Source organism: Nocardiopsis sp. SBT366 (genome assembly GCF_001083815.1).
Taxonomy (GTDB): Bacteria; Actinomycetota; Actinomycetes; order Streptosporangiales; family Streptosporangiaceae; genus Nocardiopsis; species Nocardiopsis prasina.
Genome location: NZ_LAVM01000034.1, coordinates 1 through 56,246, shown reverse-complemented (window position 1 = coordinate 56,246; position 56,246 = coordinate 1). Strand labels below are relative to the sequence as shown.

Sequence of the window (56,246 nt, the reverse complement as noted above, 5' to 3'; positions counted from 1 at the left end):
ATTGTGCCCTACTGTGCCCATTTCCCCACCGAACGGCAACCTCGCCGTTCCGGCCTGAAATCACCCGAGACCTGGGCTCATCGGACCTTCACCCGCGCGGCCCAGACGAACGCCAGCAACGACAGCACCGCCACGGAGGCCATCACCACCGCCATGCTCACCAACGAGGCCTGACCCGAAGGCGTCAACCCCGCCGTGGCCGCGATCAGACCGCCAAGAGCGAACTGCATCGAGCCCATGAGTGCCGAGGCCGTACCGGCCACGGCCTTGGGCTGACCGTCCAGAGCCGTCACCGTCGCGTTCGGCATGATGAAACCGACGCTGAACATCATCAGAGCCAACAGCCCCGACACCATCCACAGCTCCGCCATCCCGCTCAGCGCCAACACCAACAGCGACAGCACCGACACCAGGGCCAGCAACAGACCCATCAGCAACCGCCGGGCCGTGTCCACACGACCCACCAGGAAACCGTTGCCCTGGGTGCCCGCCATCGACGCCAACGCGTTCACCGCGAACAACCACCCGTAGGTCTGCGGCGAGATCCCGAACTCGTTCTGCGAAACGAACGAGAACGCCGACACGTAGGTGAACAGCATCCCGAAGCTCAGCCCCAGAGTCAGCACGGGACTCACGAACCGCGGGTTGCGCACCAGACCCCACACCGTCGAGGCCAGCTGACGCGGCCCCTGGGACCGTCGGGCCTCCGGCGGCAGGCTCTCCGGCAGCCACAACAGCACCAGCACGAAGCTCAGCGCCGACATCGCCGCCAACACCCAGAAACTCAACTGCCACGGGCCCACCAGCAACAACTGCGCACCCACCAGGGGAGCCAGCAACGGGGCCAGCATCATCACCAACGCCAGCCGGGAGAAGAACCGCACCGCGTCGTCACCCTGGAACATGTCGCGCACGATGGCCCGGGCCACCACGGCACCGGCCGCCCCCGCCACGCCCTGGAGGAAGCGCAGCGCGATGAACACCGTCACGTTCGGCACGAACACACACAGCACCGACGTCACCGTGAACAGCGCGACACCCACCAGCAGCGGACCGCGTCTGCCCCAGGCGTCGCTCATCGGCCCGATGACCAGCTGACCCACGGCCATGCCGATCATGATCGCCGTCAGGGTCAGGCCGATCTGCCCCTCCGTCGCCCCCAGTTCCCGGGTGATCTGGGGAAAGGCCGGAAGGTACATGTCGGTCGCCAGCGGGCCGGTGGCGGTGAGCACACCGAGGACCAGCACCAGCAGGGCGATCGACTTGCGCGACCGCGTCGGTTGGGGGGCGACCCCCTGTTCGGGGGCGGTGGAGGGGGACGATGGGGACTGCACAGGCACTCCAGTTCGCAGACAGGCCGATCCACACGGCGGCGTACCGGAGCCGCGACGGATCAGGGATGGTTGGGGAGCGTGCCCAAAGGAATGGACCACTCCATACCAACACCGAAGGGGAGGATTTCGCTCCCCACCCAACCATCCGAAGGCCTGTGATGTCCCTTACGTCGGCGTTACGGTCATCTGCACCCCCGCCACCGACCGCCCGTCACCGCACCAGCCGGTCCAGCAGCCTCTCCACCTCGGCCTCCGGGTCCTCCGTCAGACCGCCGTGGATCGGCCCCGGCTGCACGATGGTGCTCCTGGGAGCGGTCAGCCAACGGAACCGCTGCCCCGGCCGCTCACGACCGGCCAGCCCCGCCTCGGCACCACCCCGGCACATCATCTCGACCGCCTCCAGGGCCCGCCGCACGCCGGCGACGTCCACCGCCGCGTCCACAGCCAGCAACCGGGCCTCGTCCAGGTCCGATCGCGACGCCAGGAACGCCCGCTCCTGCGAGTACACGATCACCCCGGCGTTCACGCACTCACCGCGGTCCAGACGCGGGATCACCCGCAGCAGCGCGTACTCGAACACCGCTCGTTCACGTTCCACACCCACCTGCCCGGTGGTCACCGTGGTGTAGCGCTCGCTCACGAGGTCACCTCCGGCAGCCAGGAACGGTCCGCCACTCGGGCCACCAGGTGCTTCACGTACGCCTCTCGTACTTCCTCCGCCGAGTCGAACCCCGGCTCGTCCACCAGCCATTCATCGGGCACCAGACGCACCACACCGCGCAGCAGGTCCTCGTCCACGAGCGGGGCCAGGGCGGCGTCGGCCGCCGCGAGGTCGGGAGCGGCCCCCGACAGCACGTGGTCGGAGGCGTCGTAGGCACGCTTGACGAACCGGTCGGCATTGGCCCAGCTGTGGTGGAAGATCAGCGTCGCCCCGTGGTCGATCAGGTAGGGCCGACCGTGCCACAGCAGCATGTTCGGGTTGCGCCAGGAGCGGTCCACGTTCCCGGTCAGGGCGTCGAACCACAGCACCCGGCCAGCGAACTCCCGGTCCACCTCGAAGGTCAGCGGGTCGAAGCCCAGGGAACCGGGGAGGAAGTCCATCCCCAGGTTCAGCCCGCCGCTGGCCTTGAGCAGCTCCTGGACCTCCGGGTCGGGTTCACCGCGGGCGATGACCGCGTCGAACTCCACCTCGGCCAGTTCCGGGACCGGTAGCCCCAGGGCCCGGCCCAGCTCACCGGTGATGACCTCGGCCACCAACGTCTTGCGCCCCTGTCCGGCACCGATGAACTTGACCACGTACATTCCCAGGTCGTCGGCCTCGACCAACCCCGGGAGCGAACCTCCTTCGCGCAGCGGCAGCACGTACCGCGTCGCGATCACCTTTTTCAGCACGCTGGCCAGCATAGGCACCGAACCCGACGTCCGTGTTCGCGTGCCCGCCCGCGGCAACGGTGCCGTCCGGCGCTCAACCGGACACAGGCGCGAGGTCCGGCCGGACCCGGACGGGACCCGCATCCTTTCTCCCGCGCTCTCCTAAACAGGGCTGAACACGTTCTAGATACGGGCCCGCCGGGCCGGACACACCCAACCCCTCGAGAACGAGGAGTTGGGAGGCGGGCGGCGTAGCCGCGCGAATATGGTTTTTGGTAGGGCGGTTCGACAGAACAGCCGCGCCACCTTTACGACGTAGATTTATAATGTGGACACCCGAACCGCTCGAAGATTCCGAAGATCCTCGGAAGTTCCCCTGTCCCCATCCGGTGAGTCCGCAGACACGAAGCGGGTGGCGGGGCACTCCGGCCCGCCACCCGCTCCCCCGTGTCAGCGGCCCGGCCCTCGGGCCCGCGCTCCCCCGGTACAGCTAGAGGTTGTCCTCGGGGTCCTGCCCCCACTCCCCCTCGCCCTCGTCCCCTGGCGCGGGGATCGTGGGCGCCGGGCTGGCCGGGTCCCCCTCCCCCTCCTCCGGGCTCGGCTCCGACCCCGGCTCCTCGGCCGGCTCGGACTGCTCCGCCCCGGGCTCGCTCGGGGCCGGCATCTCCGGAGGCGGGAACTGCATCATCCACAGGTACAACGCGAACACCAACAACAGGAGCAACAGCAACAGGGCGCCCAGGCCACCGATCAGCCACCAGTTGGCCTCCCCACGGGCCACCGGGCTGTCCCTGCGCCCCGCCCACGGCGCCCAGCGCACCGCCGAGCCGCCCCGCTCCCCCGCCCAGTACGGCATCACGACCGGGCCGCGCAGGACCACCGGCCCACCGCGCCCGGCCTCCTCCAGGAACCGGCCCGCCCCCGCGCCGTCCTCCTCGTAGGGAACCGCCACCCACAGGGCCGACCTCCCGCTCGTACGGGCGGCCGCCACGTTCTCACCGTCACGTACCGCGCGCGCGAACCGCTCCCGAGTGGGCTCGTCGATGCCCGCCGCGTCGTTGAGCATCGCCACGCTCATCCGCTCCCCGGCGGAGTCGCGGCCCAGGTAGACCACGCCCAGACGTGACTCGTGCAGCCGTCCCAGCAGCCGGTACCCGCCGAGCTGGCGCGGGTCGACGTCGTTGAGGCCCCTCGTGGGCGCCGTCATGTCACTTCCCCTCTCCGACACGTCGCGGTCCGCCACCCGTCGTCCCGCCGTCCGTCCCGGTCCCAGTCTCGCGTTGTCTACCGGCCCGAGAGCACCTAAACAGGTAGTGTCGCCACAGGTGATCCACAACCTACTCCTTACCGGCGCCCACGCACGGGGGCGCCGAGTCCGGGAAGGACGGGACATGGCAGAAACCCCACCCGGGAACGGTCCCGCGTCCGCGCCGGGGCCGGAGAGCACTCCGGGCGAGCCGACCCGCTTGCTGCGGGCGGCGCTGCACGAGGTGTCCACGGTGATCGTGGGCCAGGAGCGCATGGTGGAGCGCTCCCTCATCGCACTGGTGGCCCAGGGGCACTGCCTCATCGAGGGGGTCCCCGGCATCGCCAAGACGTTGGCCGTCTCCACGCTGGCCAAGGTCACCGGCGGGTCGTTCTCCCGCATCCAGTTCACCCCGGACCTCGTGCCCTCGGACATCGTCGGCACGCGCATCTACCACCCCTCCACCGAGCGGTTCGACGTCGAGCTGGGGCCGGTCTTCGCCAACTTCGTGCTCGCCGACGAGATCAACCGTGCGCCCGCCAAGGTGCAGTCGGCGCTGTTGGAGGTCATGGCCGAGCGGCAGGTGTCCATCGGCGGCACCACGCACCCGCTGCCCTCACCCTTCATCGTCATCGCCACGCAGAACCCGGTCGAGTCCGAGGGGGTCTACCCGCTGCCCGAGGCGCAGCGCGACCGCTTCCTCATGAAGGTCAACGTCCACCACCCCAAGGCGCACGAGGAGATGGAGATCCTGCGCCGGATGAGTTCGACGCCGCCCACGGCCCACCAGGTGCTGGACCCGGTGACCCTGGGCGAGCTCCAGGCCGACGCCGAGCGCGTCCACGTGCACCAGCTGATCGCCGACTACGTCGTGCGCCTGGTCATGGCCACACGCGAGCCGGAGAACCACCAGATGCCCGACCTGCGCCAGGCACTGGAGGTGGGCGCCAGTCCGCGCGCCACCCTTGGCCTGGTCGCGGCGGCGCGGGCGCTGGCCTTGCTACGGGGGCGCGACTACGTGCTGCCGGACGACGTGCGGGTCCTGGCCCACGACGTCATCGCGCACCGTCTGGTCCTGACCTTCGACGCCCTGGCCGACGGCGTCACGCCCGACCAGGTGGTCGACCGCATCCTGTCGACCGTTCCCGCGCCCCGGGTCATCTGGGACGAGCCGCCCTCGGGTGAGACCGCCTCCTTCGCCACGCAGAGGTAGGAAGGGACCAGAGGTGATCGTGTGAACAGACCCTTCATCGGTTCCGACCCGCGGCTCAGGGCCGCGCTGCGCCGGTTGGACCTGCGCATCGTGCAGCGGCTGGACGGCCTCCTGCACGGGGAACACCTGGGGCTGCGGTTGGGCCCGGGGTCCGAGGCGGCCGAGGCCCGGCTGTACCAGCCGGGTGAGGACGACGTGCGGCACATGGACTGGGCGGTGACCGCGCGGACGGACACCCCCCACGTGCGCGACGTGGTCGCCGACCGCGAGCTGGAGAGCTGGACCCTGCTGGACCTGTCTCCGAGCATGGACTTCGGCACGGGGCTGAGGTCCAAACGGGAGATCGCGGTGGGCGCCCTGGTGGCGACCAACCTGCTCACGCAGCGGGTGGGTGACCGTTTCGGAGCGCACTTCCTGCACCAGGGGCGGGTGCGGCGCTGGCCCGCGAGGTCGGGCAAGGAGGCGCTGCTGTCGTTGTTGGCGACGGTGGCCGCCGCGCCACAGGAGGACGTGCGCACGCCGGACGAGAACCGGGCCAGCCTGGCCGACGCCGTCACCGACCTGGTGCGGACCCGGCGCAGGCGGGGGCTGCGCGTGGTGATCTCCGACTTCCTCGACACCCCGGCCTTCGGTGACGAGGTGCCCTGGGAGCGGCCGCTGCGGCAGCTGGGCTCACGCCACCAGGTGCTGGTGGTGGAGGTGCTGGACCCCCGGGAGCTGGACGTGCCCGAGGTGGGCGACGTGGCGTTGCGTGATCCGACCACCGGGCTGGTACGTGACGTGCGTCTGACCCGTGCGGTCCGTGAGCGCTACCAGCGGGCCGCCGCGGCGCAGCGGGCGGCGGTGCGCGGGGCCCTGCGCCGTTGCGGGGTACACCATCTGGTGTTGCGCACGGACCGGGACTGGGTCCTGGACACCGCCCGGTTCGTGATCAACCAGCGCCGGACCGCGCACCACATGGCCCGGCACACGCCGGGGGTGCCCAGGTGAGCGGCTCCGGCAGAGCCGGGATCCCGGGCCGGGACGTGGGCGCGGGAGGTTCCCGCGCAGGTACGGGCAGGGGGGACGTGGGGCGGTCATGACCTTTCTGGAGCCGCAGCGGCTGTGGTGGCTGCTGATCCTGGTGCTGCTCGTGGGCGCGTACGTGTTCACGCAGCGCCAGCGTCGTGAGTACACGGTGCGCTTCACCAACCTGGAGCTGTTGAACCAGGTGGTGCCGCACCGGCCGGACGTGCGTCGGCACGTGCCCGCCACGCTGTTCACCCTGGCGTTGGGGGTGCTGATCGCCGCGATGGCGGTGCCCGCGATGCCGGTCGAGGCGCCCCGGGAGCGGGCGACGATCATGGTGGCGGTGGACGTGTCGCTGTCGATGGCCGCCAACGACATCGAGCCGGACCGGTTGCACGCGGCCAAGGAGTCGGCCCGTGGGTTCGTGGAGACGTTGCCGGACCGGTTCAACGTGGGCCTGGTGTCGTTCTCCTCGACGGCGACGGTGGTGGCCGCGCCCACGCAGGACCACGAGTCGGTGACGGGGTCGATCGAGACCCTGCGGCTGGGTCCGGGGACGGCGATCGGCGAGGGGGTGTTCGCCTCCCTGGAGGCGATCCGCACCTTCGACGAGGACGCGGAGGAGGACCCTCCGCCCGCCGCGATCGTTCTGCTCTCGGACGGTGAGAACACGAGTGGGCGGGACATCCTCCAGGCGTCGGCCGAGGCGGCCGAAGAGGAGGTTCCGGTGTCGACGATCGCCTTCGGCAGCGGGGCCGCGATGATCGAGATCGACGGGTACCAGGTGCCGGCCGACATCGACAAGGAGGCGCTCCAGGGGCTGGCCGAGGACACCGGCGGGCACTTCTACGAGGCCGAGAGCGAGACGGAGCTGGATGAGGTGTACGAGGACATCGGGTCCTCACTGGGCTCGGAGATGGTGCATGAGGAGATCGTCACCCGGTTCGTCATGGCGGCGATCGTCCTGGCGCTGGCGACGGCATTGACCTCGCTGCTGTGGTTCCAACGGCTTCCCTGATCAGCGGCAGTTCAATCTCAGCGGCCAGTGTTGTTGGTCACATCCCTTTAGGTGGGGTTTATACCTTTTCCCGCTCGGCCACGGGTTAGCGTTGGCATGTTTTGTCATGCCCACCCACTTCGAGGAACGATGCCGAACACACCCGCTCTCCCGGCCGCGATCTGTTTCGACCTGGACGACACACTCATCGACGACCTCGCCGCCTCGTCCGTGGGTCTGCGCACGGTCATGGAACGGCTCGGCCACCCCGACTTCGGTTCGGCCCGCGCCCTGTGGGACACCCAGACCGAGATCTCCTTCGGCGCCTACCTGCGCGGCGACCTCACCCTGGACGAGCAGCGCCGCCAGCGCATCCGCGCCCTGGCCCTCCAGGCCGGCCACTCCGACCTCGCCGACCAGCACTGCGACGAGCTCTACCGCATGTACCTGGACGGCCACCGCAGCGGTTGGCAGGTCTACTCCGACACCTTCCCGGTGCTCAACGCCCTCTCCTCGGCCGGATACCGGCTCGCCGTGCTCACCAACGGCATCGAGTCCCTCCAGCACGCCAAACTCCAGGCCCTGGAACTCACCCCCTACTTCCACGCCGTGGTCTGCGCCGACACCGTGGGCGCGGGCAAGCCCGACCCCCGGATCTTCCGCACCACCGCCCAGCGACTGGGCGTGGAGCCCGGCGCCTGCTGGCACGTGGGCGACCAGATCCAGGCCGACGCCGTGGGCGCCGTCGCCTCGGGCATGCGCCCGGTCATCGTCGACCGCCAGGCCCGCCAGCCCGTGGAGGGCGTCACCACCCTGAACGACCTCGACAGCCTCCTGCGCATGGTGGGGCTGTCCAGCAGCATGGCCGCGACGGGTCTGCTGTGACCTCGATCGACGACTGGATGGCCCGCCGGGTCACCGTCCACCTCGTCACCTCCGGACCCACCGGCCCGGTCCTGGTCGGAGCGCGCGTGCTCTTCGGTGAGGACCCCGAGGAGGTGGCCCGCCGACTGGGCGGCCTGCCCGAGGGGGCTCCGCTGGTGGCGCTCGACGTGCTCACCGAGACCGTGAGCCTGCCGCGCGGGCGCGCCCTGCACGTGGACCGGATCGTGTTCGCCGAACCCGACCTCGTGTCCGCCTGGCCCTCGGTCGTGCCCACCGAGGGTCTGCTTCCCCCGGCTCCCGCCCTGGCACCCGAGGAGGACCCCGTCCCGGAGGGGGCGCGCCCCCGGATGCGCCGGTTCTCGTCCTACGGGATCGTCACCGACCCGGCCGGGCGGATCCTGCTGAGCCTGATCGCCGAGGGCTACCCCGCCGCCGGTACCTGGCACCTGCCCGGCGGAGGCGTGGACACCGGTGAGGACGTGCGCGCCGCGCTGCGGCGCGAGGTGCTGGAGGAGTCCGGTCAGGCCGGTGTGGTCGGTGAGCTGATCACCGTGGCCAGCCACCGGCGGGCGCAGAGCTCCGGCACGGACGTCTACGCGGTCTGGGTGTTCTCCCACGTGCACGTGGCCGAGCCGACCGCGCCCCGCGTGGTCGAGGTGGACGGCTCCACCGCCGACTGCGGTTGGTTCACTCCGGCCGAGCTGACGGAGCTGCCGCTGTCCACCACGGCGCGACGCGGCATGGAGTTCCTGGTCCGGCACCGCCGTCGCGGCTGACCGGGACCGATCGGGCCGGGCCGGTGGCCCGGCACCCGGTGGGGTGTGGCCGGACCGCGGTGTCCGGACCGTGTGACTAGACGAGGACGCGGTGGCGCAGCCACCACAGTCCCGCCCCCAGGCCCAGGACCAGGACCCCGGTGCCGACCACCGGCAGGGGCAGGCTGGTCGCGAGCACCACGCACCCCACCAGGCCCACGATCGGGGCGATCAGCGGCGGGCGGTTCTCGTCCGGGCCGAGCCGCAGCGCCGAGGCGTTGGTGATGGCGTAGTAGACCAGCACGCCGAAGGCGGAGAAGGCGATCGCGCCCCGCAGGTCGGCGACCAGCACCAGGACGATCACCACGGCAGCCACCACGGCCTCGGCGCGGTGGGGCACCCCGTAGCGTTCGCTCATGGCGGCCAGAGGGCGCGGCAGGTGACCGTCCGAGGCCATCGCCGCGGTGGTGTGCGAGATCCCCATCAGCAGTGGGAACAGGGCTCCCAGGCTGGCCAGGGCCGCACCGGCCACCACGAACGGCACGAGCATCGGGAACCCGGCGACCTGGACGGCGTCGGCCATGGGCGCCTGGCTGGTGGTGAGTTTCTCGCGGCCCAGCACGATGAGCAGGCCGGTGCCGATCGTCAGATACACCACCAGGACCGTGCCCAGGGAGAGCGAGATCGCCCGGGGGATGGTGGTGCGGGGGTCCCGGACCTGACCGCCCAGGGTGGCGATGCGCGCGTACCCGGCGAAGGCGAAGAAGATCATGCCCGCCGCGCCCAGGACGCCGAAGGAGCCCGGCCAGGGCCCGAGCCCGTCCACCTCGGCGACGGCGGCCAGGCGACCACTCATCAGCATCGCGACGAACACGGCCGCCAGGACGGCCAGCACCATCAGGAGCAGCACCTTGATAACCAGGGTCGAACGGCGCACGCCCCGGTAGTTCACCGCGGCCAGGACGACCACGGCGGCCACCGCGACCGGTTTCTGCCACTCGGGGAGGGTGTAGGCGGCGAAGGTCATGGCCATGGCCGCGCAGGAGGCGATCTTGCCGACCACGAACGACCAGCCCGCCAGGTAGCCCCACAGGTCGCCCAGGCGTTCGCGCCCGTAGACGTAGGTGCCGCCGTCCTCGGGGTGCTGGGCGGCCAGTCGCGCCGAGGAGATCGCGTTGCAGTAGGCGACCAGACCCGCGATGAGGATGGCGACGGGCAGCCAGGCCCCGGCGCCCAGCGCCGCGGGGGCGAAGACCGTGAACACTCCGGCGCCGAGCATCGCCGCGGCGCCGATGGCGGCCGCGTCGACGGTTCCCAGCGTCCGGGCGGGTCTGGCCTGCGGTCCGGAAGAGGTGGCCAACGGGGTCTCCTTGCGTGGGTGTCTCCGGTCGTCGACCGGTGGGCGCACCCTCGTTCCCGCTGGTGGAGGCTGTGGCCCGAGAGGGCCGGGGGCCTCCGGAAGCGGGACGAGGGTCGCGTCCGACTTCCGAGTGTGCCCGATACCGGTGACCGGCGAGAGCGAACCCCCTGTACCGGGGGTGGCCGATTCCGGACCGTCGCGCTCCGCGCCGGGGAAGGCGCGGGCGCGGGTCGGGGCCCCCTGCCGTGGCCGGGGACCCCTTCGGTTGCTGGGTTTCTCGCTGGGCGCGGGCGCCTCCGAGTCAGGTGGGACGCCAGGGTGAGCCCGCGTTGTCGTTGATGTCCTCGGCCGCCACCTGACGGAGCTGGCGTGAGAGGTCTGACAGTGCCCGGGAGACGGCGAGTTCCTCACCGATCTCGGGTACGTCCAGGTCGGTCGGGTGCTTGCGGGCCATTCCGTGACCGCGCAGGGCCGTGCCGTCGTCGGCGACCAGGCCGACCTCCGCCCACGTGCGGGCGGCGTCGCCCTCGTTCTCCTCGGCGACGACCACGTCGACGTTCCAACGCTTCATCGTCTGCATGGCATCCGCTCCCTCTCCGTCCGTGCCCGGGCCGGGCGTGTGTTCGATGTGCGCGTCGGGTCCCGGGTGGACCAGAGCCACGTGCTCCGGTTCGGTGCCGATCCAGTGCACCTGGTAGGGCGGTGACCCCTCCGCGCCCCGGACTCGGGTGACCACCCCCGTGCGTCGGTGGGTGTCGGCGTTCGGACTCTCGACGACCAGTCGGTCTCCTACCTCTGCTCGCATGGGTTCCCCCACAAACCTCGCTTGTCTCCATCATCGGTGCTGTTTCGGCTCTCAGCGAGGGGTTGGTTCTTTCGTTCCCGGTGGTATGCGAGGTTTTTGCCGTCCCATCACCCAGTCCGTGCCTGGTAGCGTCACGGCGTGGCCCAGCACTACTTCGACTCCGATCCCGGCACCGCCAGTCGGCCCTCCACCGCCGACCTGGTCCTGCCCGACCTCCACCTGCGCCTGCGCACCGACCGCGGCGTGTTCTCACCCGACAGGATCGACCTGGGCACCCGGGTCCTCCTGGAGAGCGTGCCCGCGCCCCCCGCCGAGGGGCGGCTGCTCGACCTGGGCTGCGGGTACGGGCCGATCTCCCTGACGATGGCCTCCCGCGCCCCCGGGGCGCGGGTGCTGGGGGTGGACGTCAACTCCAGGGCCGTGGGGCTGTCCCGGCGCAACGCCGACGACCACGGGCTCGACAACGCCTGGTTCGGCGTGATCGCTCCCGAGGGAGGCCTGGCCGTGGAGCAGGGCGAGGGCCGCGCTCCCGCGCCCGAGGACCTGCTCGGCCCCTTCGACGCGATCTGGTCCAACCCGCCGATCCGCGTGGGCAAGGACGTGTTGCACTCCATGTTGCGCACCTGGCTGAACCGTCTCACCCCCGAGGGCGTCGCGCACCTGGTGGTCCAGCGCCACCTTGGCTCGGACTCACTCCAGAAGTGGCTGGACGCCCAGGGGCTGCCCGCCGAGCGCGTGGCCTCCCGGTCCGGTTTCCGGGTCCTGGCCGTGCGGCGCGCCGCGTAGTTCCTTCCCCGCCCGCGGGCCTGCCGGAGGCACACGAACGCCCGGACCTGCACGGACTCCGAACTCGCCCGAACCACACCCCTCTGCCCGAACTTGCCGGTATGTGTCCCGGGTCACGCGTGCGCGCGCGACCCCTGACCGGTAGCCTGTACCGACCACGCCGGACCGCCCGGCCCCCACCACGAGGAACACACCGCAGTTGAGCACGCAGTTGCGTCCCACGGACGTCAAACGCCTGAACCGCCAGTGGCGCAGGCGCACCGAGGGGCGTCTGGCCCTTCTCGTCGAATCGGTCACCCAGCCCTACAACCTGGGGTCGATCCTGCGCACGTGCGCGACCTTCGGCGTGGACCAGCTCTGGCTCACCGGTAACAGCGCGGACCCCGACGACCCCAAGGTCGGCAAGACCGCCCTGGGTACCGGCGCGAAGGTCCCGCACACCCGTCTGTCCGGCACCGCCGAGGCCCTGGCCGCCGCCCGCGCCGACGGCTACAGGGTCGTGGCCGTGGAGCTGGCCAAGGGCGCCGTACCCCTGCACGCCGCGCCGCTGGAGCCCGACGTGTGCCTGGCCGTGGGCGCCGAGGACCACGGCTGCTCCCCCGCCCTGCTCACGGGCGCGGACGCCGTCACCTACATCCCGCAGATCGGCCGGGTCGGATCGCTGAACGTGGCCGTGGCCACGTCGATCGCCCTGGCTGAGGCACGACGCCGCGAGTGGGCCACCTTCGACGACGAGGCCAACGCGCCCGTCGGAGGCTGAGCCCCCAGGGAATCTTTCTTCCCCGCTGGACGTCCCTCCTGTGAAACACAGACCACTCCATTCACACCCGACGCGCAAAGGCGCAGAGAGAGGAACAGTGGACCCGTCCCGAAGTACCAGCAGCATCCCCAAGGGATGCTGTGACCCAGACTCCGACGAGCCCCCTTCTGTGAAGGGCGCGCACCTTCGTAGGATCCCTGCCCACAGGCGGACCCAGGCGGTGTGTGCCCGATGATCAGCACCGTTCTCAGTATCGCCTTCGGTGCCCTGGTGGTCTTCCTGATCACCGTGGCGACGGGTTACTTCGTCGCCCAGGAGTTCGGCTACATGGCCGTGGACCGTTCGCGACTCAAGTCGCGGGCCGCGGCCGGTGACGCGGGCGCGAAACGCGCCCTGGCCATCACGAAGCGAACTTCGTTCATGCTCTCCGGTGCCCAGCTGGGCATCACCGTCACCACTCTTCTGGTCGGTTACGTCGCCGAACCGATGATCGGTCAGGGTGTCGGCGAGCTTCTCGGCGGCGCGGGCGTGCCCGTCGGCACCGGCCTCGCGATCGGCACCGTACTGGCCCTGCTGTTCTCCACCGTCATCCAGATGGTGTTCGGCGAGCTCTTCGCCAAGAACCTGGCCATCGCCCACCCCGAACCAGTGGCCCGTTGGCTGGCCCTGTCCACGGGGATCTACCTGAAGGTCTTCGGACCGGTGATCTGGCTGTTCGACCAGGCGGCGATCTGGTTGCTCAGGCTGGTGAACATCACCCCGGTGGAGGACGTCCAGCACGCGGCGACCCCGCGCGACCTGGAACGCATCATCGCCGAGTCCCGTGAGACCGGTGACCTTCCCGCCGAGGTGTCCACCCTGCTGGACCGCACCCTCGACTTCCACGACCGCACCGCCGGGCACGCGATGATCCCGCGTCCCGAGGTGACCACCGTGGAGGAGGGCGACCCGGTCAGCCTGGTCGTGGAGCTGATGGCCTCCGACCACTCCCGTTTCCCGGTCCTGGGTGAGGGCGTGGACGACATCGTGGGCGTGATCTGCCTGCGCGACGTGCTCGCGCTGGGCGACCGCGACCTGTCCGGTGTCCGGGTCAGCGAGGTGGCGCGGGCGACCGTCATGGTCCCGGCGTCGCTCCCGCTGCCGGGCGTGCTGGACCAGCTGCGCGAGGCGGGCGAGGAGTTCGCCTGCGTGGTGGACGAGTACGGCGGCCTGGCCGGGGTGATCACCACCGAGGACCTGGCCGAGGAGCTGGTCGGCGAGATCGCCGACGAGCACACCCCGGAGGAGGAGGCCCCGGCCCACCTCGACGGGGAGAACGGCTACGTCGTTCCCGGAGCCCTGCACATCGACGAGGTCGAGCGGCTGATCGGCCACGACCTGCCCGAGGGCGACTACGAGACCATAGGCGGTCTGGTCATCCACGAACTCCACCGGCTGCCGCAGGTCGGCGATCGCGTGGAGCTGCCGCTGCCCCGACCCTCCAGCGCCCATGACGGCGATCCCGACATGGCTCTGACGCTGACCGTGAACGCGGTCCAGCGGCACGTTCCCAACACGGTGGAGCTGCGGCTGCGTGAGGTTGTCGAGGACGGCGCACGGGAGGTGCGGGCATGAGTGACATGAACGTGTGGTTGGCCATGGGGCTGACCGTGGTCTTCATCGCGCTGAGTGGCTTCTTCGTGGCGATCGAGTTCGCCCTGGTGGCGGCGCGCCGCTACCGGCTGGAGGAGGCCGCGCACACCAGCGCCTCGGCGCGCGCGGCGCTCAAGAGCGCCCGCGACCTGTCGTTGCTGCTGGCCGGTTCGCAGCTGGGCATCACCCTGGCCACGCTGGCCCTGGGTGCGATCTCCAAGCCCGCGTTCCACCACATGCTGGAGCCGCTGTTCGGCGGCCTGCCGTCCTCGGTGGGGTACGTGCTCTCGTTCACGTTCTCGCTGATCATCGTGACGTTCCTGCACCTGGTGATCGGTGAGATGGCGCCGAAGTCCTGGGCGATCTCGCACCCGGAGAAGTCGGCGACGATGCTGGCGATCCCGATGCGGGCGTTCATGTGGCTGACCCGCCCGCTGATCGTGATGCTCAACGGCATGGCCAACTGGGTGCTGCACCGGTTCGGTGTGCAGGCGGTGGACGAGCTGGTGAGCGGACACAACCCGGAGGACGTGCGGGAGCTGGTGGAGCACTCCGCGAAGGCGGGTGCACTGGACTCCGAGCGCCGGGACCAGCTCGCCACGGCCCTGGAGGTCAACTCCCAGCCGCTGGACGAGCACTTCACTCCGCGCGAGGAGATCGCGTGGGTGGAGCCGGGCGCCGGTGTGGAGGAGGTCAAGCGGGTCTCTCGCGAGTCCACGCACCTGCGCCTGGTGGTCATGGAGGCGGGTGAGCCGGTCGGGGTGCTGCACGTGCGTGAGGCGCTGAACAGCCCGGACGGGACCACCGCCGCCGACCTCATGCGCCCGGTGCTGACGCTGTCGGTGGGTACGCCGATGTACGCGGCGATGGGCATCATGCGGGACAGCCGCAGCCACCTCGCGCTCGTCGAGGACGGGGGCGAACTGGTGGGCCTGGTGACCCTCCAGGACATGCTGGACCGGTTGCTGCTGCTGGACACGGCGGCCTAGCGTCCGGAGCGGGAACGAACACGGCGGGGGCCGGTCACTCACGTGACCGGCCCCCGCTTCGTGTGACCCGTGGGTCCGCCTCCGACCTCAGGCGGTCTTCGTGGTCAGGGTGACCTCGATGTTGCCGCGGGTGGCGCGGGAGTAGGGGCACATCTGGTGGGCGGCCTCGACCAGCTTCTCGGCCTCGGCCTGCTCCAGACCCGGGATGGTGACGATGAGCTCGACGGCGATGTCCAGGCCGTCCTCGGACTTGCCCAGGCTCACCTTGGAGTCGACGGTGGAGCCGTCGACCTTGGCCTTGGCCTGGCGGGAGACGTTCTTCAGGGCGCCGTGGAAGCAGGCGGCGTAGCCGATGGCGAAGAGCTGCTCGGGGTTGGTGCCGGGGCCGTCGTCGCCGCCCACGCCCGCGGGCACGGAGAGGTCGACGCTCAGGCGACCGTCATCGGTCTTGCCCGAGCCCTTGCGGCCCTCGCCGGTGACACTGGCGTTGGCGGTGTAGAGAACGTTGTAGGCCATGTTCGATCCCTCTCTGTGGCCCGGCGGCGCCGGGCCCGCGTGTGTCGTCGTGGAGTGGTTCGGGTGCGTCCTTCAGGTGCCCGGGTCCGGGTCGGGCGTGGCCGTCCGGCCCGCGGCTCCGGTCACCGAACGCGTGACGTGGTCGAGCAGACCCCGGAGCTCCTCGATCCTGGCGACCGGAAGGCCGGTGGCGTGCAGGACCTGGTCGGGGACTCCCCGGGCCAGTTCGCGCAGTCGGCTGCCCTCGTCGGTGACGCTGACGTGCACGATCCGTTCGTCCTCGGGCCCGCGCCTGCGGGTGAGCAGACCGGCGCCCTCCATCCTGCGCAGCAGGGGTGAGAGCGTGCCCGAGTCGAGGCTGAGCGCGATTCCGAGCTCCTTGACCGGCAGGGTCCCGCGTTCCCACAGCACGAGCATGACCAGGTACTGCGGGTAGGTGAGCCCCATGTCGGCCAGGATCTCCCGGTAGAGCCCGGTCAGGGTCCGGGAGGCCGTGTAGAGGGAGAAGCACAGCTGTCGGTCCAGGGCGAGGGGATCGCCCTCGTCGGTTCCCGCCATGTCACTCCTCCCCTCGTCGTCCCGCTCACCGTAACAGGAATCGGTTGTGCACAACAGTGTTGTCCACAACTCTTTCACGCGGAGCGGCCCCTCGCCCTCCGGAACACACGTGGGGCCCGGGTCCACCGACCCGGGCCCCACCACCCGCTCGGCACTACAGGAAGCGCACGCCCTGGGCCAACGGCAGCTCGCCGCCGTAGTTCACCGTGTTGGTGGCCCGGCGCATGTACGCCTTCCAGGAGTCCGAACCCGACTCCCGGCCCCCGCCGGTGTCCTTCTCCCCGCCGAAGGCACCACCGATCTCGGCGCCCGAGGTACCGATGTTGACGTTGACGATGCCGCAGTCGGACCCGGCCGCGGACAGGAATCGCTCGGCCTCGGCCTGGTCCTGGGTGAAGATCGCCGAGGACAGCCCCTGCGGTACCCCGTTGTGGAGCTCCACCGCCTCCTCCAGGGTGCGGTAGGTGAGCACGTAGAGGATGGGCGCGAAGGTCTCCGTGCGCACGACCTCGGTCTGCCCGGGCATACGCACCACGGCGGGCTCGACGTAGAAGGCGCCTTCGGCGTCCTTCTCCAGTCGCCGCTCACCACCCACCAGCACGTCGCCGCCGTCGGCCCTGGCCTGCTCCAGCGCCTCGCGCATGGCAGTGTGCCCGCGCTCCCCCACCAGCGGACCCACCAGGGTCGCCTCGTCGTAGGGGTCGCCGATCCGCTCGCGCAGCTGCTGGTAGCCGTCCACCACGCGCTCGACCACCTGGTCGACCACGTCCTCGTGCACGATCAGGCGGCGCAGCGTGGTGCAGCGCTGTCCGGCGGTCCCGGCCGCGGCGAACACGCTGCCGCGCACCACCAGGTCCAGGTCGGCCGAGGGCGCCACGACGGCGGCGTTGTTGCCTCCCAGCTCCAGGAGGTACCGGCCCATCCGGGCGGCCACCTTCGGGGCCACGGTCCGACCCATGGCGGTGGAACCGGTCGCCGAGACCAGGGCCACCCGCTCGTCGTTCACCAGCACGTCGCCGACCTCGGCGCCGCCCAGGACCACCCGGTGGACGTCGGTGGGGGCGCCGACGTCGGCGGCCGCGCGCATGAGCAGGCCGTGGCAGCCCAGCGCCGTCAGCGGGGTGAGCTCGGAGGGCTTCCAGACCACGGTGTCACCACACACCAGCGCCACACAGGTGTTCCAGGACCACACCGCGACGGGGAAGTTGAAGGCGGTGATGACGCCGACCACGCCCAGCGGGTGCCAGGTCTCCATCAGGCGGTGCCCGGGGCGCTCGGAGGGCATGGTGCGGCCGTAGAGCTGGCGCGACAGACCCACGGCGAAGTCGCAGACGTCGATCATCTCCTGGACCTCGCCCAGGGCCTCGGAGCGGATCTTGCCCGCCTCGATGGTGACCAGCTCGGCGAGGTCGGCCTTGTGCTCGCGCAGCAGCTCACCGAGCCGGTGGACGAGCTGCCCGCGCACCGGGGCGGGGGTGTCCCGCCACGCGGAGGTGAAGGAACCGTGGACCTCGGCCACCGCCCTCTCGGCGGAGGCCGGGGTGTCGAACTCGACCGGGAAGAGCGTCCCACCAGTGATCGGCGTGCGGGCCTGACCGGGCGCCCCGAGGGGTTCGGGCAGACGGGTCGCGCCGCACCGTTCCAGGGCGGTCCGCGCGCGTTCGGCGAGGACCTCGGTGTCGGGGAGGGCACCAGTGTGCATGTGTGTTCTCTCTCCGTTGAGAGGGGAGGCGGTCATCACACACCTTGCCAACTCCGGGCCCGGCGGTCCACCCCCGGCGTCCGGACCGCGGGGTGTGGCGCCGCGCCCGGACCGGGTCCGGGAACGGGCCCCGGGGCCCGCACCTGGGCGGGCACCGACCCCGTACGGAGTGTCGTGGGGGACCGTTAGAATCGCGGAGCCGCTCACCCCGTCCCCGACCCAGACAGCTGGCCCGTGCACCCCGACACCACCCTCGAAGAGGCCCGCGCCGACCGTCCCGAGCCGCGCCAGATCCTGGCCCGCTCCGGCTTCGGCGCCGCCGACCCCCTGTTCGCCGCGGACCTGCGCGCGAGCACCGATCTCGGACAGGCCCGGGAGGTGGTCGCCTCACACGCCTCCCGACTGTGGACCGAGTCCACCCGCACCGGCCCCGACCCCGTCGACGACCGCCCCCTGTACTGGGCACGGCTGGTCCTGCGTTCCCGGCTGCGCGCCTGGGAGCCGTCCTTCCCCCTGACCGAACCGGAGCGCTCCGGGCTGCTCCACCTGTGCGAGACCGCCTCCCGGGGCATCACCGACCTCGACTTCCCCCCGGGCGACCGGTGGGTTCGCGTGGTGGTCACCGGATTCGACCCCTTCCATCTGGACACGGACCCGGGCTGCTCCAACCCCTCCGGAGCCGCCGCCCTGGACCTGCACGGGTGGACCTTTCCGGTGGGTGAGCGCACCGCGGTGGTGCGCGCCGCCGTGTTCCCGGTGCGCTGGGGCGACTTCGACGCGGGGCTCGTCGAGGAGGCACTGGCCGACCAGTACGGCGTGGCCGACGCGGTGATCACGCTCAGCCGTGGCCGCGGCCAGTTCGACCTCGAGGTCTGGAACGGGGCGTGGCGCGGCGGCGGCACCGACAACCTCGGGGTGTCGCGGACCGGACGCGCCCCGGTGCCCGGGCCCGACGCCCCGGAGTGGACCCGCACCACCCTCCCCCTGGAGCGGATCGTCGCCGAGACGACCGGCCCGACCGCGATGGTCGTCAACACCGAGGTCACCGAGGTGCCCGAGGGTGGCGACACCCCCGTGACACGCCCGAACGGGCCCAGCGCCGATTCCTCTTCCAGAAAGGGGGGTGGCGGCGACTATTTGTCCAATGAGATCGCCTACCGCAACACACTGCTGCGGGACCGGTCCGGTTCACGTGTGGCCGCCGGGCACGTCCACCTGCCCAACACCGGGCGTCCCGCCGAGCACACCGACACCGTGGCACGCACACGCGCCCTCGTGGCGGTCGTGGCGGCCGAGGCCCTGTCGGCACCAGCCCCCGAGACCGAGCCGGAGGGCTCCCCGGGGGACTGAGGTTCGGCGGGGCCCGGTGGTACCGGGGGGTGACCGGGAGGGCGGTGGTGACACGCCCGAGCGCGGGTCGAGTCCGCAAAATTCACCTTCCGGCCACAGAGGGGCAATTCGTCACTCTGTGAACACGCCTCGTCGCTCTGAGGTCGCCTGGCGGGCGTGTGGCTTCGATAAAGTCCCCACGTGGCTGACACCTCACTGCGAAGAAATCTCACTGTCAGTGCTGCTCTGGGGCTGCTACTGGTCCCGGGCTGCCACTCCGCGGAACAGAGCCTGCCCTACGCCGAGGCGATCCAGTTCTCTCCGGACACCCTGGAGAAGCTGGTCACGCGCACGGTGTCGGTGCAGGACGACCACAGCACGGTGAGCTACCGCTATCCCATCCTGGGCGAGTCCCATCCGCTGACGGCGGAGATCCGCACCGGGATGGCCGAACGCCAGACCGCGTTCCTGGAGGAGCTGCCCGACCACGGCAGCCCCGAGCTGGTCCAGGACGTGGAACTACTGGCCGCCTCCGAGGACGTGATCGGGGCCAGGACGACCGTTGTCACCTCGGGTGTGCGCGGGGCCGGCACCGAGACATCGACACTCTGGTACGACGCCGACACGGGCCGGGTCCTGCCCTGGACCTCGCTCTTCAGGGACGAGGGGTCCCTCGAGGCGGCGCACCTGGCCGTGGCCCAGGTACTCAAGGACGGTTACCAGCTCTCCGTCGATCAGATGCCCGGGCTCCTGGGCGAGATCGCCACGCGGGCGGAGGCCGACCCGGACTCCGTCTCCGCGGTGGCCTCCGAACCGGCCGCCTCACCCGAGGCGGAACCCGAGGAGAACGGGGAGGCGGCCGGGACGGACGGTGCGGCTCCCACGGCCGGTGACGCGGATCTGACCGACCCGGAACAGGCCTGGGAGGCCGCCGAACGCTGGGCGGCCTCACCGCTGGCCGACCTGGCCTTCAGCACGGCGGGTGGGCTGGCCGTGCGGTTGGACCCGTCCGACGTCCCGAGCGCGGGCCGGGTCAGCGAGGTCCTGCTGCCGGTGGAGCCGGAGGAGACCGAGGAGCTCCTCTCGGAAATGGGCTACCACGCGCGCAGCGCCGCCGTGGGGGCCAACTCCGACCCGGAGGACTTCCCGTTGGACGGCACGCTGACCGCCGAGGGCAGCAGTCTGGACTGCGAGCGTCTCAAGTGCGTGGCGCTGACCTTCGACGACGGCCCGGGCGAGCACACCGAGGAACTGTTGGACCACCTGGGCGAGTACGACGCCAGGGCCACCTTCTACGTGATGGGCTCCCTCGTGGGCGAGTTCCCCGAGATCGTGGAGCGCACGCACGCCGAGGGCCACGAGATGGGTAACCACACCTGGAAGCACGACGACCTCACCACTCTGTCAGCCGACGGGGTGGCCAAGGACCTGGAGCGCACCGACAAGGCGATCCAGGAGGTGACCGGGGTGGCGCCGCCCACCCTGCGCCCGCCCTACGGTGCGATGAACAGCACCGTGAGCGACGCCACCGAACACCCGATCATCCTGTGGGACGTGGACACCATGGACTGGCAGAACCGGGACACCGCCGCGGTCGCCAAGCACGCGCTGGACGAGGGCAAGCCGGGCAGCGTGATCCTGTTCCACGACATCCACAAGTCCAGCGTCGACGCCATCCCGGACGTGCTGGAGGGCATGCACTCCGAGGGGTTCCACTTCGTGACCGTCAGCGAGATCTTCGGCGAGGACGGCCTGAAGCCGGGAGAGACGCACACGGACGCACGGGTCGACTGACCCACCGGTTCCGAACGGGCCCCGGTCGCCGCATGGCGACCGGGGCCCTCGACGTTCCCAGGACGGCGTCTCCCTGGTCACGCACACTCTGAGACGCGCCGCATATTGCACCTGGTGTCTGATTCGTCTAAATTTCGACGCGTGAAAGTTACCTCTTTGACGCGCGGGGCCACCGTTGGCGCGGCCGGGGCGATGCTGATCACCTCCGGCCTACTGCTCGGAGCCGCGCGCCCGGTGACGGCCGCGCCCTCCGAAGAGGCCCCGGACTGCGACGAGGTCGCGTGCGTGGCACTGACCTTCGACGACGGCCCCGGGAAGTACACCGAAGCGCTCCTGGACACCCTGGCGGAACACGACGCCAGGGCCACCTTCTACCTGCTCGGGTCCAAGGTGGGCGACCACAGCGAGGAGGTGCGGCGCATGGCCGAGGAGGGCCACGGGATCGGCAACCACACCTGGAAGCACGACGACCTCACCACGCTCTCCCACGACCGGATCAGGGACGACCTCGCCCGCACCGACCGCGCCGTCGCCGAGGTCACCGGCGAACGGCCCCGGAGCATGCGCCCGCCCTACGGCGCGCTCGACGACACCGCCCGTGAGGCGATTCCCCACCCCATGGTGCTGTGGGACGTGGACACACTGGACTGGCAGCACCGCGACGGCGACCGGATGCGCGAGATCGCCCTGGACGGTGTGGGCGACGGCAGCGTGATCCTGTTCCATGACATCCACGAGACCACCGTGGAGGCGATCCCCGCCCTCCTGGACGACCTCACCGAAGAGGGCTACCACTTCGTGACCGTCAGCGAGCTGTTCGGGGACGACCTCGAACCGGGCACCGCGCACACCGACGCCCGGTCCGGGTAGTCCGCTCAGAGCATCCGACGCAGGATGCGCTCCTTGACCTGGCTGATCGGCGCGTAGGCCACGCGCATGGTGTCCATCAGCAGCGACTTGTCGAGCACCGCCTTGGTGTGCGAGAAGGTGTCGATGGATGCCGCCGAGTGGTAGGCGCCCATACCGCTCTCCCCCACTCCCCCGAAGGGCAGTTCCGGAACGGCCAGGTGCGCGATCGGCAGACCGAAGCCCAGACCGCCCGAGGAGGTCTCGGTGGTCAGGCGGCGCTTGGTGGTCTCGGATTCGGTGAACCCGTACAGCGCCAGCGGCTTGTCGCGTTCGTTGACGAACCGGATCGCCGCGTCCAGGTCGGGCACCCGCACGACCGGCAGGATCGGCCCGAAGATCTCCTCGGCCATCACGGGCGAGTCCGGATCCACGTCGGCCAGGACCGTGGGCGCGATGTAGAGGTCCCCACGGTTGGTGCGCCCGCCCGCGACGACCTTGCCGCTCTCCAGCAGGGCGCTGAGCCGGTCGAAGTGGCGTTCGTTGACGATGCGCCCGTAGTCCGCGCTCTGGGCGGGGTCGGAACCGAACATCTGGGTGATGGCGGCGGCCAGCTCCCGCTGGAGCGTGTCCGCCGTGTCACCGATGGCCAGCACGTAGTCCGGGGCCACACAGGTCTGCCCCGCGTTGGTGAACTTGCCCCAGGCCAGACGGCGGGCCGTGGTGGCCAGGTCCACGCCGGGCTCGACCACCGCAGGGCTCTTGCCGCCCAGTTCCAGGGTGAGGGGGGTCAGGTGCCTGACCGCCGCCGCCATGACGATCCGGGCCACCGCCGAGTTCCCGGTGTAGAAGATGTGGTCGAAGCGCTGCTCCAGGAGGGCGGTGCTCTCGGCGACACCGCCCTCGACCACGGCGACGGCCTGGCTGTCCAGGTAGCGCGGGATCAGGTCGGCCAGCGCAGCCGAGGTGGCCGGGGAGAGCTCGGAGGGCTTGACCACGGCCGCGTTGCCAGCGGCGATCGCCCCGACCAGCGGGGACAGGGCCAGGTTGACGGGGTAGTTCCACGGGCTGATGATCAGCACCGCGCCCAGGGGCTCGCGGACGCGGCGGGCCCTGGCGGGGGCCAGCGCCATCGGGACGGACACCCGCTGGGGGCGCAGCCAGGAGGCCAGGTGTCTCAGGGTGTGGTCGATCTCGTTGACCACGAACCCGATCTCGGTGGTGTGCGCCTCCACGGAGGGCTTGCCCAGGTCGGAGCGGAGGGCCTTCTCCAGGGTGGCGCGTTCCTCGGTGAGCAGACGGCGCAGCGCGCGCAGCTGGGCGCGGCGCCAGGAGAGCGGCTTGGTACGCCCGCTGTCGAAGGTGGCACGCAGCCGGGACACGATCTGGGGGATCTCGGTGATGAGGGTGAGCGGTTCGGAGGCGTTCGTGTGAGCCATGGCCCAAGAATAAACGAAAACGTTTCGTTTCCAAATGCCGTCTCGCATACGATTCGAGTATGACGACGGACCATCTGCCGGAGGCGTCCGCTGGTTCCGCCCAAAGGGGCCGGCCCCGCGACGCCAGCCGGGATCGCGCGCTGATGGACGCCACCCTCACCGAACTCCAGCTGCACGGCTACAGCGGTCTGACCACCGCCGCCGTCGCACGTCGGGCGGGGGTCTCCACCGCCACCCTCTACCGCCGTTGGCGCTCCAAGGAGGACCTGGTGGTGGGTGCCGCCCGGGCCTGGGCGGAGAACCTGGGCCCCGACCACGACCACGGAAGCCTCGCCGCCGACCTCGGCGTGCTGCTCCGGGACAAGGCCGCCGCGTTGGAGGGCCCCTCCGGCCGTCTGTTGCGCGCGGTGCTGGGCGAGGCCGCCCACAACCGGGCCCTGGCCGACGTGCTCTTCGACGCCTTCGTGATCCCCCTCCAGGGCCGGGTGCTCGCCCTGCTCGACCGGGCGGTCGAGCGCCGGGAGATCCCCGAGGTGGAGGACCCCCTGGTGGTCGCGGAACTGGTCATCGGCCCAATGGTCAGCCACACGTTCCTCGTGCCCCCGGAGGCGGGCGGCGGACACGCCGCCACCCCGGGCGCGGACATCGCCGAGCGCCTGCTCCCCTACCTGCTCAGAGCCTTGGGCGCACGACGAGGATGAGGGAGCGCGCGACGCCCCGGATCAACTCACGGCCGTCCTGACCAGGTCGACGATGGCCTGCTCCGCCCGTTCGCCCAGCTCGGTCACGGCGTGGGCCGTGGGCCATCAGGCCGCCCTCGTCGTCGAGGTCGGCCTCCGTGGTGAACCCGAGACCGGAGTGGCGTCCTTTGTCCGCCTGCCCCGCTGCGAAAGAAGCACACGGCCCTGCCCTTCCCAGCGTAGGCGGGCTGCCCGCACCACAGCGTGGGTGACAGTTCCGCGGCGTGTGCGGTGACGATCGCGTGGATCCGCTCAGCCACCGCGCGGTCGGCGGTCTCCATCTCCTCGGCCCTGGCCAGCACGTCGAGCTCGGCCGTGGCCGCCTTGTTGCCGCGGCCAAGCTCGGCCTCCTTCCTCAGCTCGGCGGAGCGCTGTCTCATGGCCGCACGCTCATGCTCGGAGGAGCCGCCCGCCCCCGCGGTGCCCCTGTCTCCGTTCATGGAGGTCTCCCCTGTGTCCGATGGCCCTTGGTGACTCACACGCTGGCCAGGACCGGCCCCGGGGACTTCTCGACTCCTGACCGACACGGCCTTCCGTGGACGGGGATCGTGTTCGCGTCGGGCGTCGGCGCCGGTAAGGGAACCCCCGCGAACCCGAGGAGCGGGAGGCCCCGAGTCCGGCGACCAGGGATCCGCCCCGCCCGCGCTGAAGCGCGCCCACCAACCGCGGCCCCGTACCGGGCCCGGCGGCCACGGGGTTGTACCGGCCCTGGCCTGGGGAGGACGGTGGCGACCCACCGCACGACGCCGACCCGAAAGACGGAGGAACCCTTGTTGCGCTCACCGATCCTCGACTACCTCGACGCCATCATCGAAGACACCGAGCACGTGGTCTCGGGCGCCCGGGCGGACTACATCCCGGAACTGGCCTCCGCCGACCCGGACCGGGTGGCGGTGGCGCTGTGCACGGTGAACGGGACCGTGTACGCGAGCGGGGACGCGAACCACGAGTTCAGCATCCAGTCGATGTCCAAGCCCTTCGCCTACGCGCTGGCGATCGAAGACCACGGCCTGGAGTTCGTCCTCGACCGCGTCGGGGTGGAGCCCAGTGGCGAGGCCTTCAACGAACTGTCCCTGGACCCGGAGACCGGCAGACCCCGTAATCCGATGATCAACGCGGGGGCGATCGTCACCCACGCTCTCGTCGGCGAGGACCACCGCCCCGCCGCGGACCGCGTCCTGGGGCTCTTCTCCGACCTGGCGCAACGGCCGGTGGAGGTCGACGAGGGGCTGGCCGCCTCCGAGCTGGAGACCGGGGACCGCAACCTCGGTCTCGCCTACCTCCTGCACGCCTCCGGAGGTCTGGAGCAGGACCCCGCCGCGGCCGTGGCGGGGTACGTCCGCCAGTGCTCGGCCAACGTCACTGTGCGTGACCTCGCGCTCATGGCCTGCACCCTCGCCAACGGCGGCGTGCAGCCCAACACCGGCCAGCGGTTGTTCGGCAGGCGCACCACCCGGTACCTGCTGAGCGTGATGGCCTCGTGCGGCATGTACGACGCGGCCGGTGACTGGCTCACCAGCGTAGGAATCCCCGCCAAGAGCGGCGTGGCCGGGGGCATCCTCGGCGTGCTGCCCGGCCAGGTCGGGGTCGCGGTGTTCTCCCCGCGTCTGGACGCGCATGGCAACAGCGCGCGCGGCGTGGCCATGATGGAGAGGCTGTCGAAGGACCTGGGCCTGCACCTGATGGAGCCCGGCAGACCCGCCCGCTCGTCGCTGCGCGAGACCCGCAAGGAGGTCGTCGACGGCGAACCGGCCACGGTCTACGTACTCCAGGGCGACATGGTGTTGAGCAGTATCGAGGCCCTGGTGCACGAACTGGTCGAGAACACGCCCTCGACCCACCTGGTGGTGTTCGACATGAGCCGGGTCGACGAGGTGCTGCCGGTGGCCCGCCGCACGTCCGCCGCCATGACCGCCAAGCTGGTCGACACCGGCCACCGGATCATCCTGGTGGACCCGGAGGAGACCGTCCCCGAATTCCAGGACAGCCGAGGCCGCGCGGTGGAGCGCTGGACCCCCGAGCGCCTCGAACGGAGCCAGCTCCAGGGCGGATCCTGAGCCCTATCCGCACCGGCCACGCCGTGGCGGGCCCACACCGGACGTGATCCACAACCCCACCGCACCACTGGACAGACCTTCGAAACCATGTTCGAATTGACCGCATGCGCTGGGAGAACCTCCGAGAGGGAACCAAGAACACCGGGCAGGGGTCACTGTTCGAACCCGCCCCGACCCCACCCGAACGCGGCACCGGGCGGGCCGGTCTGGGCACCCCCGCGCCGGGGCCGGTCCTGGCGGGCCAGGACGGCGAGGCGGTCGCCATCGAGATCCAGGCCCGCAGCATCATCAACCGCGTGCCCGGCGACGACCCGATGTTCCGGTGGACCATCAACCCCTACCGGGGCTGTTCGCACGCCTGCGTGTACTGCTTCGCCAGACGCACCCACGAGTACCTCGACCTCGACAGCGGCCGCGACTTCGACACCCGCATCCTGGTCAAGGTCAACGCCGCCGAACGGTTGCGCGCCGAACTCGCCCGGCCCTCGTGGCGCGGCGAACACATCGCGATGGGCACCAACACCGACCCCTACCAGCGAGCTGAGGGCCGGTACCGGCTGATGCCGGAGATCATCGCGGCGCTCCGCGACACCGCCAACCCCTTCTCGATCCTCACCAAGGGCACCCTGGTCCTGCGCGACCTCCCCCTCCTGGAACAGGCCGCACAGGTCACGAGGGTCGGCATGGCGGTGTCGGTCGGCTCCGTGGACACGAGTGTCTGGCGCACCGTGGAGCCCGGGACCCCGAGCCCCCGCGCACGGCTGGGCGTGGTGCGCGCGCTGAGCGAGCGCGGGCTGGAGTGCTCGGTGCTCATGGCCCCGATCCTGCCCGGGCTGACCGACTCAGCGGAGCAGATCGAGGAGACCGTCGCCGCCATCGCCGAGGCCGGGGCCACCCGCGTCTCCCCTGTCGTACTGCACCTGCGCCCGGGCGCGCGCGAGTGGTACCGGGCATGGCTCACCCGGGAGCACCCGCGCCTGCTGCCGCTCTACCGCGAGCTCTACGGACGAGGCTCCTACGCCTCCGACTCCTACCAGCGGATCGTCACCACGGCCGTCCGCGAGGTCGCCGCCAGACACGGCCTGAACAGACCCGGGTCACCCCGGGACGCCGAGAGGCCGTCCGAACCCTCCGCGCCCCAGGGGCAGCTTTCTCTGGACCTGCCCACGTCGGCCTGAGTGCGAGGCAGGTCTGACACACCGGCGTCGAGGTGGCGGCCACGACCCGGCTCGGTGCGCGGGCGCCGACCCGGTTCCTCTTCGGCTGAGTGCACGCTGACGCACCGAACCAGAAAAGGAGTTCGCGCGAAGCGGCAGATCGGGCCGGACCTGACAGTCAAGGCCCAGGAGCAGCCACGCACGAAAAGCCCCTCCCGCCGAAGCAGGAGGAGGCAACAGGCCCAGGGAAGGTCAATCCCCAAGCGCAGAGAACTGGTTCACCGTGACCACCGCCCACACCGTCACGCCGGCCAGGACCACCCACACTGCCCACATCACCCACAGGGCCCAGTGAGAGCCCACAGCCACCGTGGCTGCGGCCAGAGCGATCGGGGTCATCCCGGTAGATGTCATCAACAGGCCGGTTGATCGTCGGGCTCGTCTCAGGTCCTCGTCCATGAGGAGATCTTAGGAGCGTCGTTCGGCTTCTAGGTCCGGCCGCGTTCCAGTCTTCGTCTGCTTTGCGATGATCTGTGTCGCGGCCAGGCCGGGGGCCGGCTCGGCGGCGCGTCGGACCGGGACCGCTGTCGACGAGCGACCCTGCGCGGAGCCCCGTGACGCTCGGCCGAGCGACCCCCGCATCCCGTTCAGGCCCCGCCGCCCGCTCAAGGCTCCTTTCCCTCAGCCCATGGAGACCGCCCCCGGGCAACGCGCCGCAGGACACGGGTAAGCGGCGGCGCCGGGTTCGGGACCGCATGATGGCGGATGGAGCCAGGACCCCGGAGCCGGAGGAACCGCAATGCGCGAGCGTGACCCCAACCAGCCTCTGACCGTGCGGGTCGGTCACCGCGAACTCGTCATCCGGCGGCGTTACGAGGTGTTCAGCATCCTCAACGACGTCCTGATCGCGCTGTGGTTCATCGCGGGCAGCATCATGTTCCTCTTCCAGGACCTGATGACCGCGGGAACCTGGTGCTTCCTCGCTGGCAGCCTGGAACTGCTGGTCCGGCCGCTCATCCGACTCGGCCGACACCTGCACCTGTCCCGGGTCCGGGCGGGCACGCGCCGCTCCGGGATGGCGCCCGAGACCTCCATGGACTTCTGAGCGCGGCCGGGTGCTCGGCACACGCGGGACCCGCGCCCCGAGCCGGTCAGCCGCCGCCCGTCCGCCCAGGGGCGTAGACGGCGGCAGGAGACGGGCTCAGTTCGTCGGGGCCGTGGCGCCCGAGCCAGAAGCCGTCAGCACGAGGTGACCGGGCGCCACGGACCCCACTCGTTGGACTCCGAGGGGGAACTCTCCGAGTTCCACCACGCGGCTTCGTACTCCTTGCCCTCGTGCACGACACGGGCGCCCTCCGGGTAGGTGGCGCCCTCGGACCAGCCCCCGGAGGTACAGGGAGCGGCCTGCTCCTGCTCCTCCTGCCGGGGCTCCTCGGAGTGCTCCTGGGTCGGCGGAGCGGCGGCCTGCCCTTCCTCTCGATCGTCCTCGGTGCCCGTGTCCTCCTCCTGCCCGGCGTCCTCCTCCTCGTCCTCCTCCGGCCCCGTGGAGATCACGAGCACCACGAGTGCGCCCTCATCGACCACGGCCCCCGGGCCGGGGGTGTGGCTCTCGACCTCGCCCGAGGGCCGCTCGGACTCGGCGGCGTCCTCGACCCGGGACTCCAGGCCGAGTTCGGCCAGCGTGTCGACGGCCTCCTGTTCGGAACCGCCGACCAGGTCGGGAACGGTGACGCCCTCCACGACGGTGAGCACCACGGCGGCGTCGTGGGGAACGGTCTCGCCCTCCTGCGGGTCACTTTCGGTGACCGTTCCAGCGGGCAGGCCCTCGGACGGCTCCTGCACGACCTCGACGTCGGTGAATCCTTCCTCTTCCAGGGCCTCGCGCGCGTCCTGTTCCAGGGAACCGACCACCTCGGGCATCAGGACGGTCAGCGGTCCCGCGGCCACCGACAACCGGACTTCGGCCCCCTCCCCCAGCTCGCGACCGCTCTCCGGACTGGAGGCGGTGACCAGCCCGGCCTCGACGTCGTCGCTGCGCACGTCCCTGTAGGTGACCTCCAGGGCAACCGGTAGTTCCGCCAGAAGGTCGGATGCCTCTGCGGGGGAGAGCCCGACCAGGTCGGGCATGAGCGCGCCGCCGGGCTCGGCGCCCTGTTGGGTGAGGGCCCACAGCGCCGCTCCCCCGACCAGGGCGACGACGAGGGCCAGGGCGGCCCACAGCAGCGTGCGGCGGCGAGGCGGCGAGGTGCCCTCGGAGGTTCCCCGGTCGGCGGGGGCCACACGTGCCACGTGTCGGCCCTCGGCCGGGGGCAGGGATCGGACGGTCTGACCGAGCAGGGTGCGGTACTCGGCCGCGTCGGCCGGGCGTTGCCGGGGGTCGGGGTCGCTCCCCCGGGCCACCAGGGCGCTGATCGCCCCGCCCACGGCGTCGCGCCCAGCGAGGGAACCCTCGGCGTCGGTGCCGGTGACCATGGCCTCCAACAGGGTGGCGACGGCGGCGACGTCGTCCTCGGGGCCGAAGACGGCCCCGTCCCGGCCCGGGCCGGTCGGGGCGGTCAGGAGCAGGAGGCCGACACCGCCGTCGTCGGCCAGGGTGACGGTCCGGGGTCCGATGTGCCCGTGGACCAGGCCCTGTGCGTGCAGGACCTCCAGCGCTTCGAGCAGGACGTCGACGATGTCGAGCGCCTCGCGGCGGGAGACTCTCTCCTGGAAGCGCTCACCGATCAGGTCGTCCACCCAGGCGCCGTGGTGGGGCTCGGTGACCGCGTACGCGGTGCCCTCGCGCATCCCCCCGGACAGGACGGATGAGAGGACCGGGTGGCCGAGTTCCTCGAAGGCCCGCAGGCGCTCCCGGAACTTCCTGGTCAGGTCCGCTCCGTCCGCGCCGCCGACATCGAACAGCTCCACACGGACAGGGTCGCCGGTCTCGGTGTCGTCCGCTTCCAGCAAGGTGGTGCGCGCGGAGAGCTGACGCTCGTCGTGCACACGGAAACGTCGCCGGAGCGTCTCGTTTCCGGGGGTTTCGGGGGAAAGGGTCACCATAGGAGGATTTTAGGTTCACTGCGAAGCTTCGAATCCCCGGCCCGACCGACACCGAGGCCCCTCCCCGAGCCGCCTGAGGTAGAGTTCCTCCCTTCATGTTCCGCGCGAAATGCCGTATCGGCACTTCAGGGTGCGCACGGACGCCCGGGACGGCCACAACCGAGACGCGCACGGGAAGGGCCGGGCCGTGTCGACGCCGACCGGGACTCTGGGGAACAACACACGAGGTCCGGGCCGCGCACAACGCCTCGGGCCGCGCGAACCGCGATCACCTGCGAGAACAACCCCTCCGAACAGAACCCCGGACCGATCGGTGGGCCCTTGGTCACGTCTTTCGGCACAGGAGGGTTCTGTTCTCGGAGCGAGAGCGCCGTGCTTGTCGAAATGCACGACGTCGGCGCACCTTTACCTTGTAGATTTCTGGCGACGCACCATCTCGTTGATCCACACCGGCGCGAACGGGGTCAGACAGCCCGGCGGGGTCGGATAGTCCTTGAGCACCTCCAGGCGCTCACCGATCCCCACGGCCCGCTCCCGGTACTCGGCGTGGTCGATGCCGATCCGCGCCAGACAGTTGTTCATCTCCCACTGCAACCGGTCCGGGGCGGAGGCCATCTCCCCCTCGATGGTGTCCAGCAACCCCGACAGATCCAGGCCCTCGGGCCGCTTCCCCACCCGTTCGGTGGTCAGGGCCCACCCCGCGCTCGCGACCACCGGGTCCGGATCACCGAACCAGGCCAGGCGCAGCGCCTCGGCGTGCGGGCCCTTCTTGACCACGTAGTTCACCAGCCAGTCGTGCACCTTGGGGGTGCGCGCCTCGCGCAGCATCGCGTCCAGGTCGTCTCGGCCGAACTGCCGGGGCCGACAGACGAGGAGGGCGAGCAGCATCGCCGCGCCGTCCCCGGTCCGCCAGAGCTCCACCGCGAGGTCCTGCTGCTTCCCCAGCCGTTTGGCCACGGCGCGCAGCTTGCCCAGGTTCACCCCGTGGTCGTCGCCGTGCCGCGCGTTCACCTCACGGATCCGGGCGTCCTCCAGCCCGGCCAGCTCGGCCATCGCCTCGTCCACCGTGGTCTCAGCCATCACGTCTCCCCTCCCCCACTCGACGCGTCCAATCTATGCCGCAGGTCAGACCACTCCTGGCGTCCGTCCGAGGAGGGGCCTGGAGCAGCACTGCGGCAAGGCCACCTACGTTCCGTCACCCCCGTGCGGCTTCCCCTGGTCCCCAAAGACGTCCTCGTACCGGAAGGTTCGTTCGCGGGTTCCACCCCCGAGGTCTTCGTTACGCTGGAAGGTGAGAACGAACGTGTGGGAGATGCCAGGGTCCACATAGTCCTGTGAATCGTCCGCCGAGTCCCTTGAGCCCTTTCTCTCTGGAAGTTTCACGGACGGAGGATTAAATTCGAACTCCAGCCAGTCGCCCTTGTTCAGGTCCTTGATCTCGAAGTTGCCCACAGCAAGATCGGTGGCACGCCTGTCGATGGTGACCTTGTGCGCGACTTCGTCACCGTGGTTGGTGATTCGGCCCCACCTGGTACCGCGGGCATTGGAGGAGCAGTCTCCTTCGTAACCAGGGGTGAGCTGGAGATCCACATGACAGGTACGCGCGACTGCCGTGGCCCGTTTCTCGGCTCTGACGGCCAGGGCGTGAGCCCGTATGGAAAGACAAAGAGAGACGACCGCTGCCAGCACGGATAGAGCCGCGAAGACTCCGGAGAACGTGGCTACTTCACTACTCATGCGAGAACAATAGCGCTCGGACAGCCCGCGCCCCGCTTGAACCCAGCTTCGACCCATCTCCGCGGTGGTCACAGAAAAGGAACTGCGCAAACGCGGGGCGTTATCGCCGCATCTCCAATTTGAAGCAGCACGCCAGCGGCCATCCCCTGTCACGCCCTGACGAGTCTCCGCCCGCTCGACTGCCGAAGCGACGACCTCTCCGAAGTGCTCTGACCTCGCAGCCGATCGCGTGCGTTGTCGATAACGGTCCTGCTCCTGGGAGAGATTCCGGATCCGAAGCCCTTTCGGGGGCCGTCATTCTGCGACGGAACCCGAGAAAGGTCGCCTTCACCGAGTGAGGCGGTCATCCGCTCCCACAGCTTCGGGTCCAGGGCGGCCTGCTGCACCGCCGGGGAGGGTGCGGCCGGATCGACGGCGGGCTTCGGCTTAGGCTCGTGCACGAGTTCGTCCGGCACCGAGCGGCAGAGCCGTCCGCAGATCACGCAGGTACCGCCGGGGGTGTTGCGCACGGTCGGATGGTGGGGGCAGGTACCAGCGGCTCTTCCCTGGCCGTCGACCAGGAACCGTTCCGGACGGGCGAACGGGTCGGCGTCGTCCGCCACCGGCCACGCGGGTGGGGAGGCCTCCGCCCCGGCGATCCCTCGGCCCAGCGCACCGTCCAGGAACGCGCGTGCGGCTTGCATGTCGCACAACCGCCGCATCAGCGCGGGGAAGGGACGCCGTAAGCGTTCCGCCCCCGAGAGCAGCACCCTGATGTCGGCCACACCCAGCCCCTGGCGCAGGAGTCTCTCCACCGACCGCGCCAACCGGTTCCGATCCGTCACCGGGTCGGTGAGCAGCGCAGCGGGAATATGGGCGATCATCTCCAACCATCCACCCCTGGGCCTTTGTCCCTTTTGTTCACCTGTGCCTGAGGTGCCACGGACGGAATCGCCCACCCCCTCATCAGAACCGTTCCCAGGGGAACGGTCTGTGGGTCGATCTGAACTGGGGGTGGGCTCAACCTGAGCTGGGGTACGGCGGCCCCTCAACGACGGCCGGGTCTTCGGGGTGAGGGGCTCCTCCCCCAACCGGGCCCGGCAGGCGTTGATCTCCTCCAGCACCGGATCGGGATAATCCTCGGCGGGAACCAGGAGCTCCAGGACACACGGCAGGTGATGGGACGAACGGCCCCGGGCGATGTCCCGGTCGAAGAACGCGATGGTCTCCGAGCGGTCCAGCTTGCGGACCACACCGGCCTCGACCAGGTCGTCGATGGCTCGCTTGAGACTGCTGACGCTGAGGGTGCCGCCGGAGCGTTCGGCCAGGTTCTCCAGCAGGAAGTAGCACCACCGCCCGTCGGCGTCCACCACGTCCGCGATGGCCATCAGGGCGGGTAACGAGCGCAGGGTGGGCAGCACTCCCCTGCGGAAGACCTGCTGGACCCAGATGGCGAGAATGAAGCCGATCCCCTTGAGGGCGCCTTGGGGGCGTTTGCGCGGCGGAACGAACCCGACCAGGTTGCAAGATTCGGAGGTGCCGGAGGGGGGCGAGGCGTTAGACTCCATGATGAGTCGCCTTCCTTGTTAGAGGGGTGGGGTGGCTCAGTCGACCAACCTGTTTGTGCAGGCGTCGGCCACGACCCGACCTGGTGTTGTCGCACCGGGTCGGGTCTTTCTTGTCGTGACCCACGCTAGCGAGTCGAACAGGAGTTCGCGGGTTTTATCTCGAATCCGCAGACGCGATCAGAGTGAAATGCGAACCTCGCCCCATTTCGCGAAGGCCCATTTCACCCGGATCTGGTTCAGCTCCCGGGTGCATCGGGTGAGCGCGGCATAGAGCCCCGTTCCAGCCCCAGGGTCCGACGACGTTGCCCGGAGCGTCGATCAGCGGGGTGGCGTCCCACTCCAGGCTCTTGGCACCAGCCGAGCGGAGAACGCCGTGTCGGGGAGCACCGCGCGAAGACCCGGCACGCGTTAGCGGGGGCGATGACACCGACGCGGCCTCCCACCCAACGCTCCGACACCGCGGGAACGCACCCGTAGTCCGTTCTCCATGCTTCACTGCCGGAAAGAGCAGTACAACACGACCCCGATATCCGGGACCGCCACCAGGATTCGTGCGATCGGGGGGAATTGCCGTGGACGGCCCGGCGCCGCGCGAACGCGGAGTTCGGCGCCGGACACGAGCCACATCGCCGGTGTGAATACACCCCCCGGTCAGGGGTCTGTGGGCTCCACGGGCGATCCACAACGGACTCAACCGAATCCGGCGGCCCGGGTGAACCCTGTGCGTTGTTCAGGGAAATAGGTTGGCGGAACCCGGATCCCGCAACCGGTGCACGCAGAAAGGAACGCCGCCCGGGATTCCCTCAGGGTGAATCCGGGCCTCCTCCGGAATGGTCGGCCTAGGAAGGTTCGCCGGGTCCGTGGGGAAGCGCCGCCGCCACCAGGTCGGCCGTGAACCGTTCGACCGGGGGGAAGCCCTCCAGGCCACCGGAGAAGGCCTCGAAGAAGCCCCGTTGAAAACAGGCTCCGACGAGGAGGGACGACACCGCTTCGGGGTCGGTGTCCGGCCGGATCCGCCCGAGGTCGCGTTCGGCCCTGAGGTAGTCGGCCAGGGCCCGGTTGACGTTGAACGGACCGGCGCCGCGCTGGAGCATGTTCTCGCGGTGGCGCCGGAGGAGTTCCGGATCCGCGAACAGGGAACCCAGGAGCGGGGAGCCGTGCTCGAAGAACCGGACCGCTTTTGCCGTCACCTCGGTGAGGGTCTCGCGCACCTGACCGTGTCCCACCCGGGTCGGCAGTTCCGCGAGCACGTCGACGAAGGGGGGAAACCGGTGGCGCATGACCGCCAACAGCAGGTCGGTCTTGTCGTCGAAGTGCTTGTACAGGGTCGCCTCGGAGTAGCCGGCGACCCGCGCGATCTCCTTGGTCCTGGCCTGCGCCAGTCCGGAACGGCGCAGAACCTCGGCCGCGCTGTCCAGGATGCGCTCACGCGTCTCCTCAGCGGTCGCGCGGCGCCGCTTCCCGGGCAGCTCGTCCATCCGTCTCCCAGCGTGTCTTCTCCGGTGCCGTTCCCGCGTCGCCGTACGAGGACAGCAGGCGGTGGCAACGCACCAGCTCCCCCGTGACGTAGGACCCGACGAAGAAGACGAGGATGACGGATCCGAAGGCGACCCACGCGAGCACACCGGCTCCGGGGTCGGTGATGTCCGAGGCACGAGTGTACAGCCACCACGCGGACGCGGACGTGCACGCCAGCCCGGCGAGCAGGGCGGGCAGGCGCCCGGAGCCCACTGCGGCGACGGTGTGGAGGGCGACCATCGGGGCCAGGAACATCCCGAGTTCGAAGTCGCTGAGGACGAAGGCGGTGTAGGCGGTGGCCGTGACCGTGAGGGTGGCGACCGGATGCGTCCGGCGCCAGAAGAGCGCGGCGCAGCCCACCACCACGAAGGCGAAGGCCCACGGTTCGGTGTGCTGTGCCGTGTTCCAGCCGTCGACGGGGTTCAGCGGTTCGCCGTCCAGGGAGCCGTAGGCGTCGAGGAGTTCGATCGCGAGCACGACCCCGGCGATGAGGGCGTCGACGACGCGGGGACGCGTTCCGGTTGGAGTGGGGGGCATGGGTTCCTCCGGTAGTAAGTACTTACTCACCAAAGTAGGCTCGGAGTGGCGCCTCTGGCAAGGACCGCACCGTCACCGCTACGAGGAGAAGGGGCGGCGGGCCCCTCGGACCCGCCGCCCCTCATCCCGCGCCGTGCTACCTCGCCGGGAGGATACGGCCGGTGACCTCTCCGAAGTCGATCCTCGTGCCGTCCGGTCCGGGCGCGGTGGCCGTGATGGTGACCTCGTCACCGTCCTCGAGGAAGGTGCGCTCCGTGCCGTCGGGCAACCGGAGCGGCTCCTTCCCGGACCAGGTGAGTTCCAGGAAGGAGCCGCGCTGGGTCGGCTCGGGGCCGCTGACGGTCCCGGAGGCGTACACGTCACCGGTACGCAGGGAGGCGCCGTTGACGGTCATGTGCGCGAGCTGCTGCGCGGCGGTCCAGTACATCTCGGAGAACGGCGGCGTGGAGACCAGGTGCCCGTTGAGCCGCACCTCCAGGCGCAGGTCCAGGCCCCACGGCCCTGACCCCCGCAGGTAGGGCAGCGGCTCGGGGTCCTGGGCGGGCTGCTCGACCCGGGCGGACTCCAGGGCGGCGACGGGCACCACCCACGGGGAGACCGACGTGGCGAACGACTTCCCGAGGAACGGGCCCAGCGGAACGTACTCCCAGGCCTGGAGATCACGGGAGGACCAGTCGTTGAGCAGGAACACCCCGAACACGTGGTCGGCGAAGTCGTCCACCGCCACGCGCTCCCCCATGGGGCTCGGCGTACCGACGACGAATCCCACCTCCGCCTCGATGTCCAGGCGCACCGACGGCCCGAACACCGGGACGGGCTCCGTCGGAGGCTTGCGCTGGCCGGTGGGACGGACGATGTCGGTGCCCGAGACCACGATCGTGCCCGACCGACCGTGGTAGCCGATGGGCAGGTGCTTCCAGTTGGGGGTGAGCGGTTCCTGCTCGGGGCGGAAGATGCGCCCCACGTTGGTGGCGTGGTGCTCCGAGGCGTAGAAGTCCACGTAGTCGGCGACCGTGAACGGCAGGTGCAGGCTCACGGCGGCGCGGTCCACCAGGTGCGGGCGCACGGCGGCCTCGTGCGCGGGGTCGGTGACCCACGAGGTGAGCGCGGCGCGGACCTGCTCCCACACGGGGCGCCCGGCGGCCAGGAGGGCGTCCAGGTCGGGCCCGGAGACGGCTGCGGCGAAGGGGGCGTCGAGGGCGCGGGCGAGGGCCCCGAGATCCAGGACGTGCCCGCCGATGGCCACACCCACGCGGGTGGCGGGGTCGCCTTCGGTGGAGAAGACCCCGTAGGGCAGGGTGGCCGGGCCGAACTGCGAGTCCGGGGCGATGTCGAGCCAGCTGTCGGGCATGGAGTGGTGCTTTCTGCGAGTGGGTGTGGTCAGGCGTGGAGAGCCCCGAGGACGACGAGGTCCTCCAGGGGCTCGGCGATGCTGCACGTGCCGAAGGAGCGGAAGCTCGCCCGGACCCGGGTTGCCTCGGCGGGGGTGAGCTCCCGGGCGCGGCTGGCCAGGGCGGGTCCGTCCCGGTCGGCGAGGACCTTCACTGCCACGCCTTCGCCCCCTCCGGTGAGCAGGGCGTGGGTGGCGAGCAGCACGTTGAGGAATCCGTGCTGTTCGAAGCCCTCCGGGGTGGTGTGGCGGACCGCGTGGTGGAGCCCGGCGGTGCACTTGAAGGGCACCCCCGCGGTGACGGCGGCGTCCAGGAGGGCGGCGAGTTCGTCCTCGTCGGGGTGCGCCTCGGGGGTGAGGCCCCCGGTGCGGAACTTGGCGTGGGCGCCGGTTCCGGCGAGGGCCGCGACGTCGGCGGCGGCGTCCCCGCCCCGGGCGACCTCCACGTAGCCGTCGGTGTCGGGCCCCAGCGCGCTGACCAGGCTGTGGGCGGTGGTGGCCGACCTTCCGGGGGCGGCCGCCACCTCGACACCGGCGAGGTACAGGGCCGGGTCGGAGCGCACCGCCGCGACCGCGGGCGCGACACCCTCGGCCCCGCCGGGGACGGTGACGACGATCGCGAGCGGAGCGTGGTCACCGTCGTCCCGGGAGAGCACCGTGCGCAGCTCGGCCAGGCGGGCGTCCGCCACCAGGAACGGTCCCACGTAGGGCGCCCTGCGGGAGTCCCGGTGCGCCCGGTGCGCCGGGATCGCCTCACCCATGGGCGCGTTGCCGGGCGGAAAGAGCGCGGCGTCGTCGAACAGGGTCCCGTAGAGGGTGTGGCGGGGCTCGGTCATGCCTGCTCCCGCCGCGCCCGCTGGCCCTTGGCCCAGGTCCAGGCGTAGCTGCCGTCGTCGACGGCGGCGCCGCCCTCGCCCAGGTCCAGCGGACGGAAGGTGTCCACCATGACCGCGAGTTCGTCGAAGGCCTCCGCGCCCACGCTGCGCTCGTAGGCGCCGGGCTGCGGACCGTGCGAGTGGCCGCCGGGGTGCAGGGAGATGGAGCCCTGACCGATCCCGGAGCCCTTGCGGGCCTCGTAGTCGCCGCCGCAGTAGAACATGACCTCGTCGGAGTCCACGTTGGAGTGGTAGTACGGCACCGGGATGGCGCCCGGGTGGTAGTCCACCTTGCGCGGCACGAAGTTGCAGATGACGAAGTTGTGGCCCTCGAACACCTGGTGCACGGGCGGCGGCTGGTGGATACGGCCGGTGATGGGCTGGAAGTCGTCGACGTTGAACACGTACGGGTAGAGACAGCCGTCCCAGCCCACCACGTCGAAGGGGTGGGTGGGGTAGGTGTAGCGGGTGCCGGAGATCCCGCCCGGACCGTCGCCCCGGTGCTTGATGAGCACGTCCACGTTCTCCCCCTCGACGACCAGGGGTCCGTCGGGGCCGCGCAGGTCGCGCTCGCAGTACGGGGCGTGCTCCAGCAGCTGGCCGTAGCGCGACAGGTAGCGCTTGGGCGGGGCGATGTGGCTGTTGGCCTCGACCACGTAGGCACGCAGCGGTTCGTCCCCGGTGGGCACCCAGCGGTGCGTGGTGGCGCGCGGCAGGATGACGTAGTCGCCCCGGCCGACCTCCAGCACGCCGAAGACCGTCTCCACCCGGGCGGTGCCGGACTCGACGTACACGCACTCGTCGCCGATGCCGTTGCGGTAGAGCTCCGAGGGGGATCCGGCGACCACGTAGGAGATGCGCACGTCACCGTTGCCCAGCACGAGGCGGCGGGACTCGACGACGTCGTTGGTGCGCCACTCCTCGCCCTGGAAGAGGTCGTGGAGTTTGAGGTGGCGCGGCACCATCGGGGCGTTGCGGCGCAGGGACTGGTCGGCGACCTCCCACTCGGCGGCGTCGACGATCGCCGAGGGGATGGCCTTGTGGTAGAGGAGCGAGGAGTCGGCGGAGAAGCCCTCCTCCCCCATCAGCTCCTCGTAGTACAGGCCGCCGTCGGGGTTGTGGTGCTGGGTGTGGCGGGTGCGGGGCACCTCGCCGACCTTGCGGTAGTAGGCCATCTCCGGTCTTCCTCCTTGGTTGGGTCCGGTGGTCCGTCGGGAGCGGCGCCCTTATGCGGGGACGGTGTCGGCGGCCGGGTGTCCCAGCGCCGTGCGGACCGCCACGCGGACGGCGTCGGCGTCCTCACCCGGGACGACGGCGGCGACGTGGGCGTCGGGGCGCACCAGCCAGACCTGCCCGGGCAGGGGTTCCAGCGCGCGGCGCAGGGCACCGGTCGTGTCGATCTCGTCGAGGTGCAGCGTGGTGACGGGCGCCCGCGTGGCGCCCTTGGCGACGGCGTGCACGGTGGAGCGTTCGGCGCCCTCGCCGAGCAGCAGGGTGAGTCCCTCCCGCAGCAGGGGACGCAGGCGGGCGAGTTCGGGGCGTCCGGGCACGCTCACGGGGGCGTCGGGCAGGATCACGCCGGGGCAGGGCGCGGGGGCCAGCCCGCGCGGTGGACGGCCGCCGAAGGGGCGTTCGGGGCAAGCGGTGGTCAGCGCGGAGTCGGTGTACCAGAACGGTTCGGCCAGCCTCCCGGAGTCCACGTCCGGGTGGGCCGCGGCGTCGGTGACCGCGCGCTCCAGGACGCTGACGCGCCGCTCGTGCTCAACGTCGTCCCGGGGCACGAGGAAGCGCATGGTGGCGCTGGTGACGTCGGCGTTCTCCAGGGCGGCCGCGTGGCGTTCGGTGTGGTAGCTCTCCAGGAGGTCCTCCCCCGCCCAGCCGTCGCGGACGTAGGCGAGCTTCCAGGCGGCGTTCTCGGCGTCCTGGACCCCGGAGTTGAGGCCGCGCGCTCCGAAGGGCGCCACCAGGTGGGCGTTGTCCCCGGCCAGCAGGACGCGTCCCGCGCGCATGCGGTCGGTGACCCGGGTGTGGAAGCGGTAGACCGAGTGCCACACGATCTCGTAGGGGGTGTCCCCGATGATCTGCCGGATGCGGGCGTCGAGGCGCCCGCTGGACTCCTCGGCGGCGAGGTCGAAGTCGGAGGGGACCTGCCAGTCGATGCGGAAGACCGAGTCGGGGCAGGGGTGGATGAGGACCTGACGGCCGGGGTTCCACTCGGGGTCGAAGTAGAAGCGGCGTTCGCGGGTCCAGTCGCCGAGGTCGGCGCGGATGTCGCAGATGAGGAAGCGGTCGTCGAAGCTGGTGCCGGAGAAGTCCAGGCCCAGGTCCCGGCGCACCACTCCGCCGTGGGCGCCAAGACACGCAAGGGCGTGGGTTCCGCGCAGACGCACCGTCCCCCGCGGGGTGACGCACTCGACGGTGACCCCGTCGGCGTCCTGCTCGATTCCGGTGACCTCGTGGCCCCAACTGGTTCGGACCCCCGCCTCGGCCAGGAGTTCGTCGAGGACCTCCTCGGTGCGGGACTGGGAGATGTTGACGAAGGAGGGCAGGGACGAGGCGCCGGGGTCGGGCAGGCGCACGCTGAACAGTTCGTGGTCACGGTAGAAGGTGCGGGCCGTGTCCCAGGTCAGCCCCTCCTCGATGATCCTTCCGCCGCCGAGCCAGTCCCAGACGTCGAGGACGTCGCGTTGCTGGCAGATGGCCTTGGAGCCGACGGCGTCGCGTTCGGGGCGGCTGTCGACGACCAGCACGGGGACCCCACGGCGGGCCAGCAGCAGGGCCGCGGTCTGTCCGACCGGTCCCGCGCCGAGCACCAGGACGGGGTCGGTGCCGGTGTCGGCGGGGGTGCGGGGCGCAGGGGGGCGCATGGTGGACTCCGTTCGTGGGGCGCCCCGTGCGGGCGCGGTCGTGGGTGGAAGCCGGGTGGTGGCCCCGAGCCGGTCAGCCCTGGAGCTGGGCCCAGACCTCGCGGTCGCGTTCGGCGGTCCAGATGACGGGGCGCTCGACGCCGGAGAACTCGTCCCACAGGCGCGAGACGTCGAAGGGCAGGCAGTGCTCGAAGATCGGCCAGTGGCCGTAGTCGTCGACCAAGGCGGCGTGGGTGGCGGTGAAGGCCTCCTTGAGAGTGCCGCCGCGCTCGTGGACGGCGCCGACCTCGCGGATCATCACGTCGAGGAAGTTGCGGGTCTGCTCGATGGCGGCGTCGACCTCCTCGCGGCCCCGGCTCACGGCGCCGCGCCCGCCCACGAGCATCTCGGCACCGAGGGCCTTGACGCGGTCGAGGGTGGCGCCGGCCCAGTCCCTGTGGAAGGCGTCGCCGGTGTAGAGGGCGGCCTGGGCCTCGACGAGGTCCCCGGCGAAGAGGATCTTCTGCTTGGGCAGCCAGGCGACGATGTCGCCCTCGGTGTGGCCCCGGCCGAAGTACTCCAGGACCAGTTCGCCCCGGTCGCCGCCGAGGTCGATGGTGGTGCGGTCGGCGAAGGTCTGGGTGGGCCAGGTCAGGCCGGGGACGGAGTCGGCGTCCTTGGCCAGGCGCGGCATGCGGCCGAACTCGCTGGCCCAGTCCTCCTTGCCGCGCTCGCGGATGAGCTCGTGGGTCAGCTCGTGCGTGAGGATGACGGTGGCGTCGAAGGCGCTGGCGCCCAGGACGCGGACCGCGTGGTAGTGCGAGAGCACCAGGTAGCGGATGGGCTTGTCGGTGTGCTCGCGGAGCTTGGCGAGCCACTCCTTGGCGGCGGTGGGGGTGGCCAGGGCCTCGAAGGCCACCACGAAGTCCTCCCCCTCGATGGCGCCCACGTTGGGGTCCCCTTCGGCGGTGAGGGCGTAGACGCCGTCGGCCAGGACCTCCAGGGTCTGCTCCTTGACCTCGGTGTCGGCGGATGAGGCGAACGGCTTGGCTGCCATGGTCAGACCCTTCACTCGTCGCGGGCGACTGCCGCCGCCCCCAAATGATCAAACGTTTGATGAACCAGACCATAACGTGCTCCACGCCACAGGGCCAAGAGGCCCACGTCCACCAGGGTGGTGATGCAGATCACCCCACCAGGCTACCCACCGTGCCCGTCATGTCACGGCCCGAATCTCCCTCAACGGAGGGCGACCGGGGGACGACGGAGAAGTCACGACGGGAGGAACACCGAACCCGCCCCGTACTAGGCTGGTCGGCGTGACTCACAACACGGCACCCCCCGACGAGCTCACCTTCTGGTCGTTCGTGGACTACGCGGTGCACAAGGCCGAACGGGAACTCCCCACGGTCAACGCCGAGGCCATGCGCATGGTCCTGACCCTCAACAGGGCGACGAGCATGGTCGTCTACGACCTGGAGTCCTCCGTCCACCGTCCCCGGGGATGGACCTGGCCGGGGTTCCGGGTGCTCTTCGCCCTCTGGCTGGCCGGCCCCATGGAGGCCAAGACCACCGCCGAGATCTCCGGCATGAGCCGCGCCGCGCTGTCCGCCCTGCTCAACACCCTCGAACGCGACGGCCTACTCACCCGCGAACGCGCCACGCACGACCGCCGCGCCCTCCAGCTCAGCCTCACCGAGTCCGGGTACGGGGCGATCCTGGGGGTCTTCCGCGCCCACAACCGCCGGGAGAGCGCCTGGGCGGAGGCCCTCGAACCCGAGGAGCGCCGCGAGCTGGTCCGCCTGCTCAACAAGCTGATGGCCGGGTCCACCGACGCGCAGGCCAAGTTCCGCAACTGACCCCTCCCCCAGCAGGCCGGAACGGCACGTAGAGAGGACCCACCACATGCGGGAGCCGCGGTTCGGGCGGGCGGTGGCCGCCGCCAACTCCGTCGCCAACTCCCTTGGCCTGGACGCCGACGAAGCGGTCGTCCTCCACGACTCGAACAGGCTCACCCTGCGCCTGCTGCCCTGCGACGTCCTGGCTCGGGTGGCTCCGGCGGAGCACGGCGTGGCGCGGTTCGAGGTCGAACTCGCCCTGTGGCTCGCGGCCACCGGGAGCCCCGTGGCCGCGCTCGACCCCCGCGTGACCCCCGGCGTCCACGAACGCGACGGCTTCGAGGTCACGCTGTGGACCCACCACGCGCCGGTACCCGCCACGAAGGTTCCCGCACCCGACTACGCCGACGCGCTCGCCCGTCTGCACCACGGCATGCCGGCGGTCGACCACCCCTCGCCCAGGTTCACCGACCGCGTCGCCCGGGCGCGGGAACTGGTCGCCGACCGTGACCGCACCCCGGAACTGACCGCGCCGGACCGGGCGCTGCTCGCTCGGGCCCTGGACGACCTCGAACGAGAGGTCACCGGGCACGGCGCACCGGAACAGCTCCTGCACGGCGAGCCGCACCCCGGCAATCTGCTCGCCACCGCCGAGGGACCGCTCTTCGTCGACCTGGAGACCTGCTGCCGGGGGCCGGTGGAGTTCGACCTGGCCCACGCCCCCGACGAGGTCGCCGCCCACTACCCGGGTGCCGACCCAGAACTGCTGCGCGCGTGCCGACTCCTCGTGCTGGCGATGATCACGGCCTGGCGCTGGGACCGGGAGGACCAGTTCCCCGACGGCCGCCGGTGGGGCACGGAGTGGCTCGCCCGCCTGAGGGAACAGGTCGGTGCCCCGGGCTGAACGCGGCGGCGGAAAGAGTCCAATCACGGTGAAGTGGCCCTTGTCCCGCCCCACGCCGCCTGTGAGCATGCGGAACATGGACCAGACCGCACGCAGGCGCCTCAAGCAGGCCCAGAGCCAGTTCTCGCCCGAGGGCACCTACCTCAACTCCGCCACCCACGGCCTGTTGACCCACCGGGCCCGGCAGGACCTGGAGCGCAACCTCCAGGACGTGGCCTCCGGGCGGTTCTCCCCCGGTTCAGTCGACGGGGTCGTCGACGCCGCGCGCTCCACGTACGCGCGGATGGTGGGGGTCGACGCCGACCGAGTCGCCGTGGGCACCCACACCTCGCAGTTCGTCGGGACGGTCGCAGCCAGCCTGCCGCCCGGCTCGGAGGTCCTGCTCGCCGAGGGGGAGTTCACCTCAGTGGTTTTCCCCCTGATGACCAGGCAGAAGGACGGCGTCCGGGTCCGCGAGGTGCCGCTGGACCGTCTGCCCGAAGAGATCGGCCCGAGCACCACCCTGGTGGCGGTCGCGGCCGTGCAGTCGGCCACCGGGCTGATCGCCCCGCTCCAGGATCTGCGCACCGCGTGCGCCGACCACGGTGCCCGCCTCCTGCTCGACACCAGCCAGTCGGCGGGGTGGCTGCCCGTTCCCCTGGACGGCGTGGACTACGTCGTGTGCAGCACCTACAAGTGGCTGTTGGGACCGCGCGGGGCGGCCTTCCTCACCGGGACCGACGAGGCCCTGGCCGAACTCTCTCCCCTGGCGCCCGGCTGGTACGCGGGAGCGGAGCCGTGGGACGCGCTCTACGGTGGGCCGCTGCGGCTGGCCGCCGGGGCGCGACGCCTGGACCTGGCCCCCGTGTGGCCCGCGTGGATCGGTCTGGCACCGGGCCTTGACCTGCTCACGGAGGTCGGACCGGAGACGGTGCACGAGCACGACGTCGCCCTGGCCGACCGGTTCCGCGACGCGATGGGACTGGAGGGCACCGGTTCGGCGATCGTGTCACTCCCCGTTCCGGAGGGGACCGCCGAACGCCTCGGTGAGGCGGGGATCGCCGCCGCCGTCCGGGACGGTCGGCTCAGGGTGGGGTTCCACCTGTACAACACGGATGAGGACGTGGACCGCCTGGTCAGCGCACTGACCTGAGAAGCCGGTGCCCCTCAGGCAGGGGCACCGGCCCGGAGTCAGTCGGTTCGTTCGACCACGAACACGGGGATGACCCGGTCGGTCTTCTTCTGGTAGTCGGCGTAGGGCGGGTAGGCCTCCACCGCCCGGTCCCACCACCGCTGCCGCTCCTCGCCCTGGACCTCACGAACACGGGCGGCGAAGGGGGTGGGGCCGTCCTGGAGTGCGACCTCGTCGGGGGCCGCGCGCAGGTTGGCCACCCACGCGGGGTCCTGGGGCGCCCCGCCCTGGGAGCCGATCACCGCGTAGGCGCCGTCGTGCTCCACCCGCATGAGGGCGGACTTGCGGACCTTGCCGCTGCTGCGGCCGCGTGTGCTCAGGATGATCACCGGCATCCCGGTGTCCATCAGCGTGTCGCCCTCCTGACCACCGGTGCGCTCGTAGAGCTCCACCTGGTCTCGGACGAACTTCGACGAACTCGGCTCGTACTCGCCCTGGAGTACGCCACTGGCGGTCATCGCTCTCCCCGGTGTTCGGCTACGGAGTCCACCCCGATCGTGCCATGCCCGTTCCCCGCGATGGAGGCCGACTCGCGTCCCCTGCAAGGGTCCACGTCAGAAGCCCTGGTCGCGGAAGGGGGCCTCGGGCCGGAAGAAGGCCGTGTCGAACGCATCGGCACCACACGTGGATGCTGTGGGGACAGGATTGGTGGCCACGCTGGACGAGGCGAGGGCCTGACACAAACAGGTGAAGGGTGAACCGGCCCCGGGGCCACACGTTACTTACTCGCTTGGGCCCCTTTCACCGTTGCGCGCGCAGGACGCGTTCGGGTCAGAGACTGACGTTGATGGGATCACTCACCAGGCCGACGAGGCTGCCCCCGACCCCGATCCCGATGAGAGATCCGGCGGCGGTGGCCGGGGCGCAGAGCCCGACCGTCAGGGCAGTGATCAGGGCGAACACGGTGATGATGCGGCGCATCGGTCTCCTCAGAGGTCGTTCCGGGGTTCCCTCAGCCCCAGAGTTCCCCCACCACACACGCATGAAAACACTTTGACCTGCAACAACACCTCGCCTTGACCTCAAGGCGAGGCAGTCCGCGAGTCGCCCGGGGCCTGGTTGCCCGGGCCAACGAAGGAAGGGACCGTGGCGCGGAGGTTCACCTCGATGGGCCAGATCTTCGGCCCCTGCGGCATCGGGCCCGCTGTCCGTGAACCGTCCCGGGTTCGTCCCCGACACCGTTCGGGTCACTGCCCGGCACCGGGATCTTCGGGCCGGTGAACAGGGACGACCCGCGGCTCGCCACCCAGGCGGATGACGGGTGCCCCGGCGTGCTGTTCTCTCGACCAGGGCACCCGTATCTCATCGACCCTCTAGAAGATGACCCCGCAGAAGGGTGCGTCGATCCGGTGCAGGGCCGTGTCCAGGCGGGCCACGGTGCCCGGGGTGTGCTCGGTGATCAGACCCGCGCGCAGGAAGCTGGTGAGCGTGGTCTGGCCGAGGTGCGCGGCCCCGAGATGTGACACGTCCAGGGACAGGTCCGGGTCGGCGTCGGTGAGTTCCACGCGGGCGCCGTCGGTGTCGGCCTTGATCTGCCACCGTCCGGCATTCCACGGCGCGTAGCGGTCGGTGACGGCCACGACCCCCTCGAAGGGCGCCGCGTAGGGGCGCTCGGAGAGGGCTCCGGCCAGGTCCACCAGCCGCACCCACAGGGAGGTGGAGTGCTTGGCCACCGCACGGCCACGGTCCGGGAGGAGGTGGTGGAGCGGGCAGTCCACGGGCAGGAACGGGAAGTACACCTTGGCGACGAGGTCCCGGCTGAACAGGTGCTCGAAGAGGGCGGCCCAGGCGGCGGGGGTGGTGGCGGTGATCTCCTGGACGTGCGCCTCCCCCTGGGCGCCGTCCTCCTCCCACCTGGCCCTGACCCGGTAGAGGGCGTAGCCGAGGGGGCCGTCCGGGCCGCCCACGACGGCCGCCATCAGCGGAGCCTTGTCACCCCGCCGGGCGGGGCCGTCGAACAGCGCGCGGTCCCACCAGGGCCTGGTGCGTCGGAACTGGCCGACCTGGACCTCACAGACGGCCTCGTGCACGCGTTCGAGGTCGGTACGCACCCGCTCTGGTTCGCGCAGCACCACGCGCAGGTCCGGGTCCCGGGGCGCGTCGGCGCGCAGAGCGCCGTAGGGGCGGGTGAGGGCCGTCTCCAGTTCCGTGCAGGCGTTGCCGTAGCCGAAGCGCTCGTAGATGGCCCCCTCGGAGGCCCACAGCGCGGCGTAGCGCACGCCCGCCGCATGGACGTCGGCGAGCTGGCGTCGCATGAGGGAGCTGAGCACTCCCCGGCGACGGTGGGTGGGCCACACTCCCACGCCGGTCACCCCGGCCACGGGAACGCGGCCGGACGGCATGGTCATCTCGAAGGGGAAGTGGTTGGCGGTGCCGATGACCTCGCCCTCGGCCTCGTCCACGGCGATCAGGGCCCGTTCGTAGCCCACCTCGTCGTGCAGCGGTCTCATCCGCTCCAGCAGGTTGTCGACGTCCTCCGGGAACAGCAGGCTCTGTCCGAAGACCCTGGCCGCCTGGGCGAATTCCTCCGCGTCGGTGTGGCGCACGGTCCAGCCCTGGTTCGGTGCGGAGGAGTCCGCCCTCGTCTTGTCGCTCATGGCTCAGGCTTACCAGTGGTCACGAAGCCGCGGCCACTGGTTTTGGGCGTGGTGTGGGCCTCCTCCGACGTAGTGGGGTGCGGTGTGAGTAAGGCGGGCGGGGGTGGGGCACGCTCTGGTCGTGACGACACGACGAAACCCCTCCCCCTCCCCCTCCCCCACGCTGGTCGTCGGGGTGGACGCGGGGGGCACCACCACCCGTGCCCTGGTGACCACCCTGACCGGCGAGCGCCTCGGCGAGGCCAGGGCCGGGGGCGCCAACCCCAACACGCACGGCCCCGAGGTGGCCGCGGAACGACTGACCGAGGCGATCGGATCCGCGCTGGACCGGGCCGGTCCCGGAGCGCGCGACGCCGTGGCCGCCACAGTGGTCGGGCTGGCCGGGTACTCCGGACTGCGCGATGTCAGCGTGCGCGCCCGGCTGGACAAGGCGCTGGTCAAGGCGGGACTGAACCCCACCGGTGAGGAGTTCTCCGGCGACGACACAGTGGCCTTCGCCTCGGGGACCTCCGAGCGCGACGGCACGATCCTCATCGCGGGGACCGGGGCGATCGCCACCCGGATCGAGGCCCGGAGCCGCAGCAGGTCGGCGGACGGCATGGGCTGGCTGATCGGCGACGAGGGCTCGGCGTTCTGGATCGGCCACCAGGCGGCCCGGGAGACCGCGCGCCAGTTGAGTCGCGGTGGAGAACTCAGCCCGCTGGCCCGCACGGTGGCCAAGCGGGTCATCCCCGGTCAGCGGCCGAGCGGCCCCGACCAGTGGCCCGAGGAGCACGCCCGCAACTTCGCGCGCACCCTGACCGCGGCCCCGCCGATCAGTCTCGCCGAGCTCGCGCCGTTGGTCTCGGAGGCGTTCCTGGTCGACGACCCGGCGGCCGTGGTGATCGTGAACGCCGCCGCTGGTCACCTGGCGCAGTCCGTGCACCAGGTGCGGGTTCCCGGAGAGCACCTGCCGGTGGTCCTGTCCGGGGGCGTGCTCACCCGTTCGGGTCCGGTGAGGGAGGCGCTGACGAACAAGCTCACCATGGGGACCGGTGCGCCGGTGCTCCTGGCCGGGAGCACGTCGGGTGGCGCGGCCTGGCTGGCAGCCCTGCGTGCGGGCGCCATCGAGCGCGACGTGGACCTGCACGGTGCGTTCACCCGCCCGGAGGGGTGGTCCGGGGACTGAGTCCCGCCCCGGTTTGCCCGGTGCCGTCACGGCACCCTAATGTGTGTCAGTTAGGTTTACCTAACCCAAACGGAGGGGGCGTCGTGACGGAGCGGCAGGAGCGTCCGAGAAGGACGACCGTGCACACGGGACGGGTCGAGCGTGTGGAGCGGCTGACCCCGCACATGGTGCGCGTGGTCATGGGCGGCGAGGGGTTGTCCGACTTCGCAACGAACGGCTGGGCGGACAGCTACGTCAAGCTGCTGTTCCCGGCTCCGGGACCGGGCGACCCCGACGCCTACGACCTCGACGCGATCCGGGCCGAGCGCCCCCGCTCGGAGTGGCCGGTCACCCGCACCTTCACCGTGCGGTCCTGGGACGCCGCCACCCACGAGATGACCATCGACTTCGTGTACCACGGTGAGGTCGGCCTGGCCGGGGTGTGGGCCGCCGGCGCCCGCCCCGGTGACCGGCTGCGCCTCCTCGGCCCCGGCGGTGGTTTCGCCCCCGACGCCGAGGCCGACTGGCACCTGCTGGCCGGGGACGAGAGCGCCCTGCCCGCCATCGCCGCCAGCGTCGAGGCCCTGCCCGAGGGCTGCCCCGCGCACGTGTTCGTCGAGGTCGACAACGCGGCCGAGGAACAGCACCTCACCGATCGCCCCGACGTGAGCGTGACCTGGTTGCACCGCGACGGCGGCGTTCCCGGGTCGCTGCTGGTCCCGGCCGTGCGCGCGCTGGAGTTCCCGTCCGGGGAGGTGCGGGCCTTCGTGCACGGCGAGGCGAACTTCGTCCGTGACCTGCGCCGCCTGCTCCGCGTCGAGCTGGCCCTGCCTAAGGAGCACCTCTCGGTCTCCGGCTACTGGCGACTGGGCCGCGACGAGGACGGCTGGCAGGCCTCCAAGCCCGAGTGGAACCGGAGTGTGGAGGCCGAGGAGGCCGCCGCCCTCGGCGCGTCCTGAACCCGGTTCACAGGTCCAGGGCGTCCAGCGCGATCAGGTAACCCTCGTTGAAGGTCGGGAACTGCGGGATGGTGTCACGCAGGGCGGCGATCGGCAGGCCCAGGCGGATCGCGAGCGCGGCGGTGTGGATCCACTCCGAGGCCTGTGGCCCGAACGCCCAGGCCCCCACGAGCACACCGTGTTCGCGGTCGGCGACCAGCCCCAGCGAGCCGCGCGGGTCGGTCTCCATGGTCCAGGGGCGGGCCAGCGCGGCGGTCAGGTCGGTCTCGGAGGCGGCCACGTCGATCCCCCGGTCCCGGGCCTGCTCGGAGGTCAGGCCGACGGCGGCGATCTCCGGGTAGGAGAACACCACCCGGGGGACACCGGTGTAGTCGGCGACGTGGTCGGTACCGAGGACGTTGTCGCTGATCACCCTCCCCTGGTACTTGGCCACGTGGGTGAACATCGAGCGGGCCGTGACGTCCCCGGCGGCCCACAGCCCGGGCGCGACCCGGCAGTGGTCGTCCACCTGCAGGGCTTTTCCGTCCAGTTCGACGCCGAGCTCCGCCAGACCGAGCTGGTCGCCCCGGGGCACCCGCCCGGTCGCCAGGACCATCACGTCGGCCCGAACCCGTTCACCGCCGGACAGCACGGCGAGGACTCCGTCGCCGTCCCTCGTCACGGAGGTGACCTGGCTGCCCAGGTGCACCGTGGTGCCGTCCCGTTCGAACTGGTCGCTGATCAGCTCGCACAGCCGGGGTTCCTCACGGTCCAGCAGCCGGGGTCCGCGCTGGACCACGGTGACGCGGGTGCCCATCCGCGCCAGGAACTGGCCCAGTTCGAGGCCGACCGCGCTGCCCCCGACCACCAGCGCGCTGCCGGGGATCTCGGTAAGGGTGGTGGCCTCCCGGTTGGTCCACAGCACGTCCGGGCCCAGGTCCTCCAGTCCCCCGATCGGCGGGACCAGCACCCCTGATCCCGTGGAGACCACCACGTGGTCGGCGGTGTACTCGGCGTCGCCGACCGCCACCCGCCAGGGGTCGCGGCCGACGATCCGCGCGTCGCCGCGCAGGACCAGGGCACCGCGTTCCTCGTAGCCCTGCGCCTGCTGGGAGTCGTCCAGGTGCCGGATCATCTGGTCGCGGTAGGCGCGCAGGGCGGGCCACTCCAGGGCCGCCTCTCCGACCCCGGCGGCCCCGTCCGCCTCGGCGCGCACCTCGGGTGGGCGCAGCAGGGTCTTGGTGGGGACGCAGGCCCAGTAGGCGCACTCGCCTCCGATGAGGTCGCGTTCGACCACAGCCACCCGCCGACCGGCGGTGAGCAGACGGTCGGCGACCGTCTCCCCGCCGGGGCCCATGCCGATCACGATCGCGTCCAGGTGTTCCATGTTGCTCGCTCCGCCCGTGGTCCGGTGGTTCACTCCCCGATGGTGTCCGGCCGCGCCGGGCCGGAGGGGAACCGACACGCGTGTCGGTTCCCCGGACGGAGCGGTCCCACTCCGGATCGCGCGGCCCGATCCGCGCGGCCCGGGCGCGGCGGCGCGGCGCGCCGTTCCCGGCCGCGCACGCGGGACCCTCCCGGGCGTGATGGAATAGCCGATCGACGCAGACCTCTTCCGCGTTTCGTCGCCCCGCACCACACCTCGTCGCCCAGCACCACGCAAGGACCCCCGCACGGCCATGTCCACGCTCGACCTGCTTCTTCTCCTCGACCTCCTGGGCGTCTTCGCTTTCGCACTGGATGGATCGCTGACGGCGATCCGCACCGCGCGGGTGGACATCGTCGGGGTCATGGTGCTCGGGATGGTGACCGCCCTCGGCGGCGGCATCATCCGCGACGTCCTACTGGGCGAGACCCCCGCCACCTTCCAGGACTGGCGGTACCTGGTGACGGCGCTGGCCGGAGGGACCCTGGCGTTCTTCCTCAGCCGTCAGCTCACCCACCTGAGCAAGCCCATCCTGGTGTTCGACGCCGCCGGACTCAGCCTGTTCGCCGTGATCGGGGCGACCAAGGCGCTGGAGTTCGGTTTCGGGCCGCTCCAGGCCGTGCTGCTGGGTGTCATCACGGGTGTGGGCGGCGGCACCATCCGGGACGTGCTGCTCAACCGCGTGCCCACGGTGCTCAGCGCCAACTCGCACCTGTACGCGATCCCGGCGATGATCGGGGCGTCGTTCGTGGTGATCGTGGATCTGACCGGCTTCGGCCAGGGCTGGATCGCGGTGATCGGCTCACTGCTGTGCCTCACCATGCGCCTCCTGGCCCTGCGCTACCGCTGGAACGCCCCGAACCCGCCCGGTGCTCCCCCGCTGTAGGGGTCAGGGCTGGACGGTGACCTGCCACAGGTGCCCGTCGGGGTCGGCGCAGACACCGTCGTAGCCCCACGGTCGCCGCTCGGCCGCGTTGACCACCTCTCCCCCAGCCTCACGGACGCGGTCCAGCAGTGCGTCGACGTCCGCCTCGGTGGGCAGCACCCTGGTCATCAGGCATTCGTTGGTCCCGGGCCGGGCGACTCGGCGGGTCTCCCCCAGGACCCAGGCGAGGCCGTCCGTGGGGATCAGTGTCAGCACGACGTGCTCGTTGACACGGATCCGCAGCGGCTCGGGCACTCCGTCCTCGGTGGGGTCCCCCGGGGCCTCGAACCCGAAGGCCTCGCGGTAGAAGACCATCGCACGCCACCGGTCGGCGATGGGCAGGGCGATCTCGAAGGGGTTCGTGCTCATGGTTCGTCCGTTCGTCGGGGCTCGGGGGCCCGTGGGTCAAGCCGCATGGTCACCGGTACCGACCCCCGGTGTCGTCGAAACTCATCGGGGCCGGAGCGTCCTCTTTCGGCGCGTCGACGCGGACGTCAGGTCCGGAGGCTGCGGGCGGCGGTGCGGCGCAGGGTGGCCACCATGCCGGGGACCGGTTCGGGCGGGCGCGGACGGTTCACGGTGTAGATCTCCCTGGCCAGCCGGGCACCCCGCAGGGAACGGCTGACCCAGCCCCCGCCGTGCGACGCGTCGAGGATGCTCTGGGGGATGAGGGCGATCCCCACCCCGGCCGTGATGAGCGCCAAGGCCACCTCGTAGTCCCGGGTCTCGTAGGCGACGGTCAGGCGCACCCCGGCCGCCGCCGCCGCGGTGTCGAGGCTGACCCGGTTGTGGATGCCGGGGGCACCGCAGATCCACTCCTCGTCGGCGAGGTCCGCAAGGGAGGGTTCGGTGTCGGTGACCGGGTGTCCGGTGGGCGCCACCACCAGGAGGGGGTCCACCAGGAGGCGTTCGCGGTGCAGGCCGACCGCGCGTGGCAGCGGCACCCCGGGGTAGCGGTGGGTGATGAGCAGGTCGAGGTCGCCGGAGGTGACCAGCCCGAGGCCACTCGGCGGTTCGATGTCGGACAGCGACAGCCGCACGTGGGGGTGTTCGTGACCGAAGGCGGCGAGCGCCCCGGGGAGCAGGACCTTCCCGGCACTGGCGAAGGCCCCCAGGGACAGGCGGTCTGCGCGGTCTCCCGCGACGGCTCGGACGGCGGCCTCGGCGTCGCGGAGTTCGCCCAGGACCCGTTCACCGTGTTCGAGCAGGACCTCGCCCGCCCTGGTCAGGGTGGCTCCGGTGCGGCCGCGTTCCACAAGGCGGGCACCGACCTCGCGTTCCAGTTTGGTGAGCTGCTGGGACAGGGCGGGTGGGGTGAAGGAGAGCCGGTCGGCGGCGGCCGCGATCGACCCGGCGTGCGCGATCTCCACGAGTACGCGCAGACGGTTGGCGTCCAACACGCGACCACCCCTTCTCCCAGGCACGACGCGGAACGTACACCACAAAGTCTGACACAAAGGTCTGCTTAGCCTTCCTTAGCAGCCTCCACTTTGCGTTCCTGGTCAGGAGCGGCAGAGTGGGAGTATGAGCACCACGACCGCGCCCGCCGTACCCACGGCCACCGACGTCCGAGCCGCAGCCGACCGCATCGCGCCGTACGTCCGACGAACCCCGGTCATGCGTGCCGAGATCGACGGTCGTCCCCTGACCCTGAAGCTGGAGCACCTCCAGCGCACGGGGGCCTTCAAGCTCCGTGGCGCCCTCAACGCCCTGCTCGGCGGGGAGCCCACCGACCGGGTGATCACCGCTTCCGGTGGCAACCACGGCCTCGGCGTGGCCACGGCCGCGAGCATGCTGGGCGTGCACGCCACGGTGTACGTCCCCGAGACGGTGCCCGAGGCCAAGGCGGAGCCGCTGGCGGCCACCGGCGCGGAGATCGTCCGGGTCGGCCAGCAGTTCGCGGTGGCGGCCGAGGCCGCCGTGGCCCGCGCGGAGTCCGAGGGTGTGCGCTACCTGCACGCCTACGACGACGCGTTGGTCGTCGCCGGTCAGGGAACCGTGGGTCTGGAGATCGCGGCCGACGCGCCCGAGTGCGACTCGATCGTGGTCGCGGTGGGTGGTGGTGGACTGGTCGCCGGGGTGCGGCTGAGCGCCGAGGGCCGCCGCGTGGTCGGAGTCGAGCCCGAGGGCTGTCAGAGCCTGGGCGCGGCGCTGGCGGCCGGACAGCCGGTCCGGACCTCCGTGGACTCGGTCGCCTCCTCGGCCCTGGGCGCGGCCATCCTGGGCCGGGTGCCCTTCGAGGTACTGCGTGAGCACCCGGTGACGCCCGTACTGGTCAGCGACGCCGAGATCATCAGCGCCCAGACGCGTCTGTGGAAGGAGTTCCGCATCGCCGCCGAGCCCGCCGCGGCCGTCCCCTTCGCCGCCTGGCTGGCCGGGCGCGTCCCGGGCGACAACCCCTGCCTGGTGGTGTGCGGAGCCAACGCCGACTGGCGCCCGCACGGCTGAGTCCGCGTCCGCGCGACGGCTCCGACCTCCTTGTTCGTCATGGTTTGGCCCGATACGTGACGTGCGGCACTCTGTGTGCCGCCGGTCATCATTACCGGTGAGTCACCCTTACATTGAGGTCGGCTCCGTCCGACAACACAAGGGAGAACACGTGCTCTACGGTGCGTTGCGGCAGACCGCGGCGGTACTCGCCCGGACCCTGTGCCGACCGACCATCGAGGGCCGTGAGAACGTCCCAGCCACCGGTGCGGTCCTGCTCGCCAGCAACCACCTGTCGTTCGTGGACAGCGTCGTCATCCCCCTGTCGGTCACCCAGCGCCCCGTGCGCTTCCTCGCCAAGTCCGACTACTTCGAGGGCACCGGAATCAAGGGGCGGGTCACCCGGACCGTGTTCGGTTCCCTGGGCGCCATGCCGGTCCAGCGCGGCAACGCACGCGACGCCATGGTGTCGCTGGAGATGATGCTGGACCGTCTCAACGAGGGCGAGGCCTGCGTGGTCTACCCCGAGGGCACGCGTTCCCGTGACGGCCGCCTGTACCGGGGCCGCACCGGCGTCGCCCACCTGGCCCTGGAGTCCAAGGCGCCCATCGTGCCGGTCGCGGTCTCGGGCACCCAGCAGGTCCAGCCCATCGGCGCCAACATGCCGCGACCCCGCCCCTTCACCGTGCGCTTCGGCGAGCCGATGGACTTCTCGACCGGCTTCGACAGCATGGCCCCCGGCAAGGCCCGCCGGGTGATCACCGACGAGGTCATGGACGCCATCCACGCGCTGTCCGGCCAGGAACGGGCCAACGAGTACAACAACTTCGGCGGCGACGAGTAGATCGGGCGAGGACGAAGCGGGTCCCGGTACGGTCCGTCCCGCCTTCGTGTCACCGCGTCCTCAGTCGCGCGCGGCCCCCGCCCCACTGGCGGGGGCCGCTGCCGGTCGCGGCCGGGGTCACGCCGTGCTGGTCTGCCGTCCCCTGGCCGGGGAGATCACTCGCGCCGACCCGCGCTGTCTGGCGGTGGAGGGGCTGACACCGCATCCAGCCAGCTGGGCCTGGTCTGGCGCACGGACCGCTCCACGCCGCAGTTGACCGCCCTGGCCGACCTCCTGGCCGGGGTCTACGGGACGTAGGACCCCGACGGTTCAGGAAATGGCAAAACACCAGACCACGGCTTGATAGGCAAGCAGCCGCTTGCCTATAGTGGGCGCGTGTCCGACGAACTGTTCAAGGCCCTGGCCGATCCGACCCGCCGACTGATCCTCGACGAACTCGGTGAACGGTCCGGGCAGACCCTGTTCGAACTCTGCACCCGGCTGATCACCAGGCACCAGCTCAACATGTCGCGCCAGGCGGTCTCCCAGCACCTCGCGGTCCTGGAGGGAGCCGGACTGGTCGAGAGCAGGCGCGAGGGGCGCCACAAGTTCCACACCATGAACCCGGCACCGCTCAGGCACATCGTCGAGCGGTGGCTCGGGCCGGACCGACCGGAGAGCGAGTCATGAGAATCCACATCAACAGCGTCTTCGTGGACAGCCAGGTCAAGGCCCTGGACTTCTACACCAACGTGCTGGGCTTCCGGAAGAAGCACGACGTGCCCCTGGGCGCGCCCGAGGAGGAGAACCGCTGGCTGACCGTGGTCTCGCCCGAGGACCCCGAGGGGGCCGAGCTCCTGCTGGAGCCCTCCGGCCACCCCGCCGTGGGTCCGTACCGGGAGGCCCTGGTCAACGACGGCATCCCGGTGACCCAGTTCGCGGTGGACGACGTCCAGGCCGAGTACGAGCGCCTCCGCGGGCTCGGGGTCACCTTCACCCAGGAGCCGCTGACGATGGGCCCGGTCACCACGGCGGTACTGGACGACACCTGCGGCAACCTGATCCAGATCGTCAACGCGGGGTAGGCGTGAGCGGCTCGGCGGGGGCCCCGCCCCCCCCCGAGCCGCTCACGCCGCCCCTTCAGTGGTGGGAGCCGTGGTCCGCCTCGTCCTGGGTCGGTCCGGTCATCTCCTGCACGGGCACGTCCAGCTCGATCTCGGTTCCGCTGGCGAAGCCCAGCGCCGCCGGGCGGGGGGGCCCCCCCCGCAGGGGGTGCGGG

The 56,246-nt window shown here is 71.0% G+C and carries 54 protein-coding genes; 26 read left to right on the top strand and 28 right to left on the bottom strand.

The window, feature by feature from the left end:
• Positions 1-77: 77 nt before the first annotated feature.
• From ADX84_RS12630 to ADX84_RS12615, 4 genes are all read right to left on the bottom strand, one after another.
• Positions 78-1,334, bottom strand: coding sequence for a multidrug effflux MFS transporter (locus ADX84_RS12630; RefSeq protein ID WP_049572647.1), 1,257 nt, complete (start codon positions 1,332-1,334; stop codon positions 78-80).
• 211 nt (positions 1,335-1,545) lie between these two features.
• A complete protein-coding gene (locus tag ADX84_RS12625) occupies positions 1,546-1,974 on the bottom strand; it encodes a DUF3037 domain-containing protein (protein ID WP_049572642.1) in 429 nt (142 codons plus the stop codon).
• On the bottom strand, positions 1,971-2,738 hold the full coding sequence (locus tag ADX84_RS12620; protein ID WP_049572640.1) for a HipA family kinase: 768 nt from the start codon (positions 2,736-2,738) through the stop codon (positions 1,971-1,973). Before ADX84_RS12620 ends, ADX84_RS12625 begins: the two co-directional genes overlap by 4 nt.
• Before the next feature lie 457 nt (positions 2,739-3,195).
• Positions 3,196-3,912 (bottom strand): hypothetical protein, encoded by a 717-nt coding sequence (locus ADX84_RS12615; protein ID WP_049572678.1) that lies wholly within the window; start codon positions 3,910-3,912, stop codon positions 3,196-3,198.
• Between the two features lie 184 nt (positions 3,913-4,096).
• Between ADX84_RS12615 and ADX84_RS12610 the strand changes: the two genes are divergently transcribed.
• The 5 genes from ADX84_RS12610 to ADX84_RS12590 all read left to right on the top strand — a co-directional run bounded on the left by ADX84_RS12610 (position 4,097) and on the right by ADX84_RS12590 (position 8,830).
• Positions 4,097-5,164, top strand: coding sequence for a MoxR family ATPase (locus ADX84_RS12610; protein ID WP_049572636.1), 1,068 nt, complete (start codon positions 4,097-4,099; stop codon positions 5,162-5,164).
• Between the two features lie 21 nt (positions 5,165-5,185).
• Positions 5,186-6,154: a DUF58 domain-containing protein gene (locus tag ADX84_RS12605; protein ID WP_049572633.1), complete on the top strand. Its 969-nt coding sequence runs from the start codon at positions 5,186-5,188 to the stop codon at positions 6,152-6,154.
• An 88-nt stretch (positions 6,155-6,242) separates the two neighbouring features.
• Positions 6,243-7,190: a VWA domain-containing protein gene (locus ADX84_RS12600; RefSeq protein WP_049572630.1), complete on the top strand. Its 948-nt coding sequence runs from the start codon at positions 6,243-6,245 to the stop codon at positions 7,188-7,190.
• A gap of 129 nt (positions 7,191-7,319) precedes the next feature.
• A complete protein-coding gene (locus ADX84_RS12595; RefSeq protein WP_049572626.1) occupies positions 7,320-8,054 on the top strand; it encodes an HAD family hydrolase in 735 nt (244 codons plus the stop codon).
• On the top strand, positions 8,051-8,830 hold the full coding sequence (locus ADX84_RS12590; protein WP_156208073.1) for an NUDIX hydrolase: 780 nt from the start codon (positions 8,051-8,053) through the stop codon (positions 8,828-8,830). Before ADX84_RS12595 ends, ADX84_RS12590 begins: the two co-directional genes overlap by 4 nt.
• A 76-nt stretch (positions 8,831-8,906) precedes the next feature.
• On the opposite strand, the gene ADX84_RS12585 is transcribed toward ADX84_RS12590, so the two are convergent.
• Together ADX84_RS12585 and ADX84_RS25425 are read right to left on the bottom strand one after the other, a co-directional pair.
• Positions 8,907-10,169, bottom strand: coding sequence for an APC family permease (locus ADX84_RS12585; RefSeq protein WP_049572622.1), 1,263 nt, complete (start codon positions 10,167-10,169; stop codon positions 8,907-8,909).
• A gap of 301 nt (positions 10,170-10,470) precedes the next feature.
• The gene (locus tag ADX84_RS25425; RefSeq protein WP_082206441.1) at positions 10,471-10,974 is read right to left on the bottom strand and encodes a dsRBD fold-containing protein; all 504 of its coding nucleotides are present in this window, start codon (positions 10,972-10,974) and stop codon (positions 10,471-10,473) included.
• Positions 10,975-11,112: 138 nt separating this feature from the next.
• On the opposite strand from ADX84_RS25425, the gene ADX84_RS12575 reads away from it, so the two are divergent.
• The 4 genes from ADX84_RS12575 to ADX84_RS12560 all read left to right on the top strand — a co-directional run bounded on the left by ADX84_RS12575 (position 11,113) and on the right by ADX84_RS12560 (position 15,141).
• The gene (locus ADX84_RS12575) at positions 11,113-11,760 is read left to right on the top strand and encodes a class I SAM-dependent methyltransferase (RefSeq protein WP_049572619.1); all 648 of its coding nucleotides are present in this window, start codon (positions 11,113-11,115) and stop codon (positions 11,758-11,760) included.
• Between the two features lie 199 nt (positions 11,761-11,959).
• Positions 11,960-12,520 (top strand): TrmH family RNA methyltransferase, encoded by a 561-nt coding sequence (locus ADX84_RS12570; RefSeq protein WP_049572615.1) that lies wholly within the window; start codon positions 11,960-11,962, stop codon positions 12,518-12,520.
• Positions 12,521-12,751: 231 nt separating this feature from the next.
• On the top strand, positions 12,752-14,134 hold the full coding sequence (locus ADX84_RS12565; RefSeq protein ID WP_049572612.1) for a hemolysin family protein: 1,383 nt from the start codon (positions 12,752-12,754) through the stop codon (positions 14,132-14,134).
• Positions 14,131-15,141, top strand: coding sequence for a hemolysin family protein (locus ADX84_RS12560; RefSeq protein ID WP_049572610.1), 1,011 nt, complete (start codon positions 14,131-14,133; stop codon positions 15,139-15,141). The genes ADX84_RS12565 and ADX84_RS12560 overlap by 4 nt, the downstream gene beginning before the upstream one ends.
• A gap of 87 nt (positions 15,142-15,228) precedes the next feature.
• Here the strand turns inward: ADX84_RS12560 and ADX84_RS12555 are convergent, their stop codons facing one another.
• The 3 genes from ADX84_RS12555 to ADX84_RS12545 form a co-directional block, all read right to left on the bottom strand.
• Complete coding sequence (locus ADX84_RS12555) at positions 15,229-15,657, bottom strand: organic hydroperoxide resistance protein (protein WP_049572607.1); 429 nt, start codon at positions 15,655-15,657, stop codon at positions 15,229-15,231.
• 72 nt (positions 15,658-15,729) lie between these two features.
• Entirely contained in the window at positions 15,730-16,215 is a 486-nt protein-coding gene (locus ADX84_RS12550; protein ID WP_049572605.1) for a MarR family winged helix-turn-helix transcriptional regulator, read from the bottom strand.
• Positions 16,216-16,369: 154 nt separating this feature from the next.
• Positions 16,370-17,917 (bottom strand): aldehyde dehydrogenase family protein, encoded by a 1,548-nt coding sequence (locus ADX84_RS12545; RefSeq protein ID WP_049572602.1) that lies wholly within the window; start codon positions 17,915-17,917, stop codon positions 16,370-16,372.
• Between the two features lie 234 nt (positions 17,918-18,151).
• Here ADX84_RS12545 and ADX84_RS12540 point away from each other — a divergent pair, with 234 nt between their 5' ends.
• The 3 genes from ADX84_RS12540 (at position 18,152) to ADX84_RS12530 (ending at position 21,910) form a co-directional block, all read left to right on the top strand.
• Complete coding sequence (locus ADX84_RS12540) at positions 18,152-19,267, top strand: pyroglutamyl peptidase (protein WP_049572598.1); 1,116 nt, start codon at positions 18,152-18,154, stop codon at positions 19,265-19,267.
• A gap of 180 nt (positions 19,268-19,447) precedes the next feature.
• Positions 19,448-21,040, top strand: coding sequence for a polysaccharide deacetylase family protein (locus tag ADX84_RS12535; RefSeq protein ID WP_049572596.1), 1,593 nt, complete (start codon positions 19,448-19,450; stop codon positions 21,038-21,040).
• A gap of 192 nt (positions 21,041-21,232) precedes the next feature.
• On the top strand, positions 21,233-21,910 hold the full coding sequence (locus ADX84_RS12530; RefSeq protein WP_049572592.1) for a polysaccharide deacetylase family protein: 678 nt from the start codon (positions 21,233-21,235) through the stop codon (positions 21,908-21,910).
• A 5-nt stretch (positions 21,911-21,915) separates the two neighbouring features.
• On the opposite strand, the gene ADX84_RS12525 is transcribed toward ADX84_RS12530, so the two are convergent.
• The gene (locus ADX84_RS12525; RefSeq protein ID WP_049572588.1) at positions 21,916-23,325 is read right to left on the bottom strand and encodes an aldehyde dehydrogenase family protein; all 1,410 of its coding nucleotides are present in this window, start codon (positions 23,323-23,325) and stop codon (positions 21,916-21,918) included.
• Between the two features lie 59 nt (positions 23,326-23,384).
• Between ADX84_RS12525 and ADX84_RS12520 the strand changes: the two genes are divergently transcribed.
• The 3 genes from ADX84_RS12520 (at position 23,385) to ADX84_RS12505 (ending at position 27,300) form a co-directional block, all read left to right on the top strand.
• Positions 23,385-24,026 (top strand): TetR/AcrR family transcriptional regulator, encoded by a 642-nt coding sequence (locus ADX84_RS12520; protein ID WP_082206439.1) that lies wholly within the window; start codon positions 23,385-23,387, stop codon positions 24,024-24,026.
• Between the two features lie 812 nt (positions 24,027-24,838).
• Positions 24,839-26,122 carry a glutaminase gene (locus ADX84_RS12510; protein ID WP_049572578.1) on the top strand — a complete coding sequence of 428 codons (1,284 nt, stop codon included), beginning with the start codon at positions 24,839-24,841 and terminating at the stop codon, positions 26,120-26,122.
• A gap of 104 nt (positions 26,123-26,226) precedes the next feature.
• Positions 26,227-27,300 (top strand): Rv2578c family radical SAM protein, encoded by a 1,074-nt coding sequence (locus ADX84_RS12505; protein ID WP_049572575.1) that lies wholly within the window; start codon positions 26,227-26,229, stop codon positions 27,298-27,300.
• A gap of 231 nt (positions 27,301-27,531) precedes the next feature.
• On the opposite strand, the gene ADX84_RS26025 is transcribed toward ADX84_RS12505, so the two are convergent.
• Complete coding sequence (locus ADX84_RS26025) at positions 27,532-27,738, bottom strand: hypothetical protein (RefSeq protein WP_156208072.1); 207 nt, start codon at positions 27,736-27,738, stop codon at positions 27,532-27,534.
• 340 nt (positions 27,739-28,078) lie between these two features.
• On the opposite strand from ADX84_RS26025, the gene ADX84_RS12500 reads away from it, so the two are divergent.
• Positions 28,079-28,384, top strand: a complete 306-nt coding sequence (locus ADX84_RS12500; protein WP_049572573.1) for a YrhK family protein — start codon at positions 28,079-28,081, stop codon at positions 28,382-28,384.
• 134 nt (positions 28,385-28,518) lie between these two features.
• Here ADX84_RS12500 and ADX84_RS12495 read toward each other — a convergent pair whose 3' ends face one another.
• The 11 genes from ADX84_RS12495 to ADX84_RS12445 form a co-directional block, all read right to left on the bottom strand.
• Positions 28,519-30,321, bottom strand: a complete 1,803-nt coding sequence (locus ADX84_RS12495; protein ID WP_049572571.1) for a PASTA domain-containing protein — start codon at positions 30,319-30,321, stop codon at positions 28,519-28,521.
• Positions 30,322-30,726: 405 nt separating this feature from the next.
• Entirely contained in the window at positions 30,727-31,401 is a 675-nt protein-coding gene (locus ADX84_RS12490) for a DNA alkylation repair protein (protein WP_049572566.1), read from the bottom strand.
• A 105-nt stretch (positions 31,402-31,506) separates the two neighbouring features.
• Positions 31,507-32,058: a hypothetical protein gene (locus ADX84_RS26020; protein ID WP_156208071.1), complete on the bottom strand. Its 552-nt coding sequence runs from the start codon at positions 32,056-32,058 to the stop codon at positions 31,507-31,509.
• A gap of 149 nt (positions 32,059-32,207) precedes the next feature.
• Positions 32,208-33,605: a hypothetical protein gene (locus ADX84_RS12480; RefSeq protein ID WP_049572558.1), complete on the bottom strand. Its 1,398-nt coding sequence runs from the start codon at positions 33,603-33,605 to the stop codon at positions 32,208-32,210.
• Positions 33,606-34,444: 839 nt separating this feature from the next.
• The gene (locus ADX84_RS12475) at positions 34,445-35,083 is read right to left on the bottom strand and encodes a TetR/AcrR family transcriptional regulator (protein ID WP_049572554.1); all 639 of its coding nucleotides are present in this window, start codon (positions 35,081-35,083) and stop codon (positions 34,445-34,447) included.
• The gene (locus ADX84_RS12470; RefSeq protein WP_049572550.1) at positions 35,043-35,660 is read right to left on the bottom strand and encodes a hypothetical protein; all 618 of its coding nucleotides are present in this window, start codon (positions 35,658-35,660) and stop codon (positions 35,043-35,045) included. Before ADX84_RS12470 ends, ADX84_RS12475 begins: the two co-directional genes overlap by 41 nt.
• Positions 35,661-35,796: 136 nt before the next feature.
• Positions 35,797-37,011 (bottom strand): fumarylacetoacetase, encoded by a 1,215-nt coding sequence (fahA, locus tag ADX84_RS12465; RefSeq protein WP_049572547.1) that lies wholly within the window; start codon positions 37,009-37,011, stop codon positions 35,797-35,799.
• A gap of 29 nt (positions 37,012-37,040) precedes the next feature.
• Positions 37,041-37,886 carry a hypothetical protein gene (locus ADX84_RS12460; protein ID WP_049572543.1) on the bottom strand — a complete coding sequence of 282 codons (846 nt, stop codon included), beginning with the start codon at positions 37,884-37,886 and terminating at the stop codon, positions 37,041-37,043.
• A complete protein-coding gene (locus tag ADX84_RS12455; protein ID WP_049572541.1) occupies positions 37,883-39,100 on the bottom strand; it encodes a homogentisate 1,2-dioxygenase in 1,218 nt (405 codons plus the stop codon). The genes ADX84_RS12460 and ADX84_RS12455 overlap by 4 nt, the downstream gene beginning before the upstream one ends.
• A gap of 51 nt (positions 39,101-39,151) precedes the next feature.
• The gene (locus tag ADX84_RS12450; RefSeq protein WP_049572538.1) at positions 39,152-40,792 is read right to left on the bottom strand and encodes an FAD-dependent monooxygenase; all 1,641 of its coding nucleotides are present in this window, start codon (positions 40,790-40,792) and stop codon (positions 39,152-39,154) included.
• Positions 40,793-40,865: 73 nt separating this feature from the next.
• The gene (locus ADX84_RS12445) at positions 40,866-41,828 is read right to left on the bottom strand and encodes an MBL fold metallo-hydrolase (protein ID WP_049572536.1); all 963 of its coding nucleotides are present in this window, start codon (positions 41,826-41,828) and stop codon (positions 40,866-40,868) included.
• A gap of 262 nt (positions 41,829-42,090) precedes the next feature.
• Here ADX84_RS12445 and ADX84_RS12440 point away from each other — a divergent pair, with 262 nt between their 5' ends.
• The 3 genes from ADX84_RS12440 to ADX84_RS12430 all read left to right on the top strand — a co-directional run bounded on the left by ADX84_RS12440 (position 42,091) and on the right by ADX84_RS12430 (position 44,645).
• Positions 42,091-42,630 (top strand): MarR family winged helix-turn-helix transcriptional regulator, encoded by a 540-nt coding sequence (locus ADX84_RS12440; RefSeq protein WP_049572531.1) that lies wholly within the window; start codon positions 42,091-42,093, stop codon positions 42,628-42,630.
• 46 nt (positions 42,631-42,676) lie between these two features.
• Positions 42,677-43,513 carry an aminoglycoside phosphotransferase family protein gene (locus tag ADX84_RS12435; RefSeq protein ID WP_049572529.1) on the top strand — a complete coding sequence of 279 codons (837 nt, stop codon included), beginning with the start codon at positions 42,677-42,679 and terminating at the stop codon, positions 43,511-43,513.
• Positions 43,514-43,589: 76 nt separating this feature from the next.
• Positions 43,590-44,645: an aminotransferase class V-fold PLP-dependent enzyme gene (locus ADX84_RS12430; RefSeq protein ID WP_049572526.1), complete on the top strand. Its 1,056-nt coding sequence runs from the start codon at positions 43,590-43,592 to the stop codon at positions 44,643-44,645.
• Positions 44,646-44,683: 38 nt separating this feature from the next.
• Here the strand turns inward: ADX84_RS12430 and ADX84_RS12425 are convergent, their stop codons facing one another.
• The 3 genes from ADX84_RS12425 to ADX84_RS12420 all read right to left on the bottom strand — a co-directional run bounded on the left by ADX84_RS12425 (position 44,684) and on the right by ADX84_RS12420 (position 47,281).
• A complete protein-coding gene (locus ADX84_RS12425; RefSeq protein ID WP_049572524.1) occupies positions 44,684-45,142 on the bottom strand; it encodes a nitroreductase family deazaflavin-dependent oxidoreductase in 459 nt (152 codons plus the stop codon).
• A gap of 313 nt (positions 45,143-45,455) precedes the next feature.
• Positions 45,456-45,605, bottom strand: coding sequence for a hypothetical protein (locus ADX84_RS26015; protein WP_156208070.1), 150 nt, complete (start codon positions 45,603-45,605; stop codon positions 45,456-45,458).
• A 392-nt stretch (positions 45,606-45,997) separates the two neighbouring features.
• Positions 45,998-47,281: a GNAT family N-acetyltransferase gene (locus ADX84_RS12420; protein WP_049572521.1), complete on the bottom strand. Its 1,284-nt coding sequence runs from the start codon at positions 47,279-47,281 to the stop codon at positions 45,998-46,000.
• Between the two features lie 175 nt (positions 47,282-47,456).
• Between ADX84_RS12420 and ADX84_RS12415 the strand changes: the two genes are divergently transcribed.
• Together ADX84_RS12415 and ADX84_RS12410 are read left to right on the top strand one after the other, a co-directional pair.
• A complete protein-coding gene (locus ADX84_RS12415) occupies positions 47,457-48,449 on the top strand; it encodes an N-acetylglucosamine kinase (RefSeq protein WP_049572668.1) in 993 nt (330 codons plus the stop codon).
• A 119-nt stretch (positions 48,450-48,568) separates the two neighbouring features.
• Positions 48,569-49,387, top strand: a complete 819-nt coding sequence (locus tag ADX84_RS12410; RefSeq protein ID WP_199776571.1) for a siderophore-interacting protein — start codon at positions 48,569-48,571, stop codon at positions 49,385-49,387.
• 7 nt (positions 49,388-49,394) lie between these two features.
• Here ADX84_RS12410 and ADX84_RS12405 read toward each other — a convergent pair whose 3' ends face one another.
• Complete coding sequence (locus ADX84_RS12405; RefSeq protein ID WP_049572660.1) at positions 49,395-50,753, bottom strand: NAD(P)/FAD-dependent oxidoreductase; 1,359 nt, start codon at positions 50,751-50,753, stop codon at positions 49,395-49,397.
• A gap of 292 nt (positions 50,754-51,045) precedes the next feature.
• Between ADX84_RS12405 and ADX84_RS12400 the strand changes: the two genes are divergently transcribed.
• Positions 51,046-51,678: a trimeric intracellular cation channel family protein gene (locus tag ADX84_RS12400; protein WP_049572511.1), complete on the top strand. Its 633-nt coding sequence runs from the start codon at positions 51,046-51,048 to the stop codon at positions 51,676-51,678.
• A 3-nt stretch (positions 51,679-51,681) separates the two neighbouring features.
• Here ADX84_RS12400 and ADX84_RS12395 read toward each other — a convergent pair whose 3' ends face one another.
• Positions 51,682-52,086 (bottom strand): VOC family protein, encoded by a 405-nt coding sequence (locus ADX84_RS12395; RefSeq protein WP_049572508.1) that lies wholly within the window; start codon positions 52,084-52,086, stop codon positions 51,682-51,684.
• A gap of 125 nt (positions 52,087-52,211) precedes the next feature.
• Positions 52,212-53,117, bottom strand: coding sequence for a LysR family transcriptional regulator (locus ADX84_RS12390; RefSeq protein WP_049572505.1), 906 nt, complete (start codon positions 53,115-53,117; stop codon positions 52,212-52,214).
• A gap of 124 nt (positions 53,118-53,241) precedes the next feature.
• Here ADX84_RS12390 and ADX84_RS12385 point away from each other — a divergent pair, with 124 nt between their 5' ends.
• The 4 genes from ADX84_RS12385 (at position 53,242) to ADX84_RS12370 (ending at position 56,052) form a co-directional block, all read left to right on the top strand.
• Positions 53,242-54,165: a threonine/serine dehydratase gene (locus tag ADX84_RS12385; protein ID WP_049572502.1), complete on the top strand. Its 924-nt coding sequence runs from the start codon at positions 53,242-53,244 to the stop codon at positions 54,163-54,165.
• A gap of 151 nt (positions 54,166-54,316) precedes the next feature.
• Positions 54,317-54,988 (top strand): 1-acyl-sn-glycerol-3-phosphate acyltransferase, encoded by a 672-nt coding sequence (locus tag ADX84_RS12380; protein WP_049572497.1) that lies wholly within the window; start codon positions 54,317-54,319, stop codon positions 54,986-54,988.
• A gap of 375 nt (positions 54,989-55,363) precedes the next feature.
• Positions 55,364-55,657 (top strand): helix-turn-helix transcriptional regulator, encoded by a 294-nt coding sequence (locus ADX84_RS12375; RefSeq protein ID WP_049572493.1) that lies wholly within the window; start codon positions 55,364-55,366, stop codon positions 55,655-55,657.
• A complete protein-coding gene (locus ADX84_RS12370; protein WP_049572489.1) occupies positions 55,654-56,052 on the top strand; it encodes a VOC family protein in 399 nt (132 codons plus the stop codon). Before ADX84_RS12375 ends, ADX84_RS12370 begins: the two co-directional genes overlap by 4 nt.
• The last annotated feature ends 194 nt before the right edge of the window (positions 56,053-56,246 follow it).

Bases quoted from the DNA above. Each gene is read 5' to 3' on its own strand.
- ADX84_RS12620 (WP_049572640.1), bottom strand. From the start codon at position 2,738: ATGCTGGCCAGCGTGCTGAAAAAGGTGATCGCGACGCGGTACGTGCTG.
- ADX84_RS12615 (WP_049572678.1), bottom strand. From the start codon at position 3,912: ATGACGGCGCCCACGAGGGGCCTCAACGACGTCGACCCGCGCCAGCTC.
- ADX84_RS12610 (WP_049572636.1), top strand. From the start codon at position 4,097: ATGGCAGAAACCCCACCCGGGAACGGTCCCGCGTCCGCGCCGGGGCCG.
- ADX84_RS12600 (WP_049572630.1), top strand. From the start codon at position 6,243: ATGACCTTTCTGGAGCCGCAGCGGCTGTGGTGGCTGCTGATCCTGGTG.
- ADX84_RS12595 (WP_049572626.1), top strand. From the start codon at position 7,320: ATGCCGAACACACCCGCTCTCCCGGCCGCGATCTGTTTCGACCTGGAC.
- ADX84_RS25425 (WP_082206441.1), bottom strand. From the start codon at position 10,974: ATGCGAGCAGAGGTAGGAGACCGACTGGTCGTCGAGAGTCCGAACGCC.
- ADX84_RS12565 (WP_049572612.1), top strand. From the start codon at position 12,752: ATGATCAGCACCGTTCTCAGTATCGCCTTCGGTGCCCTGGTGGTCTTC.
- ADX84_RS12560 (WP_049572610.1), top strand. From the start codon at position 14,131: ATGAGTGACATGAACGTGTGGTTGGCCATGGGGCTGACCGTGGTCTTC.
- ADX84_RS12555 (WP_049572607.1), bottom strand. From the start codon at position 15,657: ATGGCCTACAACGTTCTCTACACCGCCAACGCCAGTGTCACCGGCGAG.
- ADX84_RS12550 (WP_049572605.1), bottom strand. From the start codon at position 16,215: ATGGCGGGAACCGACGAGGGCGATCCCCTCGCCCTGGACCGACAGCTG.
- ADX84_RS12545 (WP_049572602.1), bottom strand. From the start codon at position 17,917: ATGCACACTGGTGCCCTCCCCGACACCGAGGTCCTCGCCGAACGCGCG.
- ADX84_RS12530 (WP_049572592.1), top strand. From the start codon at position 21,233: ATGCTGATCACCTCCGGCCTACTGCTCGGAGCCGCGCGCCCGGTGACG.
- ADX84_RS12525 (WP_049572588.1), bottom strand. From the start codon at position 23,325: ATGGCTCACACGAACGCCTCCGAACCGCTCACCCTCATCACCGAGATC.
- ADX84_RS12520 (WP_082206439.1), top strand. From the start codon at position 23,385: ATGACGACGGACCATCTGCCGGAGGCGTCCGCTGGTTCCGCCCAAAGG.
- ADX84_RS12505 (WP_049572575.1), top strand. From the start codon at position 26,227: ATGCGCTGGGAGAACCTCCGAGAGGGAACCAAGAACACCGGGCAGGGG.
- ADX84_RS26025 (WP_156208072.1), bottom strand. From the start codon at position 27,738: ATGGACGAGGACCTGAGACGAGCCCGACGATCAACCGGCCTGTTGATG.
- ADX84_RS12500 (WP_049572573.1), top strand. From the start codon at position 28,079: ATGCGCGAGCGTGACCCCAACCAGCCTCTGACCGTGCGGGTCGGTCAC.
- ADX84_RS12495 (WP_049572571.1), bottom strand. From the start codon at position 30,321: ATGGTGACCCTTTCCCCCGAAACCCCCGGAAACGAGACGCTCCGGCGA.
- ADX84_RS12490 (WP_049572566.1), bottom strand. From the start codon at position 31,401: ATGGCTGAGACCACGGTGGACGAGGCGATGGCCGAGCTGGCCGGGCTG.
- ADX84_RS26020 (WP_156208071.1), bottom strand. From the start codon at position 32,058: ATGAGTAGTGAAGTAGCCACGTTCTCCGGAGTCTTCGCGGCTCTATCC.
- ADX84_RS12480 (WP_049572558.1), bottom strand. From the start codon at position 33,605: ATGGAGTCTAACGCCTCGCCCCCCTCCGGCACCTCCGAATCTTGCAAC.
- ADX84_RS12475 (WP_049572554.1), bottom strand. From the start codon at position 35,083: ATGGACGAGCTGCCCGGGAAGCGGCGCCGCGCGACCGCTGAGGAGACG.
- ADX84_RS12470 (WP_049572550.1), bottom strand. From the start codon at position 35,660: ATGCCCCCCACTCCAACCGGAACGCGTCCCCGCGTCGTCGACGCCCTC.
- fahA (WP_049572547.1), bottom strand. From the start codon at position 37,011: ATGCCCGACAGCTGGCTCGACATCGCCCCGGACTCGCAGTTCGGCCCG.
- ADX84_RS12460 (WP_049572543.1), bottom strand. From the start codon at position 37,886: ATGACCGAGCCCCGCCACACCCTCTACGGGACCCTGTTCGACGACGCC.
- ADX84_RS12455 (WP_049572541.1), bottom strand. From the start codon at position 39,100: ATGGCCTACTACCGCAAGGTCGGCGAGGTGCCCCGCACCCGCCACACC.
- ADX84_RS12450 (WP_049572538.1), bottom strand. From the start codon at position 40,792: ATGCGCCCCCCTGCGCCCCGCACCCCCGCCGACACCGGCACCGACCCC.
- ADX84_RS12445 (WP_049572536.1), bottom strand. From the start codon at position 41,828: ATGGCAGCCAAGCCGTTCGCCTCATCCGCCGACACCGAGGTCAAGGAG.
- ADX84_RS12435 (WP_049572529.1), top strand. From the start codon at position 42,677: ATGCGGGAGCCGCGGTTCGGGCGGGCGGTGGCCGCCGCCAACTCCGTC.
- ADX84_RS12430 (WP_049572526.1), top strand. From the start codon at position 43,590: ATGGACCAGACCGCACGCAGGCGCCTCAAGCAGGCCCAGAGCCAGTTC.
- ADX84_RS12425 (WP_049572524.1), bottom strand. From the start codon at position 45,142: ATGACCGCCAGTGGCGTACTCCAGGGCGAGTACGAGCCGAGTTCGTCG.
- ADX84_RS26015 (WP_156208070.1), bottom strand. From the start codon at position 45,605: ATGCGCCGCATCATCACCGTGTTCGCCCTGATCACTGCCCTGACGGTC.
- ADX84_RS12420 (WP_049572521.1), bottom strand. From the start codon at position 47,281: ATGAGCGACAAGACGAGGGCGGACTCCTCCGCACCGAACCAGGGCTGG.
- ADX84_RS12405 (WP_049572660.1), bottom strand. From the start codon at position 50,753: ATGGAACACCTGGACGCGATCGTGATCGGCATGGGCCCCGGCGGGGAG.
- ADX84_RS12400 (WP_049572511.1), top strand. From the start codon at position 51,046: ATGTCCACGCTCGACCTGCTTCTTCTCCTCGACCTCCTGGGCGTCTTC.
- ADX84_RS12395 (WP_049572508.1), bottom strand. From the start codon at position 52,086: ATGAGCACGAACCCCTTCGAGATCGCCCTGCCCATCGCCGACCGGTGG.
- ADX84_RS12385 (WP_049572502.1), top strand. From the start codon at position 53,242: ATGAGCACCACGACCGCGCCCGCCGTACCCACGGCCACCGACGTCCGA.
- ADX84_RS12370 (WP_049572489.1), top strand. From the start codon at position 55,654: ATGAGAATCCACATCAACAGCGTCTTCGTGGACAGCCAGGTCAAGGCC.